The organism is Fusibacter ferrireducens, assembly GCF_015352425.1.
GTDB lineage: Bacteria > Bacillota > Clostridia > Peptostreptococcales > Acidaminobacteraceae > Fusibacter_A > Fusibacter_A ferrireducens.
This window is the reverse complement of sequence record NZ_JADKNH010000014.1, coordinates 1-57,671: the sequence shown is the minus strand read 5'-3', so window position 1 is coordinate 57,671 and position 57,671 is coordinate 1. Positions and strand designations below refer to the sequence as shown.

The window sequence follows — 57,671 nt, the reverse complement described above, 5'->3', positions numbered from 1 at the left end:
TAGTTTCGAATACAAGTTTAAGCATTTTGGCTCTGCTTTATAGCGTTTTGCGTATTCAAGCAAGTCAAAAATCAATTTATTGATTCGATCAATTTCTTGGATCAATCTCAAAAACATCATTTCATTTTTACCAGTGAGGTCACTTTTGAGTCTCTTGTTGAGCACTTGAATACTGGCTCTCATCCCAGCCAGTGGATTTCTGATTTCATGTGCGACACCCGCGGCAAGTCTGCCAGTGGAGGCAAGACGTTCCAATCTCTGTATCCTACTTTCAACCTTTTTTTGCTCGGAAATATCTTTAAAACTGCAAATATAACCACCAATTGCTTGCTCACCACTTCGCATAATAGATGTATTTACATCGATGAATTTTACATCCCCATCTTCATGTGTAAATCGATAAAGCTGATATTGACTCAAGTTTTGTTCTTTTGTTCTTTGGATAATGGCCTTAAGACTCTTTTCGAAAGAATGTCCTTCGAAATTATAATTCTCTAATTGAGTCTCAATCATTGCTGCAAACGGATTTTTAGAAATCTGTTCTTCATGAGCATCATACGTGATAATGCCGTTTTCAATATTATTTAAAATATCCTGATTATAATTTTTTACATAAATCAATTCCGTCATGGAGGCATCAAGTTGTTCGAGCATTTGATTTAAAGCTTCAGCCAATTTACCGATCTCATCTTTACGCTTTAATTCAATCCGTCTATTGTAATCGCCTCCAGATATTTGATCACAGAACTTGGAAAGAACTCTCAACGGTTTTGTGATGTTTGCAGAGACCATAATGGTAAACTGAAGCGCTAGAGTTAAAAATATGATGCCAATCAAGATATTGTATTTATAGGATTCATAAAAATACGACATAAGTTCCCTTTTATCTACTAGGACAACCAGAGACCAATCCATTGTTTCCAAGTACTTAGATACAAGTAGATATGAAGACGCTGTCAAATGATCATAATTATTAAAAGGGGTATTGAGTTTTTCGATATCATCACGTTTTAAAAAAGAGTCATCTCCCATAAGAAGAACCCCTTTTTCATAAATGAGAAGATCTCCCGGATAAATACATTGAAGATCACGAATCATTTGCTCTTTAAGATAATCTGGAGATTCCAACTGACCAGTACCCTGACGTCTTAAATTAAGATTCATTTCCACCTCTTTTAATTTTTCATCCATTTGTCTATATTGACTGCTCATCACATAATTGTAATCGAATTGAAACGAAGACCATAAGACGATTGTCAATGAAACGATAAAAAGAGTTAAAAAAGGAATTGAGATTTTATTTTCTATACTAATTTTCATTTGCTTTTACACGCCCCTGTAAACTCACTAAATAAAAGACTAATGCAGACACTATAACGCCTGGCATGGAAGGATGGATTTTAAAAATACGCTCTGAGTTATAGGTGATCACATAGAAGAGGATCATCGTCGTCATGCCTGAAATCATACTCCAAATGGCGCCTTTAGTTGTGGCATCACGCCAAAATAAGCCACCATAAAGTGGCATCAATAAAGTCACAGAAAAGACACCCCATATATAGCCCCCATAGATTAAAAGACTTTCAGGAGGCGAGATTGCAAGTATTAAAGATAAGCTGCCAACGATTAAAACAACCATTCTACTGATCATCAACAGGACATCACTGCTTCTCTGCTTTTTAGAGACAATCCCAAAGACATCATAGATAAAACTACTTGCCGCCACCAGCAATTGAGAGTTTGCAGTGGAAATCGCTGCCGCCATAATGGCAAGCATGACTATACCACTGATTGGCGTAGAAAACATACTGCTGATCACAACCGTTAAAACAGAATCAATCGAGTCCACCGACTTTATTGAAGGCATAATAACGCGCATGCCAAGCCCTATAATGATAATTCCAATATAAGTAAAACAGAGGATCACAACAGATCTTTTAATCATTTCAAGTGCCGTCTTCGTATCCTTTGCAGCTATAATTCTCACCGTGTATTGAGGATTTGTTGCCAGTCCAAGACCCCATGCGAAAAAAGCGGAAACTAAACTGATAAGAGTCATTGCTCCTCCTGCCAATGGTTTTAGAAGTGATGCCTTTGGCGTGTAATAAAGAAAACCTTCAATGGCATGTCCTTCCACTTCATTGGCTTGATTTATAAACGCTGACAAACTGTCCATTCGAAATATAATAATCCATGTGCCCAAAAAAATACCTATACAAATGACGATGAAATTAAACCCATCACTCTTTGCCAAGGACAAGAGCCCTCCAAATGTAGTGTAGAGAATAAAAATATAGACGATGACAATCGCCAGTGTATAAGGAATTTCTAAGAACTCTGATATAACAATCCCAAACCCTCTAATTTGAATGACAATATACAAGACAAAATTGAATATGATTAAAAGCCCAGTGGACACTTGTAAAACCTTGCTCTGATATCGCTTGTTAAAATAATCTGGAATACTGACTGCGCCACTTGCTCTCAGCTTTGGCGTCAGCAAATAGAGAAATCCTGCACCGATAATCCAAGGTATGATAGAATAGAGCACAATGGTAAACCCATAGACATAAATGGACCCAGGAAGGCCTTGCATTGAAGCTGCACTAAACCAAGTCGCAACAAAAGTAGAAACAAGCGCAAATAAGCCCATTTTCCTTCCTCCGATGAAAAAATCATCAATGGTCTCGGACTCGCTGTAGCCTGTTTTTCCAAAATACAACAGAGCAATTGAATAAAAGAAAAAGAAACCTAAAAAGACATATGATCTTGGCATTTCCCCCCCTATGACAATTCTGATTTGTAACCTTAATATATTATAATTGTGAGGATATATCAATTGTCAAAAAAAAAGACAGTCATTTAATCTCATCACTCAGGATAGATTAAATGACTGCGCACTTGTCATCTCTAAATATTTAATTGAATCCATGTACGGCCCGTTAAAGCCCTGCACTGAGATCTTATTAATTTGAACTCAGTGCTTCAAGCACACTTTTTAAAATACCAATCATCTCATCAATGTGCTTTTGTTCCACAATCAGTGGCGGTACGAATCGAATAACTTGATGTCCTGCACCCACTAACAAAAGGCCTTTTTCAATGGCGCTGTTTACGATTTTACTCGTTGGTAGCGTATCATCAATTTCAATCCCTTGTATCAGGCCTTTACCCTTAACCGCTTTTATAACATCAAATTGGCTTTGTATAGTCAAAAGCTGTTCTTGTAAATACTGTCCCATTTCATTGACATTATCAAGCAAATGACGAGATTCAATTTCTCCAAGCACGTAATTTGAAGCCGCAGAGGCAAGCGCTGTACCTCCAAATGTTGAGGCATGACAGCTTGGCGTCAATTTCTGAGCCACCTTTTCGCTGACCAAAGTCGCCCCTATTGGAAAACCGCCGCCAAGACCTTTTGCACATGAGACCACATCGGGTTTAAGACCGTAATTTTGATATCCAAAATACTGACCTGTTCTGCCAATTCCAGTTTGTACCTCATCAACGATTAAAAGCAAATTCTTTTCCACACACAATTCTGAAATCGTTTTTGCAAATTCAGGTGTGATTTCAACAATGCCACCTTCACCCTGAATCACTTCTACCATAATGGCAACCGTTTGATCCCCAATTGTACTTTTTAAAGCTTCTGAATCATTAAATGGCACATACTTCACACCTGGTAACAGTGGTGAAAACGAAGCTTGATATTTCGTCTGACCTGTTAGAGCAAGGGCGCCCATGGTTCTGCCATGAAATGAGTTGCTCATAGTAATGATCTCGTACTTTTCATTTTCACCGTATATACGCGCAAATTTTAATGCCGCTTCATTGGCTTCTGCCCCACTATTGCAAAAAAAAGCTTTGTCCAATCCCGACACAGAGGTCAACGTTTGTGCCAATTTAATATTCTGTGCATTCCAATATAGATTAGAAACATGAACAAGTGATTCTGCCTGTTTTTTAAGAACCTCAGCATACTGTTTGTCGCCATGCCCCAAAAGGTTAACCGCTATACCTGCCACAAAATCCAAATAAACTTTACCTGCTGTATCTTTTAAATACAAGCCTTCACCCGATTCAAAACATATTGGAAATCTACCATAGGTATTTGCAATTGCAGAGGCACCTTGATCGATTTTTTCCATCATTTCAGTACCCTCAAAGAGCACTGTTGATTCTATCTTTTCACCATTAATTGTCTTATCCATTATACCCACCTTTATCCTCACTAAGTTTAAGCCTTTATGACTTTCGTTCCAATTCCTTCCTGAGTGAAAATTTCAAGAAGAATAGAATGTTCCAAAGTTCCATTTAAGATATGGACATTGTCCACATTTGATTGGATACAATAAGAAACTTTGGGGATCATCCCACCTGATATTACACCCTTTTCAATGAGATCAGAGGCTTCTTTGGCGTTGATTTGACTGATCAATTTATCATTTTCAAAAACGCCATCCACATCCGTTAAATAGATTAGTTTTTCCGCACACAAGGCATTTGCAATCTCTCCTGCAACTTCATCGGCATTGATATTAAGCGCTTTGCCATTAGAATCGGTGCCAATAGGAGATATGACAGGAATATAACCTGCATTTAAAAGGGTCTCAATAAGAGCCGTTTCGATACTGCAAATCTTTCCGACACGATCCATAGAAGCATTTTCGGCATCAAAGAGTTCTGCCTTTACAAGGCAGCCATCTCTACCAGATATTCCCACAGCAAGGCCATGACTAAAATTGATATCTGCCACAATCTGCTTATTGATTTTACCGGATAGCATCATTTCCACATAATCCACATTATCATCATTCGTCAATCTTATACCATTGTGAAATGTGGTCTCTTGTCCCACTTCATCTAAGAGTTTAGTGATATCATTACCGCCACCATGAACAATCACGGGCAAAATCCCCACCGATGCCAATAAACAGATGTCCATGATGACATTTTGTCTAAGCAGTGGATCTTTCATTGCACTGCCACCGTATTTTATAACGAATATCTTGCCTTTAAATTCGTGAATATAAGGCAATGCCTCTATAAGAATTCTAGCTTTATCTATATACTTTTCCATCAGGTTCTATAATCTCCATTAATTTTGACGTATTCATAACTCAAATCACAACCCCAACCCACTGCTTTGGCATGTCCTGTTCCAAGCGATAAGTGTACATAAATTTCTTTTTCCGATAGCACTTCTGATGCCAATGCTTCACTAAAAGCCACAGGTTCTCCAGCACTTAATAATTCAAGAGATCCTTTATCACTAGAGAAGGACAATCCCACTTTTAAAGGATCAAAATTGACACCTGCATAACCTGCTGCACATAATATTCTACCCCAGTTGGCATCTTCTCCAAAAAAAGCAGTTTTTACTAAACTTGAAGTTAACACGGATTTCACAATTTTCTTTGCATCTTTTGTGGACTCAGCGCCTGTCACCGTTACTTCAATGAGCTTGCTCGCACCTTCACCATCTTTAACGATGAGTTTCGCCAATGTTTGATGCACATAGAGAAACGCTTTTTTAAACGTGCTGAAATCCGGATCATCCTTTGTCAACTTTTCTGACATAGCTGCTCCATTTGCAAGTACAATAACCATATCATTTGTGCTTGTATCCCCATCTACCGAAATCATATTATAGGTATCTTCATTGATTTCGGCTAATAGAGCTTGCAAATCTTCAGCTGCCACATTTGCATCTGTAGTGACAAAAGACAACATCGTCGCCATGTTGGGATGAATCATCCCAGAACCCTTTGACATACCAGAAATTGTGATTTTTTCACCTTTGATCATCACTTCGACACAGACCTCTTTAGAAAATGTATCCGTTGTCATAATAGCTTCAGCTGCATTTTTACCACACAAGCTCTTAGATGTGATTTTGCCTGCTAATGTTTTTATGCCCTCTTCCACGACATCCATCGGCAAAGGCAACCCAATAATACCCGTTGAGGCAACAAGCACCTCTTCAGCATCACAATCCAATTTTTCGGCTACGCATTTTGCCATTTGAGCATTATCCGAGATGCCCTTTACACCTGTACAAGCGTTGGCATTGCCACTATTTATCACTACTGCATGAACAGCCTTACCTTGATGAAGTATCTCTTGATTCCATAAAACCGGTGCTGCCTTCACCTGATTCGTCGTGAAAACACCTGCTAAGTTCGCTGGTGCTTCTGTGTAAATCAGCGCCAAATCCTTCTTCTTCTTCTTTATGCCAGCATGTAACCCACCCGCTAGAAATCCTTTAGGTGTGTTAATATGACCCTTTACCTCTTTGAACATGCTACTCCTCCTTAATAATTATTCGTTTTATACACGATTTATGCATTATTATTGCATGATTATTCTAATTGATTTCAAACACCTTCGCCTCATCATTCTCAACTCCTTATACAGTTTCATACCGTATTACCAGTAGGTATTCTAAAATATTTTGATTATTTCTGATCATTATACATATCTATGAATATTTTTGCAATATTTTTTTAAAAAAATGTTGCATCTATATTAAATTAATTGTATAATCATGCGTATGAACTATTAAATTTTAAAGGAGGCGCTTATGGCGAAAAAAGTTGTTTTAGCCTACTCAGGTGGTTTAGATACCACAACAATCATCCCATGGCTAAAAGAAAATTATGATTATGAAATTATCGCCGTTTGCGTAAATGTTGGTCAAGGCATTGATGAACTCGATAATTTAGAAGCAAAAGCAATTCAATCGGGAGCATCTAAGGTCTACGTTAAAGATGTTGTTGAAGAGTTTATTGAATCTTACATTTGGCCTACACTTAAAGCAAACGCAATCTATGAAAATCAATATTTGCTCGGGACGTGTATGGCAAGGCCATTGATTGCAAAAGTCCTTGTAGATATAGCAGAATTAGAAGGTGCTGAGGCGATCTGCCACGGTGCCACAGGAAAAGGAAATGATCAAGTAAGGTTTGAGCTTGCAATTAAAGCTTTGAATCCTGACTTAAAAATAGTAGCACCTTGGAGACTTTGGGACATCAAATCTAGAGAAGATGCAATAGAATATTGCCATGCAAGAGGTATTAATTTACCTTTTACAGCTGAACAAAGTTATTCAAGAGATAAAAACATTTGGCATTTATCACATGAAGGTCTTGAAATTGAAGATCCTACTATGGAAACGGATTATAAAAAAATTCTTAAAATGTCTAATGTCCCAGAAGATGCACCTGATACGCCAGAATACCTCACCATTGATTTTGAAGCGGGTATTCCTGTTAAAGTCAACGGCGTCAGTATGAACGCACTGGAAATCATGGAAACACTTAATAAAATAGGTGGTACACATGCCATTGGGACTGTGGACTTAATAGAGAACAGAATCGTAGGCATGAAATCAAGAGGCATTTACGAAACACCAGGTGGTACGCTGCTTTATAAAGCTCACGAAGCATTGGAACACATTTGCCTTGACAGGGACACCTACAGTTTTAAATCTATTGTAGCGGAAAAGTTTGCAGATTTGCTTTACAATGGTCAGTGGTTTAGTCCACTTAGAGAAGCGCTCTCTCAATTTGTAGACAGCACTCAGGAAACCGTTACTGGTAGCGTTAAAATGAAACTCTATAAAGGCAATTGTACGCTTGCTGGCACCACATCTGCTTACGCTCTTTACAATGCTTCGATTTCCAGCTTCACAACAGGTGACTTGTACAATCATCATGATGCAGAAGGTTTCATCAATCTCTATGGTCTCCCTATGACTGTACGAGCTTTAATGAAGAGAGCAGAAGGAGAAGTTAAAAAAGCAGCATTCCCAGATCCAGATAGAGGCAATCAAGAAATCAGATAATATGAAAAACGATATAGAATATAGATATATGTTATGAAAATATGCTATAGGATTATGTGATATAATTGAAGTGAATTAAAAAATGCAGACAAGGATAAATATTTATGGACAAATTATGGAACGGTCGATTTTCTAAATCGACCGCTTTATTAACTGAAAATTTCAATGCGTCAATTGGCTTTGACTACAAGCTTTCACCTTATGACATCCTCGGCAGTTATTATCACGTTGAAATGCTTGCAAAGCAAGGTATTGTTTCCACTGATGAAGCCACTAAGGTCCAAAATGGTCTAATGGCAATTTATCATCTGATTGAAACCGATCAATTTGAGTTCAAAATATCCCAAGAAGATATTCATATGAACATCGAAGCTTATCTTATCGATATGATTGGTGAAGCTGGCAAGAAATTGCACACGGGTAGAAGTCGAAATGATCAAGTTGCACTGGATATGAAACTCTACACTAAAGATTGGCTAATCTCAATGCTGGATGCCCTAACATCTCTTATTGAGAAGATCAGTCAAATTGCCAGTGCCAATTTGGAAACCATTATGCCTGGCTTCACGCATTTACAACAAGCTCAGCCCATAACACTGGCACATCACCTTCTGGCCTATGTGGAGATGCTCAAAAGGGATTATTCTCGTTTTGAGGATGCACTGGAGAGAATGGATGAAATGCCTTTGGGTGCTGGCGCTTTAGCATCTACAAGCTATCCGATCGACAGACAATATACAATGGAAAAACTGGGATTCAAGCGCATGACATTAAACAGTCTAGATGCGGTTTCTGACAGGGATTATCTTCTGGACAGCTTAAGTGCTTCAAGTACTTTTATGATGCATTTAAGCAGACTTTGTGAAGAAATCATCTTGTGGAACTCTCAACTTTATAATTTCATTGATCTAGACGATGCATACACAACAGGTAGCAGCATCATGCCACAGAAAAAGAATCCAGATATTCATGAGCTGATCCGAGGTAAGACCGGCAGAACTTATGGTAATCTCATTCAGCTTTTAACGGTCATGAAAGGTATTCCACTTGCATATAACAAAGACATGCAAGAAGATAAAGAACTCTTTATGAGTACAGCAGAACAAATGCTTGATGTGATGGAGATTCTTGGCGAAACACTTATCACTGCTAAGTTTAATAAAGAAGTTATGTATGAGGCAACTTTAAAGGGCTACACTGAGGCCACCGATCTCGCAGATTATCTCGTCAAAAAAGGCGTCAGTTTTAGAGACAGTCACCACATTATCGGACAAATTGTAGGTTATGCTTCTAACTCAAAATTGGCACTTAAGGACATCACTTTGGAAATGTATCAGAGTTTCTCTGAGGTGTTTGACCAAGACCTATATGAAACCATTAAACTCGAGCAAATAATCGCTTCTAAAGCGCATGTGGGCGGTCCAGCACCTTCTGCGTGTACGGCGCATTTAGATCGAGTTCAGTCATGGCTTAATGCAAAAAAAGAGATGCGCAAAAATTATGTCTCCCCTATTGCACTACTCAATGCACTGAAATAGCAAGAAACTTTTAATGGCTAAAACTTAAAAGAAGGCGTCTTCTCAAAAGATCAAAAGATCACTTGAGAAGACGCCTTTTATTACATTCCATATCCCTTATTTCAAGGGAACGAGGTTGCCCTCTTCTATCTTAAAGACATTATATTCTCTCCATGCATCACCATAAGCATCTATAGAATAGAGTCCATGGAGTCCATCGTAACGAGATATCTCCAAAATTTTATCTTTAATCACCATAGGTTCTAAACTTTCAGCAGTTGACATTGCTTCAATCAACGCCTTCATAGCATCATAACTGTACACTGCTGCAAAATCAGGTTCTTCACCAAACCTTTCCATGTAGGTCGATTTAAAGTTTATATACGCTTCAGATGGCCCATTTGGGTTAATATCACTAACCACAATCATATCCTCCACATAACTAGAACCCAATTTGATCAGCTCATTCGTATTCGCCCACATAGAATTATAGAGTTGAATCTCCGGACTCATTACTTTTATTTTCTCTGCCATGCCAGCGCTTTCTCTTTCACTTGTGGCAAATAAAACAGCATCTGGTTTTAACTCTCTAACCTTGGCCATAGCAACCTCAAGTGTCTCTAATTTTTGAGGATCAATCGCCACAAGCGTTGCATCTCCGTCTGTTTTAGCCATTATTTCGGCTTTAAAATCTTGAGCCAGTTCGTCTGCAAAACCTTTATTGACATCGTCGTAGATCACCACAAATGATTTATCATTAAGTTTTACAGCTGCATCTGATAATGCAATGGCTTCATTTCTCGCTGAGCCTATAAATCGGATGTAATGATCATCCCTTCCCTCAAGGCTATCTGCACTTGCAGTAGGTCCAATGACAAGCATATCTTTACTATTGATATAATCAATAGATTTTGTCACCATGCCACTTGTAAATGGCCCAAAAACAATTTTGACATCCTCATCAACAAAAGCTTCATTTACCTTTATCGCTTTTTCATCTTGACCTTCAGTATCCTTGATTGCAAGCTCTATCTGTCGTCCATCAATGCCGCCAGATTGATTAATCTCATCAATTGCAATGTCAAGTCCATTGATACTGGAACTTGAAAGCTTAGAGTTCTCACCCGATAAAATGGCAACCACGCCAATTTTTATAGACTCTGTACGTTGGCATCCCGTGCTCATCAAGATAGCTACCATGACTAGCAAGTAGAACCCTTTCATTTTAAATCTTTTTTGCTTCATATTCATTTGCCTCTCTTCATAACTTTATTCACTTTTAAAAAATATAGAACAACACAAAAACCAGAAGATTGTAATCAATCAACTGGTTTAATAAATGGTGATCCATCCGCGACTCGAACGCGGGACACCCTGATTAAAAGTCAGATGCTCTACCGACTGAGCTAATGGACCAAGTTGGCTGGGGATACAGGATTTGAACCTGTGCATAACGGAGTCAAAGTCCGGTGCCTTACCGCTTGGCGAATCCCCAATAAATGTGGGGCGACTGATGGGGTTCGAACCCATGCATGCAGGAGCCACAATCCTGTGTCTTAACCACTTGACTACAATCGCCACGTTTACAGAGCAATATTACTCTTTTACTTCGAATGGTGCGTCCGAAGGGACTCGAACCCCTAACCCCCGCCTTAGAAGGGCGGTGCTCTATCCAGTTGAGCTACGAACGCGTCAATGGTCGGGGTGGCAGGATTTGAACCCGCGGCCCTTTGGTCCCAAACCAAATGCGCTACCAAACTGCGCTACACCCCGTCGGTCACTGACGAATTTTATTATACATGACTCTATATAAAACGTCAACACCTTTTCAAAACTTTTTTAATGTTGCATTAATCAGAAAATTACAATTACTTTACATAGATACAGACAATCTAAGCGCTTGTCATTTCAACGGATAGAATAGCCTCTATTAGAGCCATATATGATCACACAAAATACTTTCCTTATCAATGGTTACCACGCCCAAGGAAGGATGAATTCGCCCTCTTGGACTTGTGGGGCTACCAGGATTGAAAAAGACAACGCCCCCCTCTTTTTCATATAAGGCCATATGCGTATGTCCAAAGCAAACCAAATCCACTTCACTGGACTTAGCCTTAAGATAAAGAGTCGTCAAAGTGTTTTTGACATTATAGTGATGTCCATGTGTCAACAGGACGCGTTTGCCTTCTACCTCTAAGATTTGCTCTTCAGGTTCATGAGAGTTGAAATCACAATTGCCTCTCACAATGGAAATCTTTTTTTTCAACACTTTTTTTAACACCTTGCAATCCTTCGCATAATCACCTAAAAACCAAAAGGCATCCACTTCTTGATCCAGATGTATGAGCCGATCTTTGATTTGAGAAATATGACCATGAGTATCGCTGAATACGCAAATTTTCATAGCATCACCTAAATTTGTCTCTCTTTTAAAAGTGCTTTTAGCTGAATAAGTGCATTGGCTCTATGGCTTATTTTATTTTTTTCTTCAGCTGTACATTCTGCAAACGTCTTTCCAATTTCAGGAACGTAAAACAACGGATCATAGCCAAAACCACCATTGCCCTTTATTTCTGTTTCGATTATACCCGACACTTCACCCCTAGCAACAATTTTATCGCCATTTTCAAAGAGCATGGTGATTACAGTGACGAATCGAGCTGTTCTCTGCGCTCTAGAGACGCCTTCAAGTGCCTTTAACAACTTCTTATTATTATCTTCATAACTCACATGTTCTCCAGCATATCTTGCTGAATAGACGCCAGGCGCTCCGTGAAGATAGTCCACTTCAAGGCCAGAATCGTCTGCAATCGTCACCATATGTTTTAAATCCATGACAGCTTTAGCTTTAATATAAGAGTTTTCTTCAAAAGTTTCACCATCTTCTATAATCTCAAGATCTCCAAGACCCACTTCTGCCAATGTCAAAAGTTCAAAATCGAATGCACTCAATATTTTTTGAATTTCTTCAAGCTTATGCTTATTACTTGAAGCCAGTATCGCACTTTGTTTCATTATTTGATCTCCTCAATTCATTTTTTCTAATTAGCCTTAGCTCAAAAAAGAGCATTTAGTCCAAAAAGAATTTATTCTGCTGCCAAAGCTTGCGCTTGTAATGCCGTTAATGTTTTAATGCCTTTTTCACCAAGTTCTAAGAGTTCGAACATCTGAGCTTTAGTAAAGGGCTTTTCTTCGCCTGTGCCTTGTATTTCAATGAGCTCTCCTTCACCTGTCATGACGAGATTCATATCCACATGCGCTTTTGAATCCTCTTCATAACAAAGATCCAATATAACCTCAGATTCATAAATGCCCACACTGACCGCTGCTACACTGGTCTTTATCGGATTTACTTCAAGGACACTGTGATCCAAAAGCAATTGAACGGCATCATGAAGTGCCACGTAAGCTCCTGTAATAGAAGCTGTTCTCGTCCCGCCATCAGCCTGAATGACGTCACAGTCAATCCATATGGTTCTCTCTCCTAGGGCTTTCAAATCTACAATAGATCTCAATGAGCGGCCAATTAACCTTTGTATTTCTTGACTCCTGCCGTCGATGCCCTTTGTATTTCTAGACTTTCTAGAACCCGTTGATCCCGGAATCATACTGTATTCTGCAGTAACCCAACCTTGTTCAGAACCCTTTAAGAAATGGGGCACTTTTTCTTCCACGGTTGCCGTGCAAATCACTTTGGTATTCCCCATCTCCACAAGGACTGCGCCCTGTGGATGCATAATATAATTACGAGTAAATTTAACCGGTCTCAACGCATCGTTTTTTCTTGAATCTATTCTCAAAATTTTGCCTCCTATTTTAAAAACTGTTTAATACCTTCTACCATCGCCTTTGCCGCTTTTTCAAGGTATGCTGTGGTCATCATCTTATCCTGCTCTTCTGGATTACTGATAAAGCCAAGCTCACACAAAACGGACGGCATTTTGGTCTCTCTGATGACAACTAAATTAGGTCGCAACACAATGCCTCTATTCTTAGCGCCCAGTGTAGAAACCAATTGTTTTTGAATGAGTTCTGCGAGCCCTTTTCCACCACTTGGATTTTCAGACGCGTAGAGCACCTCAACCCCTGAGGCAACTGAATTCGTCGTTGCATTGATGTGAACACTCACAAATAAATCTGCATTTAGGTCATTTGCAATGTCAGCACGGTCATATAAGCCAATGTATTCATCGGTTGATCTCGTCATATAAACTTTGAATCCCAGCGATTTTAACTGATTCTCAAGTAAAAGTGTCGCCTTAAGAGCCAAGTCCTTTTCCTTTGCCTTCGTGCCAACAGCACCTGAATCGTGACCACCATGTCCTGCATCGAGTACAATCAACATATCCTTGTAAATTGAGTTTTGAATTGCAGTGTTTGAAAAGACAAAAGCAATTTTGCCCTCTTCATTAAGTTGTTGGTAAGTTGTATTTGGCGACAGCGTAATGTTCATTTGATATTTGTCATCCAGAGCTTTCATATCTATCGATTCTATAAGTTGATCTCGAATCGGGTATTCAAAAGCAGATAAATCCGTAAGCTCTTTTGGAATTTCAACTCTGATCATGCGGTTTTCTTTATTATAGGCAACATCATAGTCACCATATTTCAATAGCCTTACATCCACAGTGGATCGAGCGTTATTGAGCTTAACATAATCGAAGTTATTAAGTGGATTTTGACTGACAAACACCATGATTTTAGTGCCCTCATTTTCCACATAGATATCATCATAAGTCACCTTTTCATTGAGTTCAACAATGACTCTTGAAACCTTGTCATTTGAAGTATAAAAATCTGAATCCTTGTAACGACTGGTATCCAACTGACTATACCCCAAAGAATTAATTTTACCTTGATTAACAGGAACCACTTGCATTTGTCCCTCATTGATCTTCATATAGCTGTTGATGACATCCACTATAATCTGTTGTCCCACAACATTGATATTATAAATTGGATTCTCGCTGGTATTGATAACAACAGTGTCCGTTGAAAAGAATTTTTCGACAGATACCTTATTAACCGTATTGGCCAGCTGAATCACCATTTCTTGCGTCGTTTCATCATAAAAAATATTATGGCCTTTTTTTTCATCTAAATAGACCACAATCCGTGTCGTCGGTGGATTGGAAGATTGACTGCTAATCTCTACTTTGTCTATGCCAAAGATCCCATCAGGCACATCGTAAGTTCCAATACCATCTTTTAACAACGATTTATCGGTCAGATCAAACTTCGTATTTTGAAGATCGACGATAATTTTATCTTGTGCGCCAACATCTGTCCCGGAAATATTAAAGCTTGTGGCCACAACTTCACCGGTCACTTTCATTCTGATCTCTGGAAATTGCTTCATATAATCCAAATAGATATTGTTTAATGTTTGGACTGGTCTGTTGATGGCAACGGTTCTTGTCCCCGCTATCCAGTTTGTATCTAACCCAAGTTGCTCACTGATGAACTTCACAGGGACATATGTTTTCGTCATCCCATCATATTGAAGCAATATCGGGGGAATGCCATCCGGCAACTTCGTTTTCTTCCCATTTACTGTGGCATAAGCATTGCCAATCTGCATAACGATTGTCTTTTCCGAGCTCACAATGGTCACTTCTTGCGTTTCTTGTTTCCAAGAAATCTGAGCCCCGAGTTTTTCCGTGATAAAACTGATGGGCACAATGGTTCTGGTACTGCCATTCTTCTCATAGATAATGGCTGGCACATCCGTAATGACGTCTTCACCAGCGAACATAAGATTCACGGGATAATATGCGCCAGATGTGCCCGTAATCGGATCAACCAAGTTAACTTGGTCCGATTCAAAATATTTATTGGCAAATGCAAGTGGCATTGTGCTACTCAGAATAGCGATAATCAACATGAGAATGCTCATCTTTTTTAAGTTCAAATTACATGCTTTTTTCATCCGTACTTTACCTCTCATTTTCATTTCAGACGACTGTATAGAGTTCATCCTCAACCGGTGGCTCTATGACATCAAATATTTCTTCATCTGCTTCTTCGCCAAAGATCAATATGCGATCCATCTCCTCAGTTAGTACACCAATTTTTGAATAGGGGATCTCTGCTTCTATCATCGCCTGTTCATATGCAGGCGCAACATCTTTGTCGACACTCATGAGCATTGAACCACTTGAAATCAACTTCAACGGATTGATGTTAAAATGCTCGCAGATTTTTTGGGTTAACTCGTGGATTGCAAATTTATTATTGTAAACTTTACACCCCACTTTACTGGCTTCACACATTTCGTAAATAGCCCCCAGAACGCCACCTTCAGTGACATCATGCATTGCAGATACCTTTAGGTGTTTTCCAATTTCACCTTCTCTCAATACACTGATTTGTTCTATAAAAGATTGCGCATCTTGAATTTCATTTTTTGTCAAATAGTCTTTTAGGATTTCCTCTTTTTCCTTAGCTATGATAGCCGTCCCTTCAAGTCCCGCATATTTGGTCATATACAAATAATCACCACTCTTTGCACCACCAGTCATAATAATATCCTCCGCCCTTGTACTTCCAAATGCTGTTACTGAAACGACAATTCGATTTACTGCGTTCGTCATTTCAGTATGACCACCTATAATCTCTATATTCATCGCATTCGCCGCTTTATTGGCATCTACGACAATTTGTTGAATCGATTCTAGAGCAGTGTCCTCTGGGCAGAGCAATGTCATTAAAAGTGCAACTGGTTCAGCACCACTGGAGGCGATATCATTTACGCTCACATGGACTGCAAGTTTGCCAAGTTCCTCTGTTGCGCCAGTAATTGGATCTGTGGTTACAACACATGCATACTCCCCAAATTTAATAGCCGCACAATCCTCACCAACACCGGGTCTAATTAATATATCAGACCTCTGAGGTTTAATTTCATCTATTATAAAATGATTTAAATCCGCATTTGATAATTTCCCAACACTCATACTCACACCTCAATCATATGTTTAATTATACCTCTGACAATCCTCTATATTATATCATAATGGTTTCAAATGACTAACGAATGTCATCAATTTATAATACATTTTCAATTGAAAAAAAATATGTGGTTAGAGTGTCAAAATTCAAAAGTTGAGCAACCCTATACCATATGATGGCGTTTATGGCAAGTACGTCATACCGCATAGGGTATAGAGTTCATGCAAAACTGGATTTTGACACTCAAACTATATGTACTAGAATGATAAAAAAAAGTGTCCCAATTAAATTGAGACACTTTTTATCTTAAAATTTTAAATTACTCTGCAATTTCAGCGAATCCGAAGAACCAATTCGATCTCGTTGTCATTTCCCATCCAACTACTTTTTCTTTTATCATCAAAGTATTTGTATAAGTGTAAATTGGAATATTAACATATGCGCTTTCCATTAAAGCATCTGCTTTGTATAAAGCGTCAAATCTTTCTTGGCCTGGAGCTGTTTTAGCTGTCTCGATTAAACTATCGTACTCAGCATTTTTCCAACGTGGGTAGTTCATTGGTGATTCTGATAAGAACATACCAAGGTATGTCATAGGGTCAGAATAGTCACCTAACCATCCAGCTCTAGCGATTTCATAGTTACCTTCACGTCTAGTATCTTGGAATACAGCCCATTCTTGGTTAGTTAAAGTCACATCGATATTTAAGTTTTGTTTCCACATTTCTTGAATTGCTTCAGCAATTTTCTTGTGGCCTTCGTTTGTGTTGTACATAAGTTCAACAGAAGGGAAGCCTTCGCCATTTGGATATCCAGCTTCAGCTAATAAAGCTTGTGCTTCTTCAATTTGAGCTGTTTCAGATAAACCGAAATTACCAGTTTTTGTACTGAATAAGTTGCCATCAGCATCATATGATGCAGGTGAAACCATATTTAAAGCAGGTACTTGTCCACCTTTTGTTACAGTTTCACAGATTGCTTTTCTATCAATAGCAAGAGATAAAGCTTTTCTTACATTGATATTATCCATAGGTGCTTTTTCAGTGTTTAAAGAGTAGTAGTAAGTACCATCTTGTGGCAAGATATAGAAAGTTGGATCTTCCGCGATAAGTCTTGGAATCTCTTCAGTTGGAGGAGATAAAAACGCATCGATTGATCCACTTTGATATGCTGTTAAAGCAGTCGAAGCTTCAACGATCATAAGCCCTTCAATTCTTTCCAACTTCACTTGATCAGCTCTCCAGTAATTAGGATTTTTAACAAGAACTAATCTGTCGCCACCAACATATGATTCAAGCATAAAAGGACCATTTACGATAGATGCTTCAGGATCAATTGCCCATGCACCATCAGCGCCTTTAGCGACTGCATCTTCTCTTACTGGGAAGAATGTATAGAATGCAGTTAAACCTAAGAAATAAGGTGTCGGTGCTTTTAAAGTAACTTCAAGCGTTTTTTCGTCAATTGCTTTAAATGAATCTACGTTTGCTTCTCCGAAAATCCACGCATATTCAGACGCAGTTTCCTCAGCAAGCACTCTGTTCCAAGACCATTCAAAATCTTGAGCAGTTACTGCTTTACCGTCAGACCATTTTGCATCTCTTAATTTAAAAGTGTAAACTAAGCCATCATCGCTCATTGTGTAACTTTCAGCCATAGCTGGCTCTAATTTCCCGTTGATTTCTCTCATTAAACCTTCGAACATGTTATTGATAACATGACCACCATCAGATGCAGCATTTAAACCTGGATCGATCGTTTTTGGTTCTGAACCAACATTCCAGTATAATACTTGCTCAACAGCAGTTGGTTCTGCAGCTGGTTCTGCAGCTGGTTCCGCTGCTGGTTCTGCAGCAGGTGTAGCTTCAGCAGGTGCAGCTGGCTCTTCTGGTTTAGATCCACAGCCAATAAACATGCTTGCCACTAACATAACTACTAACAGTAATGCTAAATTTCTTTTAAACAAAATAATCCCCTCCAATGTCTTTTTGAATTTTGTATAAGAGAACAGCCCTATAGGACATGCCATTCAGATCATTTGAATCGCTTCACTCAAATGCCAGCCCTTATACATTTTCTTAAAACTGTTAACACTTTATATAAACGCGCTCGAACTGATGTTCAAGCAACATTCATACCAATTTGATTATTGTTACATATTTTTAATCGTAGCGTTAACCTTTTTTAACATAACCATATTATAATATATATTTTTGGATTTTTCAAACTAAATAGTCATTTGTCTACAGTAAAAAAATTGTTATTTTTTAAACAACTTCCATTTACACCTTCTCATCCATTAAATGACAAGCCACAAAATGTTCTGGTTCAACCTCTTTGAGTTCTGGCTCAATCTCTTTACACTTATCAAAAGCATAAATACAACGCGTTCTAAATCTACATCCCGAAGGTGGATTTATTGGACTTGGCACATCACCTTCCAAAATAATCCTTTGTTTTGCTCTTGTCACTTCTGGATCTGGAATTGGAATTGCCGACAGTAAGGCCTGAGTATAAGGATGAAGTGGCTTTTCATACAATGCGTTACTCTCTGCAATCTCAGCCATCTTCCCAAGATACATAACACCAATACGATCAGAGATATGTTTAACCATGGAAAGGTCATGCGCTATAAAGAGATACGTTAACCCAAATTCATTTTGAAGATCTTCAAGCATGTTGACCACTTGAGCTTGGATTGAAACGTCAAGTGCAGAGATTGGCTCATCACAGATGATGAAGTCAGGATCTACTGCAAGTGCTCTAGCAATACCAATACGTTGTCTTTGTCCACCAGAAAATTCATGAGGATATCTACTGGCATGCATCTTACTTAAGCCCACACGTTCGAGTAACTCAAAGATTTTCATTTGTCTATCTTGTCCCGAAGCCAATCCATGAATATCAAGAGGTTCGCCGATAATATCTGAAACCGTCATTCTCGTATTGAGCGAAGCATACGGATCTTGAAAAATCATTTGAATTCTCTTTCTGAAAGGTTTCAATTCATGCTCACTCATTTGGCCAATTTCAGCGCCATCAAAGATGACTTCGCCATCTGTAACGTCATAAAGTCTAATGATGGTTCGACCTGTTGTAGACTTTCCACAGCCTGACTCACCTACAAGTCCCAGTGTTTCACCCTTGTAGATCTTAAAACTGATATCATCAACAGCTTTGACATATTTAATATTTCTTCGAATAATGCCTTTATCTACTTTAAAATATTTTTTGAGGTTTTTTACCTCTAACAATACTTCCTTTTCAGCCATTATTTATCACCTCTCTTTACACCACCAGTAGTTTCTACTTTAGGTGCTTCTGGATCCAATAACCAACATGCTGCACGATGACCTTCATTTGTCACATAAAATTTAGGTGCTTCTTTGACACAAACCTGCATCGCATATGGACATCTCGTTGCAAAAGGACATCCAGTTGGAGGGTTTAATAAATCAGGTGGTGTCCCTGGAATTGGAATTAATCTGTGTTTTTCATTGAGGTCCAATCTTGGAATCGATTTGATCAATCCCATTGTATATGGATGTGTTGGATTGTAGAACACATCTTCTGCAGATCCCTCTTCCATAATCAATCCACCATACATAACGACGATTCGACTGCAAACATCTGCAACAACACCTAAGTCATGTGTAATCAAGATGATTGCCGTATTTACTTTATCTTTTAACTCCTTGAGAAGTTCCAATATTTGGGCCTGTATTGTAACATCCAGTGCCGTTGTTGGCTCATCTGCTATGAGCAAATCTGGCTGACATGAAAGTGCAATGGCAATCATTGCTCTCTGTCTCATCCCACCAGAAAATTCATGTGGAAAGTTATCAACTCTTTGCTCAGGAGATGGAATGCCAACTAATGTAAGCATTTCTATCGCCTTTGCTCTCGCCTCCGATTTGGATAGGCCCTGATGCTTGATAACCGCTTCCATGATTTGATTTCCTATTGTATATACAGGATTAAGTGATGTCATTGGATCTTGGAAAATCATTGCAATTTGATCTCCTCGAATGCTCATCATTTCTTTATTGGATTTAGGCACTAAATCTTCGCCTTTAAACATAATCTGTCCAGATTTAACTTTACCAGGATACTGCAACAGTTTCATAACTGAAAGTGATGTAACGGATTTTCCGCTACCAGACTCTCCAACGATTCCCAGTGCTTCTCCTTTATCAAGGTGAAAACTGACACCTCTTATCGCTTGTACTTCTCCTAAGTGCGTATAGAAAGAAGTATACAGCTCTTTTACGTCTAATAATTTTCCACTCATTCTCAGACTCCTTCCTATTTACGTAATCTTGGGTCAAGCGCATCTCTTAGACCATCGCCTAAGAAGTTAAATGCAAGCACTGTCAAAGAAATAAATGCCGATGGATACAATAACTGATATGCATAAGATCTCAATCCAGGTACTGCATCATTTGCAAGTGTTCCCCAAGAAGCCATCGGTGCATTTACACCAAGACCAATAAAGCTTAGGAATGCCTCTGTAAAGATTGCATTTGGAATCATCATAGCAAGTGAAACAATAATTGGACCCAGTGCATTTGGAATCAGATGTCTAATCATGATTCTCCATGTGCTCGCACCAATTGTTCTCGCTGCAAGTACAAATTCTTGTTCTTTAATACTGAGCACCTGTCCACGAACAATACGTGCCATTCTCACCCAGTAAACCGAACCCAGTGCGATACAAATCGTTTTAAGACCAGGTCCAATAACAACCATGAGCATGATAACATATAATAGCAACGGTACTGTCGAAACAACATCCACGATTCTCATCATAACGTTGTCCGCTTTTCCACCAATATAACCTGATATCCCGCCGTATAAAACACCAATGAAAAACTGTACCATGGTTGCAATAAATGCAATTAGAAGCGAAATTCTAGCACCATATACCAATCTTGCGAACAAATCTCTTCCAAGGCCATCTGTACCAAATTTGTAAACGCCATTAGAAATTTTATCGGTTGGCACTGTGTACACTTGATCATCTACAAGCAATTGAAATTTAATTGCATTCGGATCATTTGATTTTTTTGCTTTAGCAGCAAAACTATAGTCTACAGTGATGGCTTTGCCATCAATTTCATAATGATTTTGTTTTTTCATCAAATCTCTATTTGCTTGCGGCAATTCCATTTTTTCGATGATTTTTCCACCATCTTCAACACGGTAAAGCGTGTATTCTTTATGAACATATAACGTGATGCCATCGCCCACATCAAAAACCTCAAGTTTAGGAGGTAAATTCGACATATCTAGATCTTGATCTGAATAAGCCCAATCTGTAAAGATGTTTCCAAAAGCTGCAAATAAAATCAATAAAAATATGGCACCTAGTCCCAACATGGATAAGACGTTCTTTTTGAGTCGTCTCCAAGCATCTTGCCAGTAGGTTAGACTAGGGCGAATGCTTTCTTTTTGAGCTTCTTGTTTTGAGAGTTTATCCCATTTATTTGACATTGCTATTCCCTCCTAATCACCTAATTTAATTCTTGGATCAATAATACCATATGCGATGTCCACAATGAAAATCATAAAGATCGCAAATGCTGCGTAGAATATTGTCGTCCCCATAATCATCGTATAATCACGGTTACCAACACTTTCCACGAAGAGTTTGCCCATGCCTGGAATAGCAAATATTTTCTCAATAACAAACGAACCTGTTAAGATGGATGCAATGGTTGGTCCCATATATGTGATAACTGGAATCAAAGAATTTTTGAGTGCATGTTTGAAAATGACTCTGAACTCTGATAAACCTTTTGCCCTTGCTGTTCTAATGTAATCTTGTTGCATTACTTCAAGCAAGCTGGATCTTGAAAGTCTAGCAACAAATGAAAGCGAGAATCCCGCTAGTGCTAAACAAGGTCCAACGTAAGATTTAATTTCCTCTAAACCATAGGCAGGTGCCCAACCTAATTTCTCGGCAAACACATATATATACAGCGTGGCCACAACAAAGCTTGGCACTGCAACGCCCAGAGTCGCTAATATAGTCACTAAGTAATCGGGGGCCTTATTCTGATACAAGGCAGATATGATCCCCGCCGGAACACCGAAGAGAATAACAAGCAGCGACGCAATACCCCCTACTTTGGCAGATATCGGAAATCCCTCTTGTATCTTATCCCATACAAAAATACCCGGTCTCGAAAATGATGGACCAAAATCTAATACTACAACGCCTTGAAGATAATCCACATACTGTTTCCATAAAGGGTCATTTAAGTGATACTTCTCATTTAATGCCTCAAGAACTTTTTCCGGTAAAGCCTTTTCTCTAGAAAATGGGCCACCTGGAATTGAGTGCATCAAAAAGAATGTAATCGTGATTACGAACCACAATGTAATAACCATAGATATCAATCTTCTTACAACATATTTGCCCAAACCCTTACACTCCTTTCAAATTTTCAAAATAGTCACACTATTCAGAATACAATTCCATTCACTTTTCTACCGATCACACAAATCCGTAAACTTTGACACTATATTTCTATTCAATTGCATTTCTATTTTGAATAAATAATAATAATTGCACTTGTTTGAATAAAAAATGTCACCCCATCAAAATGAATAAGTGTGAACAATGTGTGAACAGAAAAATACTTTTGTAATGTGTTTGTACTAATGATACCCTAAGTCTCTCTGTTTTTCAATGTTTCTGACTATTTCAACCTATGAATATATTGTAACAAATCTTCTACACAAGTTCGTGTCTGATTGGCAGAACTTCCAATATTCTATAAAAACCATTTTATACGCGATTTGAATAAATGAATTTTGAGACCCAGTGATCTTTCATTTTTTGAATATATTAATTTTCAGTAATCTTGTGATTTCTTTTCTGAAATAAATAAATTCTTATTAAGTTGTCTCAATATAATTTTTGGAAAACAGAATAAATGTCTTTCATGCATAATTACTTCACTACATATTCATGCAGTATTCTTTATAGTCATCCAACATATAATAGAAAAGACCTCATCTGTATTAAAAAAAATTAACATTTTCGCCTCTGAAAAGGCTCCTGTTTTTTCTTTTTAAAATGTAGATGAGGTCTCTTTTGAAATTGAATTCACTTTGATCTTCACACGCTATATCCGTTGAAAATACTTATGTTAATTACCTTGAAGCAACTCCCCAAAGCTCATGTTTTTGATAAAAAAGTCTTTGGTCATGTCTTTAGACTTTTTTACGCCTTTTTCAAGAGTTCTTCAAATTCTGCTTCTGAAATAATCCTTATCCCTAAAGATTTGGCTTTTTCTTCTTTCGATCCTGCATTTTCGCCAGCCACAACCATGTCCGTCTTTTTGGAAACACTGCCACTGGCCTTCCCACCTTGGGCCTCTATAATGCTCTTAATTTCATCTCGAGTGTATTTTTGCATGGTTCCTGTGACAACCACTGTCTTTCCTGAAAAGACACCTTCTTGATCAATTGTCTGTTGACTCTTCAAATCGACACCCAGCGCTTTTAAGCGGTCAATTTGTAGTCTAAAATCTGAACTGGAAAGCGTATTCAGCAGGCTATATGCCATTTTATCACCGAAGTCATTTATATTTCTGAGTGTTTCAAAATCTGCTTCCAACAATTTCGTCAACGACCCAAAGTGCTGTGCAAGTGACTTGGCAGCCTTTTCGCCAATTAGGGGAATCCCAAGGCCGTGGATCAAGCGGTAGAGATCGTTTTGTTTGCTCTCTTCAATGGCCTTGAGCATGTTCTCAACAGACTTTTCCCCAAGGCGTTCAATTGCAATGAGTGCTTCTTTTTTTTCTGACAAGCAATATAGATCCGGGATGCTTTCAATCAAATCATTTTCAAGGAGGGTATCGATGACAGATTCACCGACACCGTCAATGTTCATGGCACTTCTTGAAACAAAATGTGTCAGTTTGCGTTTGATTTTAGCAGGACATTCTTCATTGGGACATCTCACTGCTGCTTCTCCTTCAATCTGAATGACAGCCGTTTCGCAAATTGGACACTTTGTTGGAAATTCATAGGCTTGCGCCGATTCCGGTCGTTGATCCAACTTAACACTTACAACAGCTGGAATCACATCGCCAGCCTTTTGAATGTAAACGGTATCGCCCACTCGGATATCTTTCTCTGCAATATAAGCCTTATTGTGAAGTGTTGCTCTACTGATGATGGAACCTGCAACTTTGACAGGATTGAATTCGGCAAGAGGGGTCAACACACCTGTCCGCCCAACCTGTACTCTGATTTCGCTTATGACCGTTTCTGCAAGTTCTGCTGGAAATTTATATGCAATTGCCCATTTGGGACTTTTCGATGTGACGCCAAGGTGTCTTCGCTGTTCAAAATCATCTACTTTGATCACCAAACCATCGATTTCAAAAGGCAGTTGATGGCGCTCATCAATCATTTGATTACAGTACTGAATCACAGATTCAATATCATCATATTTAACTGGCGTCACCATCTTAAACCCCATTGCCTTGAGTTTTTCAAAGCTTTCAAAGTGCGAAGTTAAGGATAAATTTTGACTACTGGAAATCACTTCAAAAACAAAGATGTCCAGCGGTCTTGCAGCTGCTATTTTAGAATCCAACTGTCTCAGCGATCCAGCCGCTGCATTTCTCGGATTTGCAAAGGCCTCTTTCCCCATAAGGATCTGCGCCTCGTTTAATTTTTGAAACCCCTGCTTAGGCATAAAGACTTCGCCTCTGACCACAAGGTCCACTGCCTCTTCTGTCTTTAGTTTTAAAGGGATTGATTTTATAGTCTTTACATTATTAGTAACTTCTTCTCCTACGACACCATTGCCTCTTGTTGCACCGGTTACCAAATTACTCTCCACATACTTAAGCGCCACTGTTAGGCCATCTATTTTAAATTCGACCACATAAGAGACATCCCCTGAAACTTCCTTCTTCACGCGTTTATCAAATTCTCTCAAATCCTCTGCATTAAAAGCATTATCTAAACTCAACAAAGGCATCTCATGTGTTATTTTAGTGAACCCTTCCAGTACTTCTCCGCCCACACGCTTAGTGGGTGATAATGGTGAATCATACTCCGGATATTGAGCTTCAAGTGCTTTTAAAGATTTCATGAGTGCATCATATTCACTATCTGTAATTTCGGGTTTATCTAAAACATAGTAATTATAATTATGCTGTTCTAATCGTTGTCTTAAAGATTCAATTTCTTGACCAATTGCCAAATGATCTTTCATACTTTTCATCCCTCAATTCATTTTTAATCTACTCTTCTAATAGGGGCTAAGCCCGAATGAATTTTTTTAATTCCGCAACTGTCAAACGCAATTGTGAGCATTTCGCCATCAGCACCCACTGATATAACCAGCCCCATGCCAAAGACTTTATGATTGACTTTCGCCCCGGCAAAATAGGTAGCAGATTGACTGGCGCTAGCTACTGGAGTTGTATTCCCTTGCGTTCCAGAGGCCTTTCCGAAAAAGCTTTGCTTGCTCTTTAATGCATTTTTGCTAAAATAGTTTTCCTTTTTAGGTTTCGGCGGATCAAAACTTGGCATTTCGTTTTGATCCGAAAGATTCTCAAGGATACTTTGATCCATTTCCCTTAAAAACGGGCTCGGATGTCTCGGTTCAAACCGCCCATATTGATTGCGATTTCTAGCATGTGTGACAAACAAACGCTCTTCTGCTCTGGTGATCCCCACGTAACAAAGGCGTCTCTCTTCTTCAAGTTCTTCCGGATCATCCATTGCCCTAAAAGAGGGAAATAAATTGTCTTCAAGCCCCACCAAGAAGACCACTGGAAATTCGAGCCCCTTGGAAGCATGAAGCGTCATCAACAAAACGCCGTCTTCTTGCTCTTCAATGTTATCTTGGTCGCTCCTGAGCGATGTTTCCGCTAGAAAATCTCTTAAATTTGGCGATTCGCTCCGCTTTTCAAACTCTTCTATGACGGTTTTAAATTCATAAATATTATCTATGCGTGCATCTGCTTCAATAGAGCGCTCCAATTCATAGAGTGATATTATATTGAGCTTTTCCAAGAGTTCATCGTAAATCTGAGATACAAAAGCCGTATCCAGCTTTGCTTTCAACCCCATTATGAGTTCATAAAATTCTACAAGACCCTTTTGCGCTTTGGCCCCAATACCCTCAATTTGAGATAAATGTGGGATGCTCTCAAGCAATGAGAGTTCCGTTTTGGATTGAAAGGCTTGTATTTTTTCGATGGTCTTGCCGCCAATACTGCGTTTAGGTTCATTGATCACTCTTATAAAACTCACATCGTCATTTGGATTGACGACAAGTTTCATGTAGGCAAGCAAATCCTTAATTTCCTTGCGCTCGTAGAACTTCAATCCACCGATCACTTTATAGGCCATAGCATTGAGCATCAACTGGTCTTCAAAAGATCTCGATTGCGCATTGGTTCTATAGAGAATCGCAAAGTCAGAGAGTTTATACTCTTTTTCTCGTATAAAAGTTCTGATGCGTTCTATGACAAATTTAGCTTCATCTTTTTCATCATAACCTCTAAAATACCCTATCTTTTCACCAGAATCCTGATCTGTCCAAAGTGATTTATCCCTCCTGTTCGGGTTGTTCACAATGACACTATTGGCAAGGTCCAGTATATTTTTCTTCGATCTGTAGTTCTGTTCCAGCTTAAAGATTTGAGCGCCTGGAAAGTCTTCTTCAAACTCTCTGATATTTCGGATATCAGCCCCACGCCATTTGTAGATGGACTGATCTGCATCCCCGACGACAAACAGATTTCTATTTTTCGCTGCAAGGTATTGAATCAGCGTATACTGCGCTCTGTTGGTATCCTGATACTCGTCCACGTGAATATATTTGAATTTATTTTGATAATAGCTGAGTACATCTTGGTTTTGCTTGAACAACTCTATGGTTTTAAGCATTAGATCGTCAAAGTCCATTGCTTGATTTTGCTTAAGTTTTGCTTGATATAGATAATAGAGCTTTATGAAGCCTTTTTCTCTATAATCACTTGCATTTTGCATATCATAAAGCTCTGGCGTGAGCATGTCATTTTTGGCAGCTGATATTTTAAATTGACTGGTCTTAAGCGGTGTCTGCTTATCGTCTATATTGAGTTCTTTATAGCACGCTTTTAAGAGTGCCTTTTGATCCTGTGTATCATAAATAACAAAATCACTCGTATAACCAATTCGATCTGCATCTCGTCTAAGAATCCTAACACAGATTGAGTGAAAGGTACCCACCCACATTTGAGATGTCACTGGTCCTATAAGTGATCCAATTCTTGTCTTCATTTCGTTTGCCGCTTTATTGGTAAATGTAATGGCCATAATGCCAGATGGAAAAATGTCATGATTTTCTATTAAATTGGCAATCCGATGCGTTAAGACCCTTGTCTTTCCAGAACCAGCGCCTGCCACAACCAAAATTGGACCATCGACGACCTCGACGGCTTTCCTCTGCACATCGTTTAAGATGCTTAAATCCATTTGTTACCTCCTCATATCGTTTGGGTTCTAAAGCATTTACAAAAAGCTCGCTTGAAATTTTAATCCGCGTTTCACAAATGCCATTATATGATCAAATTAATGAGCAATCCCTGTATTTCACCCACTTTTTTTAGTATGTTAATCTCTTTGTGTTCTCGCTTTAAAATCAAATCCGTAAGTTCCGTCAATTTGCTATCTATTTCGACTACAGTTCTCATCACTTTATTTCGACCAGTTCTTGAAAAACCTCGTCTTTCCCTGATTTCAAACCCCTTATGAACCGTTTCTTCAATGAAGTCCTTAATCATTTTTTTGTATTCAAATAGGGATTCAACCGTTCGATTTTCTATAAGCGCATGACCTTTTCGATCAATTTCGTCAAGCGCTTTTTGAAGTGCCTCTTTTTGCTGATCATAATCCTTATGCGCCAAAATTTCTGTAAAACTGATCTTTCCAACAGCGCTTGAAGCAGACGTTTCCGCTTTTTTGACGGCACTACCACTTGCCGGTTTAGATGTTTTTGATGTTTTACTTACTTTCATAAGATCTTCACACTCCCTATAGTCTCATATATTATACAGGATTCTCAGCATAAACGAAAGGCTGTCCTATAAAGTTGTTATCCAATTGCCAGTAAAAAAATCGGCTCAAAGCATCTCACAATGCCTCAAACCGATTTCAAGTAATTATTATTTTGGTGCTATTATGCCTTAATTTGCCCCTGTTCCTTCTCGAGTTTTTCAACGGTTGAACTGATCAAACCGATCAGCGCATAGATCTGTGGCGGCATATTATCCCTGAGATCATTTTTAATCATGTGCTTCAATTTGCTTGGATCTTCTTCTATGGATTTACCCGCCTCATTGGCTTCCTTAATAAGCGTTTCCGATACTGACATAAAGTCATCTATTTTTACATTTTGTTCATATGGATTCAACGGTTTGAGCTTATTCATATTTTAAAATCAAATCCTTTCTTGGCGTCGTAATGATATGGTTCACTTGGTGCGATTTCACCTGTTAGAGTAAAAGGTTTTTCGGCTTTGTAGGGTTCCAAATGAGCGACGTCAAATGCATAACCAATGGCATTGACTTCCTGCTCCAATGCACTAAAGGCCTCTGAGAATACTGCCACATGGTCATTCATTACAGTGACCGAAACTTTTTCATCCTTAATTTGTATTTTAATCCCGGTTTCACCGAGATGCTTAAGTGTCATGCCAAAATAGAGTTCTGAATTCTTGTAGTCCAGCGTTTCATTGTTATTATTGCCAGTCATGTAAACCTTCATATTATTGATTTCAAGATCATCTTCAAAAGGTAAATTAAAAAATTGAAAACGTTGTCCCCCTTGCTGGTTCTGACCAGAATCATTCATCATTTGCTGCCCTGTAAGACTCATGAGCGTCTCTTCGATATTTCGATTCGAACTGTCTTCTTTCATCAACTTGAGCAAAATTTCTTTAATATTTTCATTAATGTGATCCATCTTAGTCACATCCGTTTTCTTTGAAAGCGCTTCAGCTGTTTCTACTTCATGATTTAACCCAAGGCTTCTCAATACTTCTAAGATATCACGTGCGGATCGATCTCCACTCATATCCTTTTGAAGATCTAAAATTTTGGAAACTTCCTCTTTGAGTGTTGTTGATTTAACCTGAGCTCTTTCCGCCTCCGGTCTCAACATTTCAAGTGTTTCTTTGACCCTTTCCGTGGCAAAACTCTGAATTTTTTTAGGATTCATATTCACATGTATTTTCTGGAGCTGTTCATGTGTTTCTTTTATGAGACCAATGGCTTTTTCCACATCACCACTCAAAAGATACTTTTGTGCATTTGCCAGTTGTCCTGACATCACCAATAATTTTTTCTCTGTTCCCATATCTGTATATAGAGCAACTTCACTCTTCATAATGGTTTTTTCGAGAAGATTAATGGCCTTTTGTACGGACTCTTCGGTGGGCATTTGATCTGTGCGCGTCATATGGACCAACTCATCCTTTGTCGCTTCAAATTCGGCCTGCAATGCAGCAGATTTTTCCGTAATCGTTTCCACGATATAGGTTTTAACATCAAAAGATTGCAAGATATCTTGATGGGTTTGTGTAACTGCACCTAACATTTGTTCCAGAGCAAACAGAATTGTGGCTTCATCCAGTTCAGGCGTTGAAGTCCATCCCTGTGCGTCACCTTCAGCGTTTGCATGATCGACTTTTGTAGAGCCATCTTCTTTTGGATTTGAAACATCAGATTCTACGGCTTCACCCAGAGTGTCTTTTAAAAAGTCACTGATAAACGTTTTCACCGTTGGGTCACTATTTACTAATACTTCTAATGAATGGATTCCCTTTGAACTTCTAGAATCCGCCTGCAAATCGGATACCATCTCTTTTAACACAGAGAGTAGTGCATCTGGATTCAAAGACTTTGCCTCTGACGCCTTTTCCGATGCTTTAATGGCATCAATAAGTTCTTGAATCCGCATGACATCATTTTGAAAATTTAAACTGCCCTGATTGGCATCTACAGGCTGATTTGGATTTATACCGATGGACAAAATTGCAGTAATCTGGTCAGGCGTTAACGCAACCTCTTTAGCAAGAGAGATCATGGCGTCCGATAAATCCTTTAAGCCACCAGACTCTAAAACGCCTTTGAGCATATCTCGATATTGCTCGGGGAGTGTATCAACAATCTGTTTTGCAACTGCTTTAACAGCGTCTTTTATACTTGCACCCTCTCTTATGGCAGTTTTAAGCGCTTCCTTTAAATTCTCCGGCAGTTTCAGATTGTCGATGATATCCTCTAGTTTTTTACCCTCTGGACCTTCCGTTCCAATGGATTCATCCTTCTTAGGCAAGAGAATTTCCACATCCATATCGGGATTTTCTGTAAGCGCACTGTGAATGGTTTCTAAATTATCTTCATTTATATCGATCCCTTTATAGAGTGCAATCTCAACCGTGTTGAGTTTATCATTTAAAGGGCCTTCTGTTTTCTTTACAAAATCATCGATGGTCTTGACTTCTTTTTCCGATAAATTAACTTGATACTTGGATGCCAATTGATTGACACCTGGCGTTTTACTCTTGAAGCTTTCAAGTAACTTCTCACCAGTGCTTTGCTCTCTTGGCTTTAAATTATATTTTTGCTCTGATTTTAAAGATTGCAAGAGTTGATTTATTTTCATGTGAGTCTCCTTTTAGCTCTATCGGATTCCTAACCATTATTCTAAAATTTTTTTTACTATAAGGTTTATCGGCAAAAAAATGAATTCTCATCAGTTCAAAAATGAGAAACTGCTATTATTGTATCAACAGAATCTATTTTCCAATTCAAATCTTGTCTTCATGGAATGGATCTATTAAAGATAGGCTTTTTATTTTTGTATAAAAAACACCTCCTACCTATAGATTCGACACAAGGTAGGAGGTTTCCATTTTGCATTTTGCATTTTGGGTATTTTTGAAGGAGCTGTCTTTTTCCGACAGTTCCTTTGTCTTGTTATATCAGATCCTTCTCTCTATTAAATGCATCACTCTAATTCACTTAACATCTCTTGCTTTTCTTTTGATTTTTGAACGCTTTGCTCATGCAGCGTCGTCATTGTAACCGATGCAAGTACAAGAGCCCCGCCAATAAACTGTCTTGCAGAAATCAATGTTCCCATATAGAAAAAACTAAAGATAATGGTGACAATGGGTAAAAAATTTATAAAAATTGAGGCCTCTGTAATACCAAGCAAGTTCATTGCTTTGGCATAATAGTAAAACCCTAAAACAGAAGCAAATATACTCAGAAAAATCAAATGGAAAAACGCTTCAAATCCAACAGCATGCCAGTTATTTGATTCAAAGAATATGAACGGTATAAAAAAAGGAATACTGTGTAAGAACTGGTAATAGATAATCGTTAAATAAGAATACCTTTCAAACAAGGGCTTTGATGATAAAGCATAGACAACCCATGCCACAACAGCTCCCAGCATCATCAAGTATCCCATACTCTCCTTTGCATTAAAAAGTTCACTCAACTTTATATCCACAATAAAGACTACTCCCAATACCGATAATAAAACTGCAAATAAATCAGTTCTATCAAATTTTCGCTTATAAATAATCGCTTCAAATATCAATGTGAATACAGGTATTGCCGAGATAATAAGCGCAGCTGGTGATGCTGAGATATATTTAATCCCAGTATTTTCAAAAAAGAAATAAATACCAATACCAATGCCACCTGCAAGCAAAAATAAAATTCGATCCTTTGATGCTATTTTAAGAGATTGGTTTGTCATTTTCATAGCCACATATAAAAGCGCAGTGGCAATCACAAATCTAATCGAACCTATAGTCATCGGTCCAAGTACACCTAATAAAAACTCTGTACTTACAAAAGAAATGCCCCACGTTATAACGGGGACTAATACACTCAATAAACCTTTAGTTTTTCTTGTCATTCCTGCCACCTTCTTCAAGGTCAATTATATCATGAACTTCGTGGCAATGACAATCCTCAGATTTGACGGAACAACTCATACATTTGCCTGCTTTTACCTGCTTAACAGACTTTCGAATAATCGTAAAGGCATAAAGCGCAATTAAAATACCTATAACTAATGTGACTACAGTGCCCATGTAAACCTCCTATCCAGTTTAAACACAGATTAAAAGAGTAATAAACCCACTCTATAAAATATAAAAGCAACTACCCAAGCTACCACAAATTGGTAAACCACTGAAAAGCCTGTCCACTTCCATGAATTGGTTTCTCTTTTGATAACGCCTATAACCGCAACGCATGGCGTATAGAGCAGTACAAAGACCATAAAGACATAGGCTGTAAGCGGCTCAAATGTATCTGAGAGCGCAGTCAAGAAAGACATAGAACCATCTGTAACGCCAAGAACAATCGCCATGTTGGAAATAATCATCTCTTTAGCAAGCATTCCCGTCAATAGAGACAATGAAATTTGCCACGATCCAAAACCGAGCGGTTTCATAATCGGAGCCATTAATTTGCCAATGCCAGCACCAAAGCTTTCATTGATCGGAACCATCCCAGTGGTATTAAAATTAAGTGTAAACCAGAGGATCACTGAAGCTGCAAAAATAATGGTTCCCGCCTTCACTAAATAACCCTTTACACGTTCCCAAACATGAACAAATAGTGATTTAAAATTGGGCAATCTATATACTGGTAATTCCATAATAAAGTGAGATTCATTCTCCCTAAAAATTGTCTTTCTAAAAATAACTGCCACAAGTAGAGCCACCACTATGCCGAGCACATAAAGCGAGAAGGTCACCAGCGTTTCGTAGCCTTTAAAGAACACAGAGGCAAACAACACATACACTGGAAATCTAGCCCCACAAGATACAAAAGGATTGATCAAAATGCTCAAGAGTCGATCTTTTTCATTTTCAATCGTTCTCGTGGCCATAATTGCAGGCACATTACAGCCAAATCCCAAAATCATAGGCACAAATGTGCGACCGTTTAGTCCAAACTTAGACATCCATTTATCCATAATATAGGCCACTCTAGCCATATAACCACTATCTTCTAAAAGTGAGATGAAGAAAAATAAGATCGCAATGTTGGGCACAAATGTCAGAACACCACCTACACCACCGATTATGCCATCCACCACAAGCTGATTCATCCAGTCAGCTACACCGATATTGGATAGCACCGTGTTTACAAAAGGTCCAAGGATGTCAGAGAAAAACACATCTATTGAATCTAAAAATATACCGCCTACTTTAAACGTCATATAAAACACAAAGGCCATAATGGCCAAAAATACTGGAAACCCAATGTATTCATTTAAAATCCAATTGTCCAGTTTAGCGGTTTTAGTGTCGTAAGCCGTACTGCCCTTTATTAATACTTGTTTTAATAGAGCATCAATGTATTCATATCTGAGTTTAGAGGCTTCACTTTCTGAAAAAAGCCCCTGCTCAATCTCATTGAGCAATTCAGTTGCTTTTAAATAATCTGGCTTTGGCACATCTGCCATCTGTATGGCTTGGTCCAAAAGCTGATCGATATTGAGCTTATTTTGGGCAGAAATTAAAACAACCGGAAAGCCCAATTGTTTACTCAATGTTTCAACATCTATTTGAATGTCTTTTTTATGCAATTCATCCATCATGTTAATGGCTAAAATCATTGGCGTCTTAAGTGCCATTAACTGTGTGGTCAGATAGAGATTTCTTTCAAGCAAGGTGCCATCAACCACATTGATGACCACATCCGGTTTTTCATTGACAATATAATCCTTTGCAACAATTTCTTCCATTGTGAAAGGTTCTAAGCTATATATCCCCGGTAAATCCACAAGGTTAAAAAGACACTCTCTATATTTTTTCTTACCCTCTTTTTTTTCGACCGTTACTCCCGGCCAGTTGCCCACATAATGATTACCACCTGTCAACGTATTGAACAACGTTGTCTTACCTGAATTCGGATTGCCTGCAATGGCAACATGTATCTTTTTCATAATTTCATCAGCCCCCATTAAGCATTTAAGGGTGTCACGTCAAGCATTGCCGCAACTTGATCTGAAAAAGCAAGTCTCGTGCCTCTGATTTCCACCACCATTGGCCCATTTTTAGTCTTGAGGACTGGCATAAAACGCACCCCATCTGTAAGGCCCATATCTCTAAGCTTACGCTTTAATTTATCACTGCCGTTAATTGTATTTAAAACAACATGTTTACCCATCATTACATTTGTCAAAGCCATAACAATCTCCTTTATGCTGATAATGAATCTCATTCACACTTTAATTTTAGCACGAATGATAATCATTGTCAATCTTAGACCCCTAAAAAAGACGTATGCCTCATAGTGCTTCTACGTCTATATTTCTATTTTTATTACGACTTTATCATTCATAGGTTTTTCAAATATGCATTTAACTCTGCATGACATTCTTTTCAATGGCTTTAACAGCCACATAAGCACTTGAAAATGCCCACTGTAAGTTATAGCCACCCGTGTCGCCGTCCACATCCAGCACTTCTCCAGCAAAGTACACCCCATCTAGAAGAAGCGATGCCATGGTCTTCGGATTCACTTCTTGGGTAGATACCCCTCCCACAGTGACCATTGCCTGCTTAAAACCCTGTAATTCATCTATGATGATTTCATACTGCGTCAGCCATTTGAGCATGTCTTTTCGTTGCAACTTAGAAAGCGTCGCCATCTTCTCCTGACCACTCAATTGAAGTGCTTTTAGAAGTGCCGCCTTAAATTTATCACCCAACTTCAGTTGATTTAGCCAATAGGCCAAAAGCTTGTCCCCTGCCACTTCAAGAAATGACTTTTCAAGTGCCTGTGAGGTGACGCCAACTAAATTGACCAATAGATGATCTCCCTTGTGAAACACTCTGCTATTATTTAGGATCACAGGCCCACTCACACCAAAATGAGTAAACAGCAAATCACCTTTATAGGTTTTGCCAGATCCGCTTCTAATTTCAGATCGACCTAGCTGAAGCTTCGTTTGACCTGACGCAACGTGTGTGAGTTCAACATCATTTAAGGTTATTCCCGACCAGTCAAGTGTACTTATCTTACCAGAGACAACACCAGTGAGTCCTGGTCTCGGTTCAACAATTTCATGCCCAAAAGATTTTGCGAGTCTATAGCCATCACCTTCAGAGCCCAAAGCTGGATACGATTTGCCCCCAGTTGCAATCAAAATGTGTCGCGTATCGAAAGCACCTCTGTCCGTGATTACTGTGAACGCATCTTTTTTTTTTATAATCTCAACGACCGCTGTTTCCACATGTATTTTCTTTTTTGAAGCCTTAGTGATAGACGTGCTCAGTGCCTTTACCACTGTTTTTGCATCCAAGCATTTCGGAAAGACTTTGCCATCTTCTCGTTCAAAGCACTCTATGCCTATCGCTTTAAAATACGCAATGGTCTGCCTATTGTCAAACTGAGTAAGAGCAGGTTTTACAAAACGCTTATGTCCACCATATTGACCCATAAAATGACTCATGTATCCACCGTGCGTCAGATTGCACTGCCCCCCTCCTGAAACCATGAGTTTAAGGCCAACACGGTCCTTTTTTTCCAAAACTACCAAATCTAATTGATTGGATACCGATGCTGCAAATAACCCGGCAGCACCACCACCTATTATTACTAAATCATAACTCATGCTCAAGTCTCCTAACACTACAAATCTACGTTCTAAACCCGTAGCATTCTTTTTCTGTTTAAATAAACTGCGTTTATTCATATGTCCCTTTTATTTTGTCCCTTTTATTCAGAACTCTTTTTGACACTTTATCAGATTCCCCTTTTCTTATTATACCGAATCAAGTTATAATATTAGCATTGGGGGTGATGAAACTGACTTTACACGCACACGAAGCTTCTAAAATTATAAATGCTTTAAGAAACGGTGTAGCACCCGTCGGTTTGACGGAAAACTTGATTTTTGGCAGGCAAAGAGAACTCACGGAGTTTAATCGTTGTTTTTCTGCACTGAAAAATGGAGAGAGCATTGTCAAAATCATCACTGGTGAATACGGTGCTGGCAAATCGCACCTAGTTCATGCCATCAAAAATTTAGCGCTCCAAGGCGATTACATCATTGCTTCATTCCAAGTCAATGGTGGCTTTAGATTGAATAAAATGGATGATCTCTACTATGCCATCATGCATAATCTCTATATGAAAGGGGCGCATTTTGAAAAAACATCTTTTAACGAGATCTTCGACCTATGGATTGAAAATCTTCAAACCGCACCCTTTCCCAATCAAAAACGTGTTGAAATAAATACAGTGTGTCAAGAAATTTCGAAATACAACATGAATTTTGCACGTGCTTTCTTAATGTTCATGCGTGGTCGCATTCAGCGCAATCAGGAAATGCAAAATGTAACGACTTCTTGGCTCACAGGTGAAAAAAATATTCCTTTTGAACTGAAACAAAAATACGATCTCATTGGGCATGTGGATAAAACAAACACTCTAGATTTTCTAAAAGCCTTTTCTAAACTAATCCATTTATTAGGTTATAATGGGTTGATTGTATTTATTGACGAACTCGATCAAATCATCTCAGAACGACGTGATTATAGAGCACTTGCCTATAATAATTTAAAGCATCTCATCGATTTAAGCGCTTCTGGCGAAATGGCGCATAGCATGTTTGTCTTTTCAGGTACACCTAATTTATTATCAGATTATGAAAAGGGCTTTATGTCTTTAGAAGCGCTCTCACAACGCCTTAATCTGCCACTTGACCCCGATGTAAGTGATCCTCGCCAAACCGTCATTCACCTTGAAAGAATATCTGAAGATGCCATTTTATCACTTGTGCACCAACTTATTGAACTCTACCAAATTCAAGATGAACCGCTGGATAAAATGCCGTCTCCACAGGATGTCCTCAGAACAATAGATGCCTCCAACCTCAAAACAACAAGACATGTTGTCACTAAGGCCGTACAATACTTGGATACTTTTTTGAAGTAAACTTCTCCTTTAAAGCAAACTTATCCAGTTTGCACGCCGCGCATCTACTCCAAAACATTACTCATTTAGTCTGATAACAACTCTCGTAAATTGATTTAGACTCGATTCTATTTTGATACGCCCATTTTGTAATTCAACTTCTTTTTTCAATTGAGCGAGTCCGACCCCCAAATGATTTTCAGCATCTGTCGTGACACCTTCTTCAAAGAGATAATCAGAGAGTGCTTCTGAATCTAACAAAATCAAGGTTTCAAAAGGCACTTTTTTTTGTTGATAAAGCACCTCCTTTATACCATTGTAATCAACACCTTGCCCGTCATCTTCAAAAATGACTTCTATGAAGGTTTCCAAATTCTTAAATTGAATTTTAATCGTACCAAATTCACTTTTGTTCTTTCCAAATCGATCACTTGGTTTTTCAATGCCATGAATGAGCGCATTGTCGATCAAGTGAAACATACTCTTAAGAATGCCATTGAAATTCGCATTATCTAAGATGTTCTCATAGCCTTCTAATACAATTGGATTGATCTTTTTACCTAATTTTCTAGCCAATTCTGCAATATATTGATCATACTTTCTTATGAGTTTTTGGTTCTGTGCGTGTTTCATCTTTAAGACCAGTTCGAGCAATTGTTCATGCTCTGGGAGGGCCATCAATTTTTTTTCGAGTTCGATAAAATCGGATTCATCAACCATAATTAAATGCTCTTGTTTCATGATATCCTCATCAAAAGCACCTTCTAGCCACTCTACATCCATCGATAAACACTCATTTAAACCAAAGCTCTCCAAATATCTTTTCATGTCGTCAACCCGATCGAAACTCCCCTCTTTTTTCATTGTATTCAACGCCTCAATGCTCTTTTGGAGAGCCTCTGTGGTATTTTCCAATCCAAATTTAACAAAGGCTTTTTCAAAATAATCCAATCGGAGTAGAATGCTGGTGATGCGTTGGATTATTGTCGTGTTCTTTTCCATCCCATATTCAATATCTTGATGCAGAAATTGTAAAAATTCTTGATACAATTGTTTAAACTCAGATTGATTTCTAGTAATTTCTAAAATGACATCCACTTTCTTTTGCAGAAGCACCTTCTCATCTATTATTTTTTGAATTTCAGTTTCATCCTCTAATACAACCACGAGATATTTGGGATCTTTTGCAGTTTTGTACTTAATACTCAAGATACGCCCATTTATAGTCACTTTACTAGATAATAAATCTAGATAAAGCCGTTTGTCATTTTCCGTTTCGGCCTCGAAATATCTGGTCAAAATCGTTTCAACATATAATTTGTTATCAAAGTCTTCTTGGTAGATCAAATCCGTAATTTTTTTATGCTTAATATCGACATCCAATAAAACCTGCAATGTTTCATTATATACATGATCCACGTACAGATCAGACATTACAATGGCAACGCCCTCTTCAATTGTGTTCAACATCTCTTTAAACTGTACTTCGGTTTTATCCGTACCATAAGCTTCTTTTAATGAAATCGTGTCTACTTCATTTTGAGAAAATTCATTTTTAGCCACTCTAAAGAAACTTTTATAAATCATTATTATGAGCACAGGAAGCATGTAAAGATTGGAAGTCAAAATGCCACTTAAATTAAAATACGCCATGATCAAAAAATACACGAAGATAAGGGTGATCTTCCACTGCATTTTATGCCGATCGCTCAATATTACATAAACTAATGTCAACAGCAAGTGACCATACCATATGATATTCAGATATTGAATCGGCATTACCGTTACGCCTGCTGCAAACAAAATTAAATAGATTTTACCAAACTCCTTTACAAATGGCATAAAACGATCGCTAATTTCTAATCCATAAGTTGCAGCCACTGTGGAGATAAACGTAAATAAAAACAATTGAATGCGAATCACTTCAAAATGAGCAAAGGTTAAGGTATGCGTCATTTCGGATATGATGAAATCCAAAATAAAAGCGAGAATCACCACTTCAAATAAATAACCTTTTATTCTAATTGGACTAGACAGTCTTTGCCAAATCAGATATATTAAAAAGACAATGGCAACTGCCAATATGATGCTGTTTGAAATCCAAACAAAATATTGGTGCTTTTCATACGCTTCAAGTGGTCCTAAATAGAGACTTGACCCACTCGAAATCTGATTTAAATCTTGCTCAAATTGAATGACCATTGTAATATCAACATTGTTCGGAATAAAGAGATAGCCCTCTTTAACCCTCTGATACTTTGAGATCAACAACGATTTTTCATAGGGCATCTCATTGATATACAGTGTGAACTTACCATTAAAGAGCGTATTATTTATGACAATTGGATTTCCAACAAGTGGTCTTGGAATTGTAAATTTTTTACAGAGTGTTCCTCTGGATCTATTTTTCGAATTGTTTTCAGACAGTCGGTCCAATGAGTAATCGGTTTCTCCTTCGATTAAATCCAAAGCATCTGGTGCAATCCAAAATGCATCGACATACGTCCAGCCCTCTGATAATTCAATGATTTCTGCTTTTTCAAATTCAAGATTTTGGGCCGTTGTATCACCAAAAGAAACGACCAAATTGATCCAAATTAATACTGCTAAAACAATCCATCCTCTTTTTTTCATACATACTTCCTATTCTATCTTTTGGGGTTAGAGTTTCAAAAGTCAGTTTCGCATGAATCCCCGCTTCTGTGTCGTGTCGCGTACTTCCTGTAAACGACATCATGTGGTGGCATATTGCTCAACTTTTGGATTTTGACACCCTAACCTTTTTATTTATTTTAACATAGTTCATCGATATTTTCGTCTAATTTATGATAACAATTGCCTATTTTGCTGAGGATTTGGTATAATTGAACTGATTACAATTTCAGAGTAAATTTTTTTTAAATTTAGAGTGTATATTCAAAACTTCGCAAATCAAACAAATTTAGTGAGAGGTGTTTTATGAAAGGTACCGTAGTCAATATTTGGCTCAATACAATTTCCTCTATGTTCGGAGAAAAACATAGAGATGAAATTATGAAAAAGGAAGGTTGGAATCCCTCTAAAATGATTACACCTTTGGAAGAGATTGAAGATGCAAAAGTGTTTTCTCTCATGAAATCCTTTGCCGCTAGCAAAGGGATGAAGACAGAAGATATGTGGCGTAAACTTGGAGAGAACAATATTGAATCATTCTACAAGTGGTTCCCCTCATATTTTGATAAAGGCTCTGCAAAAAGCTTTATGATGCTTATGGATAGAGTGCATACGCAACTGACAAAGATGATTCCAGGCGCAAAACCTCCAAGATTAATTCCCGAAGAACTGGATGATAAGAATGTCGTCATCACCTACAAGTCAAAACGCGGTCTTGTGGATTATCTCATGGGTCTTATAGAGGGTTGCGGCAAACACTTTAATGAAAAAATAGAAGCGAAAATACTGGATAAAGCCATTGGATCAGATGGTACTCATACTGTTAAAATTCACCTTGTCTTTGAAAAGGGAACAAAAACAGTTCGAAATTATGGTCTTTCCAAATTCTTTTCTTTTGGGTTTATAAAAAGTGCTCCGTTTAAAATCTCTATCATACCGACACTTTTATCTTTGGGGTTCATCCTTGGTTTTGAAGGATTGTCCAATATACCGCTTCTCGTTTCAATTCCCTTGTCAGTTTTAATTTCAGGTGTTCTCATAGGAAATGTCGTGCTTAAGCCCTCTATGGACATCACAAAGGAACTTGAAAAAGTTGGCGATCTCGATTTAAGAGATGATTTGGTCGTGTACTCTAATGACTATCATGAAGAAATATTTAGCGTTCTTGCAAACACCAAAGACAAATTGCGTGAAGAATTCACATACTTTAAAGGTGGCATGGACGACCTATATTCCTTTACAGACAAGTTTGCGCAGAGTGCAAAGAACATGAGCGCAGTATCCGATCTCATATCTAGGGCCGTTCAGGAGGTTGCTGAAGGCGCTATTCATCAGGCAACTGAAACAGAAAGTTCTGTCGGTATTCTCGCCGACAATATCGAAATATTAAATGAAATCAGCACAAAAGAACTGGAAGGCAAAGAAAGTCTAGAGGCTGCTGTAAATCAAATTGAAATCTCTGTAGATGATTTGGAGAAAGTATCCGAAAACCTAAATCAAGTTAAAAACAATTTTGCAGGTGTCAATTCGCAAGGCAATGAACTCAGCAAGAACATCAAAAATATCATTGAAATTGTAAGCACAGTTGAGAGCATTGCAGAACAAACGAATCTTTTAGCACTCAACGCCTCTATTGAAGCTGCAAGAGCTGGAGAGATGGGCCGCGGTTTCAGCGTCGTTGCCGAGGAGATCAGAAAACTTGCCGAGGATTCTAAAGATGCCGTCAATACTATAAATGTCAGCTTAAATGAATTTACCACAGGTGTAAACAACATGGTTAAACAAGTTAACGATCAATTTATAGAACTTGAAAACGGCACTCAAACCATGGCTAATGTCGCTTCAGACAGTAAAGTGGCTTCTACTCGAATTCACACCGTTTCTGGCTCCATTGCAGACATTTCATCTAAGCTTTCAGTAGAAACTTCTAAGATCAATAAAGTCTTTGAAAACATGCACACTTTGGCTGCTATCGCCGAGGAAAATTCAGCGACTTCACAAGAAATGAGCGCCAATGTCACCAATTTCTCTGCTGAAATCATAAGCTTGTCTGAAAATATAGATGAACTTGAAAAAGTGGCTTTATTTCTTAAGGATGAGCTCAAACGATATAAACTTTAACAAGTATACTTGTTCAACCAAAAATAAAGATTCCTCAATGGAAATCAAAAAGGATTTCCGAGGAATCTTTTTTTATTATATATTACAAGATTTGAGCTGAAAGCTGTGAAGATGGATGTTCAACCTGCCCTAAGCGATTAGACGAGGACGGGGTCGGCAAAACAAAGTCTTGCTGAACATCGGTGCTATGCATCTACTCATATGAAATTGGTGCCATTCTTACACGGTTCAATTTCCAAAAAAGTCGCAATGGATGCCGCCATATCTGAAAGTGTCTTTCGAGTTCCTAAGTCGCAAGCGGTATGACCCTTTTGGTAAGAAAGTAAAAAGGTATTTTCTCTCGTATGCTGACTGTGATGAGCACAGGGATCATTCCCATGATCAGCACTTATTATGAGCAAATCATCGCCAGTCATTTTCTCCATAATTTTTCCGATACCTTCATCAACCCGTTCAATGAGATCGGCATATAACGCCACATCTTGAGCATGACCAGCCAAATCCGTTTCTTGTACAGTCGCTGCAATTAGTCCCGTTGTCATCGTTTCCATGTGCGCCAAAATGCTGTCTAACACGAGCGACGTCTCAATGGCCACAACACGCTTAGCTTCTTCACAGACGATCACATCTTGCATTTTGCCTATTAGGACAACTTCTTTTCCAGCCCTAATTGCGGCGCTTTGAACTTGTTCTTCTGGGTCAAGTCCCAATCCCAGATGTCTCACTTGATAACCTTGTTGATAAACACCTGATTTTGGAGAATTGACACCAATCAGACCGTCTTCTCTTTGCTCAACACAGGATAGTATCCAGTCCACGGAAACACCCTCTCCACCTAATGCGATCACTCGATTTACTTTTGTGAGATCACGTACAATCTTACCGATTGCTTGAATTTCATCGAAAGATATGACGTCGATTGCGCCGGTCACATTATAAATCTGACCATAGTCCGTTTCGATATTATCCGCTACCACCACAGCATCTTCCACCAATAAAAAAGGCTTTTTTTCATTGGGAATTATCACTTTGTATCCAGCAGCCTCTAGTCCGCATTTGACATCTTCTAGGGCATTTGCAAAGGGCATCTTTGTTGCAGGCAAGGGCTTAGTCCCCATGATTTCTTGATGTCCTAAATAACTGTCTGCACCTTCATGAAGTAAAGCACATCGGCCGTAGCTGGCAAGGGGATGTTTTTCAATAAGGTTATCATTGTCCAATACAGAACCAATGCCTAGCTTTTTTAAATTGGGTATTTTCAGTTCAGGCCTATAGCTCAGGATATGTCCAAATGTATTTGAACCCAAATCCTGTGGGCGTACAGTTGCCACGTCCGTCATGGCACCTATGCCCAAACTGTCTACAATTAATAATATTGCTCTCTTTTCCATTCTATATCAGTCCTTTTTTCTGCCAAGTGCATCATAAATACCAATTAATTTAGGCGCACCGCTTTGAATCCCTTCAATTAAAGCCACATTACTTCGAGTCATAAAAATTTGCGTTCTAAATGCATAGATCACTGCATCCCCGATTTGACTCTCTATGTTGGCGACATCCACTTCTGCATAATAGTCAATCATCAGCGGCGAAGGCTCTTTTGCAGCAACTATATTTGATTTTGACAAATCACATTCGCGGACGACAAGCGCCTTATTGACACCTGATCTTTGGTAAAATCCACCACCATACACATAAGCAGATTGATCCACATAATGTGATATTTCAGTAATATAAACCATTGCGGGCTTTTCGGGCAGATCCATAACGGCATGTAAAGGTGTTGTCCCCGTTAAGGCATGACCCGGTTCAGCATGTGTCCCCCCTGCCTTTGCAACCAAATCAAGTGTATGAACTGAATTCGCACTAGGCAGGTTAATCTGTTCCAATTTTATGCCAAGATGCTCTTGAATTAAAGCCGCCGCCTTTTGCACCGTCTTTACATTTTCCGTTGCCACAACCTCTCCTTCTTTATATAAAAAGCAGGGAAAAGCCGTTAGACCTGCAAGCGATACATTGGACATCTCATGAATGGCTTTGGCACTGCTCAGCCATTCATGCTCCAAAAATCCGCCCTTTTGGCCATCATATAAATGATCCTTATCTCCCACGACTCTCATGAGCAATTTTTGAGTTATCCCCATTTTTTTTGCTTCTCTAGAAATACTTCTGGCTTTTTCCAGTGAAAATACGGTGATGACTTCTGGTCTATAACTTAAAACTTCCGCAATCATGCCCTCAGGAATCTGAACGAGATGGCCCACATGGCCAAGTTGCATACCCTCACCAGCCAATGCAAGCGCTTCCCATGCGTCAACAGCAACGATGCGGTCTATGCCTTGGGCAACCACCCTTTTTGCTATTTCTGGATTTCGCCCGATTTGTTTTGTCATAAAATAAAGCTGAATGCCTTGTTTTTTTGCCTCTTCAACAAGTAATCTCGCATTGTTTTCCACAACATCCAGATCAATCACATAAGTATCCGGTGTAATTTTATTTTCTTTACGAAATTCTAATGCGGCATCAATCAAGGCTTTATTTCTGGCAATTGTCTTTTCTAAAAACATGTGACCTCCTATTTTTCTGCCTGTTCAATTGCTCTCTTAAGCACATTTATCACAGTATCCGCGCCTGAACGCATTGGATTTATTCGAATCATTGAATTTTCCAATGCAGGATCAGCATTTCTGAAAGTTGCTGAAACTCTATAAAATTGAGCCACCACTTCATATTTGGATTCAGCACCCACAGGATGCGGCGCAGCGCCCAATTTCTCGCTTGCCTCTAGCACTGCTTTGGCAATTGGTTTTTCAAACTCAACCAATAACACACGGGACTGCGCATTGGCAATATACGCATTTTTGACGCCTTTAACTTCACCATTTAACAACCGCTGATATGCTTTTTCAACCTGTTCGGATTGAATTGCCAAAGATACAGGTGTGTAAACTAGTGCTCGCAAAGCCTCTAATGCTTCGTGCCCCTGAACCTGACTGCCACCAGAATAATTGATTTTCCTGATGCTTTCAATGATGCTTTTTTTGCCAACAACACAACCTACGCCCTCTGGTCCCAATAGTTTAAACATCGAGAAGGCGCTGACGTCGGCCCCAACCTGCACACCAATTTTAGCCGCTTTCATAACGGCATAATTATCATCCACAAGAATGCTTATATCGGGATTGACCTGTCTTAACTTCTGAATGACTTCTTGGAGCTCATAAGAATCATCTATACGCTGTCTCGAATGCTGAATCAGTGCAAAAGAAGCTGCTTTACAAGAGTCCCACTGATCAGTCGTATCCAAATTGTAATCTATCCAAATCGGTTTAAGTCCCATACTTTCTATAATCACTTTTGTCGTTGGGTAAATTGGAGCATCATGTAATACAATTTTATCTAGGGGGCTATTTAAGACGTTAAAAACATTTCTCATTGCACCTGTCCCTGAACCACGGACCAAAATTGCCGCCTCTGCACCAAAGCACTTTGCGAGAACTGCTTCTACCTTTCTCGTCATTGTTGGAGCACCCTCTCCGAGTACAACGCCTAAATCGCCTTGCGTTAGCATCTCACCCCCTGGAATTGTTTCATGGATACAATTGACAAGGTGAAATTGCATTTCCATCGCCTGATGGATTGACATGGGTTGAATAGGGTATGTTTTCATCTGATCGTCACTCCTTTCGCCTCAATATTCTCTTAGGATTTTCTTCTAACATTTTTCTAATTTCTTCATTGCCAACACCTTCAGCTAATAGCAAAGGGATGAACACTTCTATTAAATGACCATACCCAATCCCGCCATTGGCCTTAAGATGAGATTTTCTCGTCATATCTTGGGACAAGACGATTTGATCTATATGTCCCCGCTCTATTAAATGGGCAATATGCTTCGCTCTGATCTCATCTGAACCGTAATTCAGCTTTCCAATCGTATCAAATGCCAAGACTGCACCCTTATCTGCCATTTTCAAGTGATAATTTTTTTCACAATTTAAATCCACATGGCCAATGACCACTTTTGATAAATCAACGCCGAAGCCACTTAAAAAATCTAATTGTTCAACGCCACAAGTCCCAAGCGTCGTATGTGTTGCAATAGGCGCTCCAGTTTCTATGTGCGTCCTTGCTGCAATTTCAAAGACCTTTGCCTCTAGGGGCGTCATCACGTCTTTGCTCGTTCCAATTTCACCGATGACCTGAGCCCTTACTGAGGTCCCCTCAATACCGGTTGTAATTTCGTGAGTTAATTGTTTAACCAGTTCCGAAATCGTGCTTTTAGAGACCACATCCGGTAAAAACGGCTCTTTATAAAATCCTGTACTCATGATGACTTGCATCCCTGATTCAAGTGAAACACGCATCACTTGATTGAGATTTCTGCCCATACCATGATTGGTCATTTCAACAATAGTGGAGATGCCCAGCTTCTTTAAATTTTTCATCTCATCAATGATGAGTTCCACCGCATTATAATGTGTATCTGGATCGCCCTTAATCCTTGATAAATCTAAATACAAATGTTCGTGAAAATAAGTTTTTCCCAAGTTTTCAGGTGAGATTATGCCCTGAACACCGTAAATTGACATGCTACGCCTCCATTCCAAAAGCATTATCTTTAGGCGAATCATTTCCCAAGAAATAGTTCCCATAGAGAGCCGGTCGCTTAAAGGTTGCCGCAATCATTGCACCCAGTTGCATTAAACGCATGCCCGATTGTCTACCTGTTTTAGTGAGCATTAAAACACCTGTGGCAAGTTCATCCGTCGGAATGGTAATTGCAGTTGCATTCGCCATGTTGGCAGATTTTACGAGATACTTGCCTGATTTGCTCACTTCATTTTCTCCTGTTTGCCCCCATACGCCCATGATGGAATCACCGTAACCATACAGATCTATAGGTCCTTCAAATGTCATAATCGCATCGATACCACTTTCGAATAATTGATGAACAAACGGTATGCTTTCGTGACGATTTTGAAGATTAGGCACCTTTACCTTTTCGATTGAAATCGACTCAGGTAAAATACTCAAAACGGGCTCTAACGCTGCAGTCATATCCCTACCATCTGGCAAAGTAACACTGCCTTCCACTGGAATGGCCACTCGCATCGGCCTTGAAATCGTGTGCGCCTCCCATTCTTCATCTGAAATATCACATAATACTCGAATCGCCTCGACACATTTTGCATAGGTGTGTGAAATCACTCCGATGCCCGGTATAAAGGATAGACCATCTGTAGATACTTTTGAAGCGCTGCCCATCAAGCCAAGGCCTTTGCCCATGATTGAAAACAACTGAGTGCTCATGGCTGGTGCCAATACTGAACCTCCACCATCCGTGCCAATGGCAAGATCATTTATGCCTTTTAATATGTTGATACAGCCTCCACTTGAAGAACCTGTCATCACCCTACCGGTCAAAGGATTTATACAATTGATATCCAGTGCACGCCCACGATCCGACATCGAATCCACCGTATGAAAAACAAATTGTTCATCCTTTTGAAGTTTTGTTACCAAATCCGCTGAAAGTTGATTCGTATTTTTCACTCCGAATAAGGTGATGGTATCCTGCCCTTCACATAAAGCAGTTGTCACCTTTTCAATCATGCCCTTTTGAAAAGAAACGACGGTACCGCCCTCTTCTTCTTTTGAACGTATCATCGCATTCATAATGCGATTTAACTCACTTTTATTCACGAGTTCACCCCCTGCATTCGAATTTATTTAAAATTCACCTTAAGTCTTTAAGTATAATGCTTAAAGCATTTAGCGGCTAAAGTATAACTTCTAAATTCATCTAAATACTTGTATCTTAAAACTTTCATCTTAAAACCTTGAAGGAAGCAATATATTGCTTCCTTCAAGCGCTTTATCTATGCCACAACAAATAATCCTATTAGAGCTAATAAGTTCACAAAAATACCTACTAAAATAGCGGCAATAGGTCCAACCGCCATTCTGACAAATGGTTTCCCAGCAATTTCATTCGATATATAAAGTCCTACAACTAAGAAATAGCCTATTCCTGGAGCCATTGCATTTGCAGCATTCATACCACCAACTAAGAGTGCGATTTCAAGTAATTTGGTCATTGCCATTCGAATATTATCCCCAGATTTTCTAATGCCAGGGAATTTGTCGATAAAGTGTGCAATTCGATCTAATAACAAGACTTCAGCGCCAATGACAACTGCCCCTATTAGACCCGCCAAAATTGGATTTCTAACAAATAGGCCCACAGCGAATACAAAAGTCATTCCCACTGGTCCATAAACCCCTGTGACAATTGCCGTGGAAGCCACTAAAGGAATAAAGCCAATTCCTCTTGCAAGTGCAGCAAATCCAGCATCCATAAATTGACTTTCCTTCATGAGATTTAGCGAAATAGGGTCTCCCGCTATTAAATTGGAAGCTGTAGCCGCAGCGACCAATCCGCCCATAACCATTAGTATAGGTAAATTTTTTCGAATGCGTTTAACACGTTCTGCAAAAATGGAAACCAAATCTACAGTTTCTTCTTCCTGTTTTTCTCTCATTGCAAAAACTAACAGAATCACCATCCCCACAATTAAAGCACTTCCTTGAGGATTTAACTTGATTGTAGCCGTACCCAAAGTAATATTGCCGAATAAAAGCGCGCCTTGATAAGCCAAAACAGAAAGAAATAAGTTTAGAACACCTTTTTTAACGCCATATTGATATCCAGTTGCCAAAGCAGGAAATGCTGCAAATGCAACAACTACAGGTGCACCAACTTCGCCTAAACTGCCTAAGAAATTTACAGGTAACATTTCAAACGCCTTGACGACACTTTCAAGTCCGAGTAAAATACCGACGCCGTACAAGGCACCAATAACACCTGCAATGACAATCCCTTTTTTCCCATCTGGAGAAGATGCCCCTATGATATCCGTTCCAAGTAAGATACAGTGGATGAGAATGATGTTTGCTGCCAAAGAAAACGGAATACCAAAACCAATTACCAAACCAAAACTCATTGCAAATGTCGTTGCAGCTAATTCTTTTCTTGTCATCCGACCTTCAATGTGTTCAGGCATAATAGGTCTCAAGCCATCATTAAAAACTGCAATTCCCTTATTTGCCATGATGGATGCCAATGCACCCAATAAAGCCATTAAAATAATTTTCATTTTTTTCCCCCTCTAACATTATTTTTTCTTTAGAATTTCTCTGACGATTACAGCCAATGCTGCTTCTGCATGATCACCAGTAAAACCAAATGCCACTTTCCCTTCTTCAACCGCCTTTATGATGTCATCTTCTTTAGGTGGTCTCCCTGGCATAGAAACTGTTGCACATTTATCGACTGTCAACAGCGCTATAGCCATGCTCAGTGCGCCTCCGCCGCCAGTGTGACAAGCACCCACATAGTAATCAGCCTTTTTAGTCTGAATCGCTAAAGCAGCCTGCATGTCTGACAAAATGCTTACTTCTACTGCATCCCCTCCTATCTCTTTGACAATTTTTGAAATGTCATCCTTGCGGATTGCACCTCCTACAACAAACCGAATCATATCTTACCTCCTTTTTCAATGACGGTACAAAAATGTGCCGCTATATAACCCATTTCTGCTTCTGGGATTTGCCATCCCATCTGCGCCTCTATAACTGCAAGATATTTGGGCAATTCACCATACTCCGGCGCCTGAGCAAGCTGTTCCAAAAGAAAAGCATCCATTTTTTCAACGCTTTCTCCTCTTTCAATTCTCGAGAGCGCAGTTGCAAGATGTGTCACCAACATCGCGCCGTTGTCTTCATTAAAATTCAAGTGATAATCATATTCCATTTTTTTTGAAAATGCCACAATGGCACTTTCCATTTTTCCTGTGATCTGACCTGCACTCTTTAAAATCCTAAGTCTCTCATAAATTGAATTTTCCATAACGCTCCTTTCAATATACCGTTTTCCGTATATTGCGCTTAAAAAAATTAATAGATCGGAATCATTTCATTTGCCATCACTTCTTTTTGAACTGCTTCTACCAAATCAAAGTCTAGCAATCTTTCCATGATTCTTCCAATTACTTTGGTTTCATTGCTCACAACAATTACAGCAATATTGCCTTTTTGATCCATTTCTTTTGCCACTGGATTTTTTAAAGGCTGAATGTATACATCTAATTTCTTCTCGAAAATTTCATCTCCATTCCAAATAGCCGCATCAATTTCATTCATTTCAAGCTTTTGAATAATTTGATTATAAGGCGTTGCAACATAAGTTACATTTAGAGATTCACACTCTATTTCAGTCAATCTGGATTGATCCAAAGAGACACTGTCAACACCCACCCTCATGCCATCTTTAATTTGAGTATGTTTTGGATCTCTAAAGATCACCACGTGATTGCCAACATAACTTTCCGGTTTGAATTCATGGACAATGGACAGGTTGTGATTCTCATTTTGATGAATCTCCGCTGCAAGTTTAGAAATAATAGCAAAACTATACTTTCCGAAATTAAGTGCTTGGATTCTCTTATCCGCTCCTCTCATAAAAGATAAACTAAAGGGAATCTCTTTATTTTCAAAAACCTTGTATAGGCCTGTTGCCAGACCTTCGTATCGCTTTGAGTAAGGCAGTGGCATTGCACCAATGATAACGCCAAAATCAGAGTATTCCCAAAGTTTTTTATGATTCATTTTCACAAGAAATGTTCCTAAATGTCCTCTTGATTCCAAAGAAATACAGGCATCCTCTTGCAGAAATTTCATAGCGGATTGAACCGTTCCCCTTGAGCTATCCAATAAATCTACATACTCTGTAATGGTTCGAATGCGATCTCCAACCTCATAAGAAAAGAGTTCCTGTGAAAGCCTTTTTATTGCTAAACCATTTTTCGACATTAATTTATTTGTGCTTGCATCCACAGATTTCCCCTCCAAATTACATTATACTATATATTGTACATTGACTTTATCATATCTTTGTATAAGATGCAAGGGCAAAATCCAAAACACACAGAAAAAAATCTCTGAAATGAGACCGCCTCTATGTCGATCTTATTTCAGAGATTTCATACAATTAATAGAAATGATGGGACGCCATTAACGCGTTAAAATTGGAGATATGCGCTTGTAGAGCATCATGGTCACCACTGCGACAACCAAACCCTTGAAAAGATTGAATGGCACAATACCGTATAGGATTAACGTGGCAACACTATTGATATTGGGATTGATAATGGTCCCCATACCGACGATTGCATCAATCGGCATAAAATTAGTGTAAAAGGGAATTAAGAATAAATAATTAGCAAGACCGCCCATGATTGCCATGGACACAACACCCACTGCGAGTCCAATAATTGCACTCATCTTTGTCTTTGATCTCTTGTAAATTAGTGCTGCTGGTATCACCATGGCGATGCCTATTACAAAATTCGCAATCTCACCCACACCACCTGTTGAAGTTCTGAGGAGATGTAAAATATTTTTTATTGCCTCAATTGCGATTCCCGCCATTGGCCCAAGTGCAAATGCGCCAATCAGAGCTGGCAAATCGCTGATATCAATCTTTAAGAACCCAGGAAAAATAGGTACTTGAAGTTCAATAAAATAGAGAATAAATGCAATAACGCTGAGCATAGCTACTTTTGTCATGGTTTTGACAGACATTTTTTTTACTGCTGATGTAGTCATATATAAGACCTCCCATAAATATTATTGGCTTTACGGGCATAAAAAAACCCTAAAGCATGCACTTCAGGGTAAAATAGCATTATAATAATAAACCTCTTCTTCCATCCAGACTATACTGTCGGCTCTGGAATTCAACCAGATCAACCTTTCGGCTCGCGGGCTTTACCGCCGGTGGGGACTTACACCCCGCCCTGAAGATTATTACATACTCAGTATAGCATCACTGAGAACAAATGTCAATACGACGTGACTTACGCCGCACTATTTTTTTCTCATCACACACTTTATTGTTTACAATCATATTTCATGGTAATATATAGTATATATTTCTTATTTTAACTCAATCTGTGTAGAGTTCATTTATTGATCACGTATACACACAAGTTCTTATTACATAAAAGTATTGATTCAATCTTATTCCCAGCACTATATCCTACTTTAAAGCCTTCATGAGGTTTCTTAAAAAAATTCGCACTCATTTAAGTTGTTTAGTACGCCACTATATGTGTTCCAACATTTACTCTACACCACTTGTTAAATTATCCATTTGAAAGGTGGTGCAAAGATGACAATGTCCTATGCCGATATTGTTAAAGGCAAAAAAACCGATACACCTAAAACCGACAGTTCCCCAACTGGGGTAAAAGCTTCAACGGGTGAAGCGCCTAAAACACTGGCCCCAAGTCCTGGGTATAAACCCGGTGCCACAACGAAGGAAGCTGCTACAACAGCTCCGAAACCAACTACTACACCTACCGTCACAATGAGTTCAGATCGAGAAACACATATTATGGATGGAGATGGCACAGGCGGTGGCCACTTGAATACACCGGAACACCAAAGCAATGGTAAATCATTATTCCCAGTGGATTGGGATCGTGATAAAGCTAAAAAAAATATTCTTGCTGTTGCAAATAGCTCGAGCAGCACTCGCGTTCCAGGAAGAAAAGTAAAAGGCGTACAAAGATATGAAGTAACAGGCACACAAGACGGTGTAAATATCATGGTCATTGTCGGTGGTGATGAGATCGTCACTGCTTACCCACTATGAATCATCACCGTTTACCCAATAAATTGATAAGGATGTGATCATATGGACGTGAACAAAAAAATTGTTGAATTACTTCCAAAGCTAAAGGATTTCCCAGAAAAAGATCTTAAAGACATCAAGGGTTTTTTAGATCATGATGAATGGGGTGTTGCTTTTGAAGTCATCTGCAGCGTTATTGATGAAGATCAGCTCAATATTGACGATTCAATTTACAGTGCTTTAGATGAAATTGGTCGTGCCATGAATATGGATGATTCTCTTTGGAGTGATCTGAAAGAACGAATTTAAATCTATAATAAGACGCCAAAAGGACGTCCAATTAAAAAGCGGTAGAAAAGAAAATCCTATTCTTTCTATCGTTTTTTTAGTTCTACTATACTTATTCGTTCTAGCACACTGATTCATTCTAACACACGGGTTCATTCCAGCGCACTGATTCCTTCTAATACATACATTTCACTTGTCATTGCCACTCTATTTGGATTGCAGTCATAATGCTCGTCATTGCTCCTTTAAAGCAAATTGGCATAGGGATTTTTATTTTTTTTTTTAATAGATATTCTCTTTATACACATTCATTTTCTGTTATAATGTTTATAACTTAAAATTAGAGATAAAAAGGAGGTTCCAATGATCGTTGGAAATTTTAATGACTTAACGGCTTCAAAGATAATGAGTGATGCAGCTAAAAACGCTGCTATGAAGGTATTAGTCTCACCAACTGAAGGTTGGGAGGATCATGTTATGCGCGTTGTAGAACTTGAAGCAGAAGGTTTTTCTCCAAAGCATCAACACGATTGGCCTCACATAAATTATGTTATTGAAGGTGAAGGCACATTGCTGATAGAAGACACTTTGCACCCACTTAAAGCGGGCAGTTATGCTTTTGTACCACCTAACACACTACATCAGTTTTCCAATACGGGCTCAACACCGCTTAAATTCATCTGCATTGTTCCCGTCAGAGGCCATCAATAGTGTTTCGCACAAACACTAAAAATAAAAGGAGCCTATGATTATATGAAATATATTAAGCAATCTATTGAAAGACCCTCTTCGGATTTAACCCATCTCAAAGAAAGCGTCGTTAGTATCATCGATCAAGTCAGATTAGAGGGCGATGATGCTCTATTTAAATTTAATGCTCAATTCGACTTAAACGAGAGAAAATCGCTTAGGGTAACCGAAGCAGAAATAAAAAATGCTTATGATCACGTCCCTGTGAGTCTAATTGAAGATCTCAAAATCGCCAGTGACCATATAAAACGCTTTGCCACAGCTCAGAAATCTACAATCACAGACTTACCATCATTTATGGTGGCTCCTGGCATAGAGCTTGGGCATCGTGTCGTCCCTATAGAATCCTGTCTTTGCTATGTTCCTGGGGGCAACTATCCCTTGTTTTCATCGGCATTGATGCTGGTTATTCCAGCAAAAGTGGCTGGTGTAAAACGAGTTGTAGCCTGTTCTCCTTCAGTTAAAGGCACTGAACACATAGCGCCTGAAACATTGGTTGCACTGGACATTGCTGGTGTGGATGAGATTTATGTGGTGGGCGGTGCACATGCCATAGCTGCTTTTTCCTATGGCACTGAAAGCATAAAACCCGTTGACCTTATCGTTGGCCCTGGTAATCAATACGTCACCGAAGCCAAACGTCAATGCTATGGTCAAATCGGCATTGATTTTGTGGCTGGTCCCAGTGAGGTGATGATCTTAGCTGACGATCACGCCGATCCAGAAATGCTTGCCGCAGATTTATTAGCTCAGTCTGAACACGACCTTTTGGCAAAGGGCATCCTAGTCACCACAAGCGAAACCATTGCCCTACAAACTCTACAAGCTGTTGAAAACCAACTTAAATCATTAGAAACTGCCGATATCGCAAGAAAGTCTTGGGAAGTTTTCGGTGAAATCATCGTGATTGATCATTTAAATGAAGGGATTGATTTGTGTAACCGATTGGCACCTGAACACTTAGAGCTTGCCATTCAAGAACCCGAGTCCATTATAGATCAACTCTACAATTATGGTTCTCTCTTTATTGGTGAATGGTCCGCAGAGGTTTTAGGAGACTACATTTCAGGGACAAATCATACTTTGCCAACCTTGAAAGCTGCAAGGTACACAGGTGGCGTCTATGTGGGCACTTTCCTCAAAACATTGACGCATCAGACCATTAAACCAGAAGCACTGAAAAAGATTGGCCCATCAGCATATAGAATGGCGAAATCAGAAGGTCTCCATGCACATGCAAACGCTGTGGATGTGAGGTTAAAGCGATTATGAGCTACAAGCTAAACACTCATGACTCTAAACAAAAATGCTACCCGAAGATTTAGGTAGCATTTTTTTAATAACAAGATTTGAGCCAAAAGCTGTGATGAGGCATGTTCAACCTCAAACAGCGTCAGCGAAAATCGCTTTGAGACATCCTAAGACGACTCAAATGTTGCTATATGCAACAAGATTTGAGCCAAAAGCTGTGATGAGGCATGTTCAACCTCAAACAGCGTCAGCGAAAATCGCTTTGAGGCATCATAAGATGACTCAAATGTTGCTCTTCAATAAACGCTCAGTGCCAATTTACCGGTTACAAGTCCACAGACACCTGAGGTTTATTTTTAATAATTTGATTTTGCCAATTCCCTGTAAGATAGATACCGTAGCCTATGAGGCATATGATCAAATTACTCGTATACATAGCATACCATACAGACGATGGATTAAAACCAGACCAATGGCTTAAAGCAAACACCATAGGAATTCGAATGCCCCAAAGTCTTCCCATCATGAGAATCATTGCAGAAATCGTATGACCTGATCCTTGGAATGTGCCTATCAGAACTTGAAAAACACCCATAAGTGGCACCGCCATAATGAGAATTCTCAAATATTCGGTACTGCTTTGAATAATTGCTTCCTGAATTGCAAAGGCCTCGACAATTTTTTGAGCAAAAGGCCACATGATCAAACCACTGGTTACCAGTATAATCGTTGCAAGGGCCGCACTTGTTCTCACGGCCTCTTTTGCTCTTTTCTTATTATCTGCGCCCAAATTTTGCCCGACCACTGTTGCAAGGGCACTGCCAATTCCCATGGCTGGCATCATAATTAGAGAATTTATCCGATTGCCAATGGCAAACGCCGTTAGGGTCACTTCACCAAACGAAATCAGAAAAACATTTAAAATGGCAAAACCAAAGGCCGTTGTGGCTTGCCCAATAGAAGAAGGCAAACCGACGCTTATAATTTTATTTATGATTTTCATATCCCATTTGAGTTCTTTTATCGTGATTTTAATGCCCTTGTCTTTTATAAAAAGTGTACTCACTGCATAAAGCGCAAAAATAGTTTGCGCAATAACTGTAGCAATTGCAGCGCCTGAAATCCCCATTTGAAATTTGAAGATAAAGATCGGGTCTAATATCATGTTTAACACGACTGCACTTGCGCCGACCACCATTGGAGAGATTGTATCGCCCTGCCCCTGCTTGATGCCATTAAATGCTTGTAATAGAAAAAGTGCAGGCATCCCCAAAAAGATAATTGAAAGATATGATGATGCATTGTCATAAAGCGATCCAGTTGCCCCCATCCACTTTACAATGTAGCCACTTAATCCATAGCCGATTAAGGAGAGCATCACGCCCATAACCAACAACAAACTCACAACTTGTCCTGAAACAAGTCTCGCCTTTTCGTGTCTATCTGCACCAATATATTGGGATATCAATGCACTTGCGGCAATGGACATCCCTATTCCAAATGCCATCACCATAAAGTTAATGGGCCACACCAACTGTATGGCAGCGACTTCGTTGCCTCCAATTCGACCAACAAAAAAAGTATCCGTAAGATTGTAAATGGTCTGAATAAAATTATTGATCATAACGGGTACAGACAAAACCCATATCACTTTTTTCATCTGCCCTTCTAAGATCAATGCTCTCTTTTCCGAATAATCCATGCTGTTCCTCCATCATATACAAATATTATAGCATAGGATCATTCGCGACTCAAATATTTCGTGAGGCTAATTATATTGCAAACTATTCTCAGATAACTATTTTTCTCTTTCAAGTTTTTGCTATAAAATTTTTATTTCAAGAACACAAAAGTCATTCTGAGATCATAAACACTTAATAAGACAATTTTTCTTGTTATACCATATTATTAAGGCATAGAGATTCAATGATCTCTATGCCTTAATACACACTTTCGTTACTTCATCTCTGATGGTTCTATAAAGTAAGAACAACCCCTTTTTATTAACTTTTTATCACGAACAATATGACTCAATCTCGCTATTGTATTAAAATCAGCATGAATCGTTTTAAAAACTAATCTAGTCATTGTGAAATCTTTATTTTCTAAAAATTGATCGATCTTAGATGTTAAATCATACGGACTAATTAGATTAACCTGATAAATTGAAACTCAAAAATTAATGTTTTCTTGTTTTTCAACAACACAAGTCAAAATTTGATATACCACAAGTACTTGTGGTGATTTTAATCCCTCGCTTTTGAACTTTTCAGCTCAAAAGTAGCTTTGCTGCTTTTCGAAGGTTGTGAGCAAAGATTCCATACCCACACCAAGTAGAGGTTCCTTTAAAACCTCTTAGATAGCTTCTACGCAGTCCAAAGGATCGCTTTAGACAACTAATTCTGCCTTCTACGCCTGCTCTGAACTTTTGAAGTTTTTTAAATTTAGGTGTACTTTCTATCTCTTGACGGCTCTTGCTTTTCTTCCCTGGCTTAGGGATACTGAGATGCTTTACACCAAGTTTAGTGAGTTCCATCTCATTTGACGAAGAATAGTAACCACGATCCGTTGCAACTTCTGTAGGGGCTTTTCCGAAAATTTCTTTGTGATGC

General features: G+C 38.8%; 47 protein-coding genes, 5 tRNA genes and 1 riboswitch (1 of these 53 running past the window's edge). Of the genes, 8 read left to right on the top strand and 44 right to left on the bottom strand.

Going from position 1 to position 57,671, the window contains the following annotated elements:
- The 5 genes from ISU02_RS19295 to argJ form a co-directional block, all read right to left on the bottom strand.
- Positions 1–1,320, bottom strand: partial view of a sensor histidine kinase gene (locus tag ISU02_RS19295; RefSeq protein WP_194703486.1) — the 5' portion only. The gene continues 432 nt to the left of window position 1, outside the view; the window shows 1,320 of its 1,752 coding nt (coding positions 1–1,320); it begins with the start codon at positions 1,318–1,320; its stop codon lies off the left edge, out of view.
- A complete protein-coding gene (locus ISU02_RS19290; protein ID WP_194703485.1) occupies positions 1,310–2,776 on the bottom strand; it encodes a sodium:solute symporter family protein in 1,467 nt (488 codons plus the stop codon). The genes ISU02_RS19295 and ISU02_RS19290 overlap by 11 nt, the downstream gene beginning before the upstream one ends.
- A gap of 190 nt (positions 2,777–2,966) precedes the next feature.
- Positions 2,967–4,214, bottom strand: coding sequence for an aspartate aminotransferase family protein (locus ISU02_RS19285; protein WP_228727890.1), 1,248 nt, complete (start codon positions 4,212–4,214; stop codon positions 2,967–2,969).
- A 26-nt stretch (positions 4,215–4,240) separates the two neighbouring features.
- Positions 4,241–5,083, bottom strand: coding sequence for an acetylglutamate kinase (gene argB / locus ISU02_RS19280; protein ID WP_194703484.1), 843 nt, complete (start codon positions 5,081–5,083; stop codon positions 4,241–4,243).
- Positions 5,083–6,306, bottom strand: a complete 1,224-nt coding sequence (gene argJ / locus ISU02_RS19275) for a bifunctional ornithine acetyltransferase/N-acetylglutamate synthase (RefSeq protein WP_194703483.1) — start codon at positions 6,304–6,306, stop codon at positions 5,083–5,085. Before argJ ends, argB begins: the two co-directional genes overlap by 1 nt.
- 280 nt (positions 6,307–6,586) lie before the next feature.
- On the opposite strand from argJ, the gene ISU02_RS19270 reads away from it, so the two are divergent.
- Positions 6,587–7,849: an argininosuccinate synthase gene (locus ISU02_RS19270; protein WP_194703482.1), complete on the top strand. Its 1,263-nt coding sequence runs from the start codon at positions 6,587–6,589 to the stop codon at positions 7,847–7,849.
- Between the two features lie 104 nt (positions 7,850–7,953).
- Entirely contained in the window at positions 7,954–9,387 is a 1,434-nt protein-coding gene (gene argH / locus ISU02_RS19265; RefSeq protein ID WP_194703481.1) for an argininosuccinate lyase, read from the top strand.
- Positions 9,388–9,483: 96 nt separating this feature from the next.
- Here the strand turns inward: argH and ISU02_RS19260 are convergent, their stop codons facing one another.
- From ISU02_RS19260 to ISU02_RS19135, 26 genes are all read right to left on the bottom strand, one after another.
- Positions 9,484–10,611, bottom strand: coding sequence for an ABC transporter substrate-binding protein (locus tag ISU02_RS19260; RefSeq protein ID WP_194703480.1), 1,128 nt, complete (start codon positions 10,609–10,611; stop codon positions 9,484–9,486).
- A gap of 95 nt (positions 10,612–10,706) precedes the next feature.
- Positions 10,707–10,782: transfer RNA gene (locus tag ISU02_RS19255), tRNA-Lys, on the bottom strand.
- Positions 10,783–10,786: 4 nt separating this feature from the next.
- Positions 10,787–10,861, bottom strand: a tRNA-Gln gene (locus tag ISU02_RS19250).
- A 7-nt stretch (positions 10,862–10,868) separates the two neighbouring features.
- Positions 10,869–10,944 (bottom strand) — tRNA-His (locus ISU02_RS19245).
- A 36-nt stretch (positions 10,945–10,980) separates the two neighbouring features.
- Positions 10,981–11,057 (bottom strand) — tRNA-Arg (locus tag ISU02_RS19240).
- A gap of 5 nt (positions 11,058–11,062) precedes the next feature.
- Positions 11,063–11,139, bottom strand: a tRNA-Pro gene (locus ISU02_RS19235).
- Between the two features lie 157 nt (positions 11,140–11,296).
- Positions 11,297–11,773 (bottom strand): metallophosphoesterase family protein, encoded by a 477-nt coding sequence (locus ISU02_RS19230; RefSeq protein ID WP_194703479.1) that lies wholly within the window; start codon positions 11,771–11,773, stop codon positions 11,297–11,299.
- A gap of 8 nt (positions 11,774–11,781) precedes the next feature.
- The gene (locus tag ISU02_RS19225) at positions 11,782–12,384 is read right to left on the bottom strand and encodes an XTP/dITP diphosphatase (protein ID WP_194703478.1); all 603 of its coding nucleotides are present in this window, start codon (positions 12,382–12,384) and stop codon (positions 11,782–11,784) included.
- A 71-nt stretch (positions 12,385–12,455) separates the two neighbouring features.
- A complete protein-coding gene (rph, locus tag ISU02_RS19220; RefSeq protein WP_194703477.1) occupies positions 12,456–13,169 on the bottom strand; it encodes a ribonuclease PH in 714 nt (237 codons plus the stop codon).
- 11 nt (positions 13,170–13,180) lie between these two features.
- A complete protein-coding gene (locus tag ISU02_RS19215) occupies positions 13,181–15,298 on the bottom strand; it encodes an N-acetylmuramoyl-L-alanine amidase (RefSeq protein ID WP_207736424.1) in 2,118 nt (705 codons plus the stop codon).
- Between the two features lie 25 nt (positions 15,299–15,323).
- Positions 15,324–16,325, bottom strand: coding sequence for an AIR synthase family protein (locus ISU02_RS19210; protein ID WP_194703475.1), 1,002 nt, complete (start codon positions 16,323–16,325; stop codon positions 15,324–15,326).
- Between the two features lie 314 nt (positions 16,326–16,639).
- On the bottom strand, positions 16,640–18,286 hold the full coding sequence (locus ISU02_RS19205) for a peptide ABC transporter substrate-binding protein (protein ID WP_228727889.1): 1,647 nt from the start codon (positions 18,284–18,286) through the stop codon (positions 16,640–16,642).
- A 316-nt stretch (positions 18,287–18,602) separates the two neighbouring features.
- Positions 18,603–19,592, bottom strand: a complete 990-nt coding sequence (locus ISU02_RS19200; protein WP_194703473.1) for an ABC transporter ATP-binding protein — start codon at positions 19,590–19,592, stop codon at positions 18,603–18,605.
- Complete coding sequence (locus ISU02_RS19195) at positions 19,592–20,611, bottom strand: ABC transporter ATP-binding protein (RefSeq protein ID WP_194703472.1); 1,020 nt, start codon at positions 20,609–20,611, stop codon at positions 19,592–19,594. Before ISU02_RS19195 ends, ISU02_RS19200 begins: the two co-directional genes overlap by 1 nt.
- A 14-nt stretch (positions 20,612–20,625) precedes the next feature.
- Positions 20,626–21,813 carry an ABC transporter permease gene (locus tag ISU02_RS19190; RefSeq protein WP_194703471.1) on the bottom strand — a complete coding sequence of 396 codons (1,188 nt, stop codon included), beginning with the start codon at positions 21,811–21,813 and terminating at the stop codon, positions 20,626–20,628.
- Positions 21,814–21,825: 12 nt separating this feature from the next.
- Positions 21,826–22,746: an ABC transporter permease gene (locus ISU02_RS19185; protein ID WP_194703470.1), complete on the bottom strand. Its 921-nt coding sequence runs from the start codon at positions 22,744–22,746 to the stop codon at positions 21,826–21,828.
- Between the two features lie 805 nt (positions 22,747–23,551).
- The gene (gene ligA / locus ISU02_RS19180) at positions 23,552–25,561 is read right to left on the bottom strand and encodes an NAD-dependent DNA ligase LigA (protein ID WP_207736422.1); all 2,010 of its coding nucleotides are present in this window, start codon (positions 25,559–25,561) and stop codon (positions 23,552–23,554) included.
- A 23-nt stretch (positions 25,562–25,584) separates the two neighbouring features.
- Entirely contained in the window at positions 25,585–27,816 is a 2,232-nt protein-coding gene (gene pcrA, locus ISU02_RS19175; protein ID WP_194703468.1) for a DNA helicase PcrA, read from the bottom strand.
- An 83-nt stretch (positions 27,817–27,899) separates the two neighbouring features.
- Positions 27,900–28,358, bottom strand: coding sequence for a YaaR family protein (locus ISU02_RS19170; RefSeq protein WP_194703467.1), 459 nt, complete (start codon positions 28,356–28,358; stop codon positions 27,900–27,902).
- Between the two features lie 161 nt (positions 28,359–28,519).
- Entirely contained in the window at positions 28,520–28,771 is a 252-nt protein-coding gene (locus ISU02_RS19165) for a hypothetical protein (protein ID WP_194703466.1), read from the bottom strand.
- The gene (locus tag ISU02_RS19160; protein WP_194703465.1) at positions 28,768–31,005 is read right to left on the bottom strand and encodes a hypothetical protein; all 2,238 of its coding nucleotides are present in this window, start codon (positions 31,003–31,005) and stop codon (positions 28,768–28,770) included. Before ISU02_RS19160 ends, ISU02_RS19165 begins: the two co-directional genes overlap by 4 nt.
- 345 nt (positions 31,006–31,350) lie before the next feature.
- Entirely contained in the window at positions 31,351–32,274 is a 924-nt protein-coding gene (locus ISU02_RS19155; protein WP_194703464.1) for a DMT family transporter, read from the bottom strand.
- On the bottom strand, positions 32,258–32,452 hold the full coding sequence (locus tag ISU02_RS19150) for a FeoB-associated Cys-rich membrane protein (RefSeq protein ID WP_194703463.1): 195 nt from the start codon (positions 32,450–32,452) through the stop codon (positions 32,258–32,260). The genes ISU02_RS19155 and ISU02_RS19150 overlap by 17 nt, the downstream gene beginning before the upstream one ends.
- Before the next feature lie 29 nt (positions 32,453–32,481).
- Complete coding sequence (gene feoB, locus ISU02_RS19145) at positions 32,482–34,320, bottom strand: ferrous iron transport protein B (protein ID WP_228727888.1); 1,839 nt, start codon at positions 34,318–34,320, stop codon at positions 32,482–32,484.
- Positions 34,321–34,337: 17 nt separating this feature from the next.
- Positions 34,338–34,565, bottom strand: a complete 228-nt coding sequence (locus ISU02_RS19140) for a FeoA family protein (RefSeq protein WP_194703461.1) — start codon at positions 34,563–34,565, stop codon at positions 34,338–34,340.
- A gap of 172 nt (positions 34,566–34,737) precedes the next feature.
- Positions 34,738–35,994 (bottom strand): BaiN/RdsA family NAD(P)/FAD-dependent oxidoreductase, encoded by a 1,257-nt coding sequence (locus tag ISU02_RS19135; RefSeq protein ID WP_194703460.1) that lies wholly within the window; start codon positions 35,992–35,994, stop codon positions 34,738–34,740.
- 188 nt (positions 35,995–36,182) lie between these two features.
- On the opposite strand from ISU02_RS19135, the gene ISU02_RS19130 reads away from it, so the two are divergent.
- Positions 36,183–37,319 carry a BREX system ATP-binding domain-containing protein gene (locus ISU02_RS19130; protein WP_194703459.1) on the top strand — a complete coding sequence of 379 codons (1,137 nt, stop codon included), beginning with the start codon at positions 36,183–36,185 and terminating at the stop codon, positions 37,317–37,319.
- Between the two features lie 57 nt (positions 37,320–37,376).
- Here the strand turns inward: ISU02_RS19130 and ISU02_RS19125 are convergent, their stop codons facing one another.
- Complete coding sequence (locus ISU02_RS19125) at positions 37,377–39,932, bottom strand: sensor histidine kinase (RefSeq protein ID WP_194703458.1); 2,556 nt, start codon at positions 39,930–39,932, stop codon at positions 37,377–37,379.
- Between the two features lie 324 nt (positions 39,933–40,256).
- Between ISU02_RS19125 and ISU02_RS19120 the strand changes: the two genes are divergently transcribed.
- Positions 40,257–42,071 (top strand): heme NO-binding domain-containing protein, encoded by a 1,815-nt coding sequence (locus ISU02_RS19120; protein ID WP_194703457.1) that lies wholly within the window; start codon positions 40,257–40,259, stop codon positions 42,069–42,071.
- Positions 42,072–42,268: 197 nt separating this feature from the next.
- On the opposite strand, the gene ISU02_RS19115 is transcribed toward ISU02_RS19120, so the two are convergent.
- The 10 genes from ISU02_RS19115 to ISU02_RS19070 all read right to left on the bottom strand — a co-directional run bounded on the left by ISU02_RS19115 (position 42,269) and on the right by ISU02_RS19070 (position 51,740).
- The gene (locus tag ISU02_RS19115; protein WP_194703456.1) at positions 42,269–43,462 is read right to left on the bottom strand and encodes a phosphopentomutase; all 1,194 of its coding nucleotides are present in this window, start codon (positions 43,460–43,462) and stop codon (positions 42,269–42,271) included.
- A 6-nt stretch (positions 43,463–43,468) separates the two neighbouring features.
- Positions 43,469–44,638 (bottom strand): alanine racemase, encoded by a 1,170-nt coding sequence (locus tag ISU02_RS19110; RefSeq protein ID WP_194703455.1) that lies wholly within the window; start codon positions 44,636–44,638, stop codon positions 43,469–43,471.
- 8 nt (positions 44,639–44,646) lie between these two features.
- Positions 44,647–45,741, bottom strand: coding sequence for an aminotransferase class V-fold PLP-dependent enzyme (locus ISU02_RS19105; RefSeq protein ID WP_194703454.1), 1,095 nt, complete (start codon positions 45,739–45,741; stop codon positions 44,647–44,649).
- Positions 45,742–45,748: 7 nt separating this feature from the next.
- Positions 45,749–46,663: a phosphotriesterase family protein gene (locus ISU02_RS19100; RefSeq protein WP_194703453.1), complete on the bottom strand. Its 915-nt coding sequence runs from the start codon at positions 46,661–46,663 to the stop codon at positions 45,749–45,751.
- Between the two features lies 1 nt (position 46,664).
- Positions 46,665–47,777, bottom strand: a complete 1,113-nt coding sequence (locus ISU02_RS19095) for an amidase family protein (protein ID WP_207736421.1) — start codon at positions 47,775–47,777, stop codon at positions 46,665–46,667.
- Between the two features lie 176 nt (positions 47,778–47,953).
- A complete protein-coding gene (locus tag ISU02_RS19090) occupies positions 47,954–49,231 on the bottom strand; it encodes a YhfT family protein (RefSeq protein ID WP_194703451.1) in 1,278 nt (425 codons plus the stop codon).
- An 18-nt stretch (positions 49,232–49,249) separates the two neighbouring features.
- Positions 49,250–49,615: a DUF2620 domain-containing protein gene (locus ISU02_RS19085; RefSeq protein ID WP_194703450.1), complete on the bottom strand. Its 366-nt coding sequence runs from the start codon at positions 49,613–49,615 to the stop codon at positions 49,250–49,252.
- A complete protein-coding gene (locus ISU02_RS19080) occupies positions 49,612–49,983 on the bottom strand; it encodes a PRD domain-containing protein (RefSeq protein WP_194703449.1) in 372 nt (123 codons plus the stop codon). Before ISU02_RS19080 ends, ISU02_RS19085 begins: the two co-directional genes overlap by 4 nt.
- Before the next feature lie 47 nt (positions 49,984–50,030).
- Positions 50,031–50,969, bottom strand: coding sequence for a GntR family transcriptional regulator YhfZ (gene yhfZ, locus ISU02_RS19075; RefSeq protein WP_207736419.1), 939 nt, complete (start codon positions 50,967–50,969; stop codon positions 50,031–50,033).
- A gap of 177 nt (positions 50,970–51,146) precedes the next feature.
- Complete coding sequence (locus ISU02_RS19070) at positions 51,147–51,740, bottom strand: ECF transporter S component (RefSeq protein WP_194703447.1); 594 nt, start codon at positions 51,738–51,740, stop codon at positions 51,147–51,149.
- A gap of 89 nt (positions 51,741–51,829) precedes the next feature.
- Positions 51,830–51,943, bottom strand: a riboswitch (FMN riboswitch).
- 362 nt (positions 51,944–52,305) lie between these two features.
- On the opposite strand from ISU02_RS19070, the gene ISU02_RS19065 reads away from it, so the two are divergent.
- From ISU02_RS19065 to hisD, 4 genes are all read left to right on the top strand, one after another.
- Positions 52,306–52,791 carry an EndoU domain-containing protein gene (locus ISU02_RS19065; RefSeq protein ID WP_194703446.1) on the top strand — a complete coding sequence of 162 codons (486 nt, stop codon included), beginning with the start codon at positions 52,306–52,308 and terminating at the stop codon, positions 52,789–52,791.
- 42 nt (positions 52,792–52,833) lie between these two features.
- The gene (locus tag ISU02_RS19060; protein ID WP_194703445.1) at positions 52,834–53,079 is read left to right on the top strand and encodes a MafI family immunity protein; all 246 of its coding nucleotides are present in this window, start codon (positions 52,834–52,836) and stop codon (positions 53,077–53,079) included.
- Between the two features lie 342 nt (positions 53,080–53,421).
- Positions 53,422–53,769: a cupin domain-containing protein gene (locus ISU02_RS19055; RefSeq protein WP_194703444.1), complete on the top strand. Its 348-nt coding sequence runs from the start codon at positions 53,422–53,424 to the stop codon at positions 53,767–53,769.
- A gap of 42 nt (positions 53,770–53,811) precedes the next feature.
- Entirely contained in the window at positions 53,812–55,080 is a 1,269-nt protein-coding gene (hisD, locus tag ISU02_RS19050; protein ID WP_194703443.1) for a histidinol dehydrogenase, read from the top strand.
- A 304-nt stretch (positions 55,081–55,384) separates the two neighbouring features.
- Here hisD and ISU02_RS19045 read toward each other — a convergent pair whose 3' ends face one another.
- Entirely contained in the window at positions 55,385–56,761 is a 1,377-nt protein-coding gene (locus tag ISU02_RS19045; RefSeq protein WP_194703442.1) for an MATE family efflux transporter, read from the bottom strand.
- 567 nt (positions 56,762–57,328) lie between these two features.
- Positions 57,329–57,671, bottom strand: a 343-nt coding sequence (locus ISU02_RS19040) for a transposase (RefSeq protein WP_194703441.1), incomplete at its 5' end; no start/stop codon positions are given.

What these genes read in the sequence shown, in the direction of transcription:
- ISU02_RS19085 (WP_194703450.1), bottom strand. Translation starts at nt 49,615, where the DNA reads ATGATTCGGTTTGTTGTAGGAGGTGCAATCCGCAAGGATGACATTTCA.
- ISU02_RS19065 (WP_194703446.1), top strand. Translation starts at nt 52,306, where the DNA reads ATGACAATGTCCTATGCCGATATTGTTAAAGGCAAAAAAACCGATACA.
- pcrA (WP_194703468.1), bottom strand. Translation starts at nt 27,816, where the DNA reads ATGGATTTAAGCATCTTAAACGATGTGCAGAGGAAAGCCGTCGAGGTC.
- ISU02_RS19270 (WP_194703482.1), top strand. Translation starts at nt 6,587, where the DNA reads ATGGCGAAAAAAGTTGTTTTAGCCTACTCAGGTGGTTTAGATACCACA.
- ISU02_RS19070 (WP_194703447.1), bottom strand. Translation starts at nt 51,740, where the DNA reads ATGACTACATCAGCAGTAAAAAAAATGTCTGTCAAAACCATGACAAAA.
- ISU02_RS19155 (WP_194703464.1), bottom strand. Translation starts at nt 32,274, where the DNA reads ATGACAAGAAAAACTAAAGGTTTATTGAGTGTATTAGTCCCCGTTATA.
- ISU02_RS19215 (WP_207736424.1), bottom strand. Translation starts at nt 15,298, where the DNA reads ATGAAAAAAGCATGTAATTTGAACTTAAAAAAGATGAGCATTCTCATG.
- ISU02_RS19140 (WP_194703461.1), bottom strand. Translation starts at nt 34,565, where the DNA reads ATGGCTTTGACAAATGTAATGATGGGTAAACATGTTGTTTTAAATACA.
- ISU02_RS19135 (WP_194703460.1), bottom strand. Translation starts at nt 35,994, where the DNA reads ATGAGTTATGATTTAGTAATAATAGGTGGTGGTGCTGCCGGGTTATTT.
- argH (WP_194703481.1), top strand. Translation starts at nt 7,954, where the DNA reads ATGGACAAATTATGGAACGGTCGATTTTCTAAATCGACCGCTTTATTA.
- ISU02_RS19120 (WP_194703457.1), top strand. Translation starts at nt 40,257, where the DNA reads ATGAAAGGTACCGTAGTCAATATTTGGCTCAATACAATTTCCTCTATG.
- ISU02_RS19210 (WP_194703475.1), bottom strand. Translation starts at nt 16,325, where the DNA reads ATGAGTGTTGGGAAATTATCAAATGCGGATTTAAATCATTTTATAATA.
- ISU02_RS19200 (WP_194703473.1), bottom strand. Translation starts at nt 19,592, where the DNA reads ATGGCTGAAAAGGAAGTATTGTTAGAGGTAAAAAACCTCAAAAAATAT.
- ISU02_RS19150 (WP_194703463.1), bottom strand. Translation starts at nt 32,452, where the DNA reads ATGGGCACTGTAGTCACATTAGTTATAGGTATTTTAATTGCGCTTTAT.
- ISU02_RS19090 (WP_194703451.1), bottom strand. Translation starts at nt 49,231, where the DNA reads ATGAAAATTATTTTAATGGCTTTATTGGGTGCATTGGCATCCATCATG.
- ISU02_RS19285 (WP_228727890.1), bottom strand. Translation starts at nt 4,214, where the DNA reads ATGGATAAGACAATTAATGGTGAAAAGATAGAATCAACAGTGCTCTTT.
- ISU02_RS19230 (WP_194703479.1), bottom strand. Translation starts at nt 11,773, where the DNA reads ATGAAAATTTGCGTATTCAGCGATACTCATGGTCATATTTCTCAAATC.
- ISU02_RS19190 (WP_194703471.1), bottom strand. Translation starts at nt 21,813, where the DNA reads ATGTCAAATAAATGGGATAAACTCTCAAAACAAGAAGCTCAAAAAGAA.
- ISU02_RS19125 (WP_194703458.1), bottom strand. Translation starts at nt 39,932, where the DNA reads ATGAAAAAAAGAGGATGGATTGTTTTAGCAGTATTAATTTGGATCAAT.
- ISU02_RS19105 (WP_194703454.1), bottom strand. Translation starts at nt 45,741, where the DNA reads ATGAAAACATACCCTATTCAACCCATGTCAATCCATCAGGCGATGGAA.
- feoB (WP_228727888.1), bottom strand. Translation starts at nt 34,320, where the DNA reads ATGAAAAAGATACATGTTGCCATTGCAGGCAATCCGAATTCAGGTAAG.
- ISU02_RS19110 (WP_194703455.1), bottom strand. Translation starts at nt 44,638, where the DNA reads ATGTTTTTAGAAAAGACAATTGCCAGAAATAAAGCCTTGATTGATGCC.
- ISU02_RS19195 (WP_194703472.1), bottom strand. Translation starts at nt 20,611, where the DNA reads ATGAGTGGAAAATTATTAGACGTAAAAGAGCTGTATACTTCTTTCTAT.
- ISU02_RS19170 (WP_194703467.1), bottom strand. Translation starts at nt 28,358, where the DNA reads ATGAAAGTAAGTAAAACATCAAAAACATCTAAACCGGCAAGTGGTAGT.
- ISU02_RS19115 (WP_194703456.1), bottom strand. Translation starts at nt 43,462, where the DNA reads ATGGAAAAGAGAGCAATATTATTAATTGTAGACAGTTTGGGCATAGGT.
- ISU02_RS19225 (WP_194703478.1), bottom strand. Translation starts at nt 12,384, where the DNA reads ATGAAACAAAGTGCGATACTGGCTTCAAGTAATAAGCATAAGCTTGAA.
- argB (WP_194703484.1), bottom strand. Translation starts at nt 5,083, where the DNA reads ATGGAAAAGTATATAGATAAAGCTAGAATTCTTATAGAGGCATTGCCT.
- ISU02_RS19160 (WP_194703465.1), bottom strand. Translation starts at nt 31,005, where the DNA reads ATGAAAATAAATCAACTCTTGCAATCTTTAAAATCAGAGCAAAAATAT.
- ligA (WP_207736422.1), bottom strand. Translation starts at nt 25,561, where the DNA reads ATGAAAGATCATTTGGCAATTGGTCAAGAAATTGAATCTTTAAGACAA.
- ISU02_RS19130 (WP_194703459.1), top strand. Translation starts at nt 36,183, where the DNA reads ATGAAACTGACTTTACACGCACACGAAGCTTCTAAAATTATAAATGCT.
- ISU02_RS19260 (WP_194703480.1), bottom strand. Translation starts at nt 10,611, where the DNA reads ATGAAGCAAAAAAGATTTAAAATGAAAGGGTTCTACTTGCTAGTCATG.
- ISU02_RS19080 (WP_194703449.1), bottom strand. Translation starts at nt 49,983, where the DNA reads ATGGAAAATTCAATTTATGAGAGACTTAGGATTTTAAAGAGTGCAGGT.
- argJ (WP_194703483.1), bottom strand. Translation starts at nt 6,306, where the DNA reads ATGTTCAAAGAGGTAAAGGGTCATATTAACACACCTAAAGGATTTCTA.
- ISU02_RS19290 (WP_194703485.1), bottom strand. Translation starts at nt 2,776, where the DNA reads ATGCCAAGATCATATGTCTTTTTAGGTTTCTTTTTCTTTTATTCAATT.
- ISU02_RS19165 (WP_194703466.1), bottom strand. Translation starts at nt 28,771, where the DNA reads ATGAATAAGCTCAAACCGTTGAATCCATATGAACAAAATGTAAAAATA.
- ISU02_RS19060 (WP_194703445.1), top strand. Translation starts at nt 52,834, where the DNA reads ATGGACGTGAACAAAAAAATTGTTGAATTACTTCCAAAGCTAAAGGAT.
- ISU02_RS19100 (WP_194703453.1), bottom strand. Translation starts at nt 46,663, where the DNA reads ATGTCAATTTACGGTGTTCAGGGCATAATCTCACCTGAAAACTTGGGA.
- ISU02_RS19045 (WP_194703442.1), bottom strand. Translation starts at nt 56,761, where the DNA reads ATGGATTATTCGGAAAAGAGAGCATTGATCTTAGAAGGGCAGATGAAA.
- ISU02_RS19055 (WP_194703444.1), top strand. Translation starts at nt 53,422, where the DNA reads ATGATCGTTGGAAATTTTAATGACTTAACGGCTTCAAAGATAATGAGT.
- hisD (WP_194703443.1), top strand. Translation starts at nt 53,812, where the DNA reads ATGAAATATATTAAGCAATCTATTGAAAGACCCTCTTCGGATTTAACC.